Here is a 57,191-nt window from a genome sequence, read left to right as displayed (position 1 = left end):
CACCGGCATAGGCGGTGAAGATCAGGCGCGTGGTGTGCTCGCCAGCGACCCCACTCTGCGTTCCATTGAGAGCCAGCTGACCAGCATAGTTCGCGGTGAGTACAACGGCATGCGTCTAAGCGAAGTGGGTATTGAGATCGACCGCAGCGGTAAAATGACGTTAGACGCCACTAAGTTCGAAGAAGCACAAAAGAATAACAGTGCCGCTCTAGAGGCCATGTTCAATGGCGACGGTAACCTGCTCGACTCCATTGACACTATGGTTGACCCATTCTTGAAATCAACCACTGGTCTTTTTAAGACCCGCAAAGACAGCCTGCAGCAGAACATCTCACGTATCGACGACAAGCAAGCCACGCTGGAGCGCAAATACGACATGGCGTATAGCCGCTATCTCTCGCAGTTCACCCAAATGAATACCTTAATGACACAAATGAACCAAACCATGAGCATGTTTGGTTAAGGCTAGGAGTACAAATTTATGCTAATGGATTCAGGTTACGACTCATATCAACAAGTAGACCTTGACGCGCAAGCAGCGGCAGCCAACCCACACCAACTCGTGGTGATGCTTATCGATGGACTTCTTAATGAAATCGAGCGCGTTCGCGGTCATATGACAGAAGGTCGCTTAGAACAAAAAGGACAAGGTATCAGCAAATGCATGAACATCCTTGTCGGTCTGGATAGCGCACTTGATGACGAAAATGGTGGCGAGATAGCCGCAAACCTTCACCAACTTTACGACTTTTGCCAAGCCGAGCTGTATCAAGCAAGCGTCAATAACGACGTTGAGAAGCTAGAGAATGTGGAAAAGGTCATGGCTCACATCAAAGAAGGATGGCAGAACTTTGGCCAACACGCATAAGGTTTCCCCAGAGCGGTTTCGCCACCTTAGCCAGTGCATGAGGGTGGCAGCAAAAACTGAGGATTGGCAGTCACTTAAGCGATACGACGGGCAGCTTCGTGAGCTTTTGGACACCCATAGGCCTTTCCTTAAAGACCCGCGACTGGCACCCGAAATTGAACGTGCACGCAAGGCGCATCTTAGCGCTTATGAGGCGTTATCCGTTGCCACCAGCAAGCTGAAAAAGAAGCTAGACAGCAACGACGCTGAGAAAGAGCGAGCGATGGCATACCAACTGGCGATGACCTTGGAGTAATGGAATGTTAGTGACCAACCAGACAGGCAATCTCTCTGCCGCAAAGCAAGGTGAAGGAAGTGGACCAGTCAGTATTAATCCCTCTCACGTTCCTAACGAGGGAGGCGCTGCGCTGCAAACGACACGTGGGTTTGGTTCACTCATCCCATCGACTGAGCGCGAGCAGAGATTAGGCCAACATGAACAAGACGGCGAGTCATTGGCTGAAATGTTATCTGACGCCCTCCAGCAGGAATCCTTATCAGGTGAGCTAGTCGGCTTTGTCAGAACGCCCGATCAAGCGTTCGGTGCTGCTGGTGCAACAAATGCGGCCATTAACGGCGAGCAATTGGGCGCCGCGACGAACCCTATGATGACGAGAGCGATAGACAGCGAGCGCATGTCGTTTAATCAGCTTGCTCAGCTCAATGCGAACTCAACCACTTCTAACGCAACGAGAGAAGGCGCTGCTTCCGCACTTTTGCAAACAACAACATCGTTATCTTCAGAGACAACAAGCAAATCTTTAGCGAGCGACATTGCCAGTCTATTAAGTGCGAGTCAGTCTCAAAGCAGTGCCAATAGCGCTTTGGCAGGCGCACAGTCTGCTGCGCCTCAAACGCAAGCGACCTCAACAACCATGGCAAATGTCACGACAACTGAGTGGGCACCCGTTCGTATTGACCCACAAGCAGGCAAGTGGGGTGAGCAGATGCTTCAGGTTCTGCACGACCGCGTGACCTTACAAGCTCAGCAGAACCTGCAAGAAGCGCGCATTCGCTTGGACCCGCCCGATCTTGGCAAGCTCGATCTGATGGTACGGGTGGAAGGCGACAAGCTCAGCGTTCAACTGAATGCCAACGTGGCCGCAACGCGTGAGGCTTTAATCCAGGTGTCAGAGCGACTGCGTGCAGAGCTACAAAACCAGAGCTTGATGCATGTGGATGTGCAGATTGGTAGTGGCGATAAACAAGAGTCTGACGCCCACCCATCGCATGACCAGAGCGCCACTATTTTTGCCAATCAACGTCATGATGCCGAACACGACGCAGCCATGACCTTCTCAACGGATGAACACTGGCTTAACACCCAGGTGTAACGGCTTTAGGAAAACAGCATGAATAAAAAATACCTTGTTTCACTCTTCGCCGCCTGCATTACGACCAGTGCTTTGGTCTCGGCGGCGACGGTTTATGGCACCATGTGGTACTTCAACAACCAACCGACGGTAAGTGCTAGCGAGTTCTCACTATTTAACTCAGAGCCAAAGCGCAGCGCCGATCCAACGTTTCATGCATTGGATAATGTGATTGTCAGCGTTCGCGGTAAGAAACAGACCCACTTTGTAATGCTAGAGCTGGCATTAGAAACGCGTCATCCAGAGCGTCTAGAGTTTGCCCGCGACTATATGCCCAAAGTTCGCCACGCGATGCTGAATCTGTTTAGCCAAAAGCGCTATGAAGATCTGCATGGCGCTGAAGCACTGGAGCAGCTCCAACAAGAAGTGAAAGCATCGGTGCTTACCGCCTATGCAGATACCCAACTTAAGCGCGATATCGACGATGTTCTGCTGACGAAATTTGTTATTCAGTAGGAGCTGCCATGCTGGATATGAATCATTCTGAAAGCTACGGAGTGGTCGACGAAGTCTCGACGCCCACCAACCGTATCGATGAAAATCGCTTGCTTAGTCAACATCAAATCTTGGTTAAGCGCGTCGTCAACCAACTGCGTAATCACGCCACCACCCATTGCAGCATTGAAGACATGCAGCAAATCGGGCTGATTGGATTACTCGAAGCTGGTCGTCGCTATGGCAACATTGACGACCCTAACTTCCCCGCTTTTGCCGTGTGTCGTATTCGTGGCTCGATTTTAGACGAGCTGCGACGGCTCGATTGGCGCTCACGCAAAACCCGTCAGCAGGCTCACGAGCTTAACGATGTCACGCGCGATCTGACCAAGAGTCTGAAGCGAACACCGACCGAACAAGAGATCATACGCGCACTTGGTACCGATCAGCAGGATTATCACGCCAGACTCAACGCCACCATGGCGGCGGAAATGCAGAGCCTCGACCAATTAATTGAAAGTGGTCTCGAGGGGACGGTGGATTCTGACTACGACGGCATGAATCACGAACATATCCGCCGCAGCCTTGAAAAAGCGCTCGACAAACTCCCTAAACGTGAGCAGCTACTGCTCACTCTGTTTTATCAACACGACTTGAACTTACACGAGATTGCTTTAGTGCTCGAACTGACACCGCCGAGGATATGTCAGCTGCACAAACAAGCGCTCAAGCAGCTCAACCAACTACTGTCTTCTTAGGAGTCCACTATGCAAAAGTTTACTGGCGCAATCATCATATTGATGTGTGTCTTCGGCGGATACGTCTGGGCCGGAGGCAGTCTAATGGCCATTTGGCAGCCGGCAGAAATGCTGATCATTGTCGGCGCAACCCTGGGCTCATTGATCATAGGTAACCCGCCTCAAGTATTGAAAGAGATGCGCAGCCAACTGCGCGCTATCGTATCGCCTCCCAAAGATGAACGTGAGTTCTACATGGAACTTATGGCACTGCTGCAAGTGCTACTTGAGACCGTGCGCAGCGGCGGCTTCAAGGCGCTCGATAAGCACATTGAAAACCCAGAGCAGAGCGATATTTTTGCTCGCTACCCTCGTGTTAGCCGTGACTACCGCCTAGTTTCTTTCATTACCGACAATTTACGTTTAATGGCAATGGGACAAATGTCGCCTCATGAGTTAGAGGGACTACTAGAGCAAGAGATTGAAGCGATCGAGGCTGATTACATGCAGCCGGCCCGCTCCATGCAGCGTACCGCAGAAGCCATGCCAGGCTTCGGTATCTTGGCCGCGGTTGGTGGCATCATCATTACGATGTCCGCAATTGATGGCTCGATTGCCATGATTGGCTATCACGTTGCCGCCGCTCTAGTAGGCACATTTATCGGTATTTTCGGTTGTTACTGCTGTTTAGACCCAGCAAGTAACGCCATGGCTCAACGTGTTAAACGCAACATGTCCGCCTTCGACTGCACTCGCGCAACCTTGGTTGCGTACGTAGCGAAGAAGCCGACATTGCTGGCGATTGACGCAGGCCGCAAGCACATTCAGCTAGACATTAAACCGACCTTTAACCAAATGGAGGTGTGGCTCGCTGAACAGGAGGGATAATGCAAAAACATGAGCAAGTAGTCTTCAAACGCGCCAGTCGCAGTCATCACCATGAATCTCATGGCGGTGCGTGGAAGGTGGCGTTTGCCGACTTTATGATTGCCTTGATGGCATTGTTCCTCGTACTTTGGGTCATGCAGGTCGTCGATAAAGAAGAGCGCAAAGCGATTGTTGCTCATCTGCAAATGGCGAGCGTGTTTGACCAGAGTACCGGTAATCTTTTCGATACCTCGCAAAGTATTTCTCCGATCGACCTAGCGACGGATTCGTCCGTGGCTAGTCGTCACGACTCAGTCCATACGGTGAGCTCTTTTTTTCAGGGCGATCGCGAAGGGCCGGAGTCAGACTCTCTCATCGATGGCACCTTTGATACCCAAGAACGCTTGGCTGCGCTTGCGCAGGTGATCAATGACATGGTGCGCCAAATCAACGCAGAGGGAAATGTCGACGTCACCGTCACCCCACAAGGGCTGCGCATCGTGCTGCAAGATGATTACAAGCAAAACATGTTTCGTCGCGGTGGCTCAACCTTAACCCCGTTCTTTGAAGACCTATTGCTTGCACTTGCACCCGTATTTGAGCGCGTTGAAAACCCGATGATCATCAGTGGTCACACGGATTCGACACAGTATCGTCAAACCTTCTCAAGTAAGTCTAACTGGGAGCTTTCATCGTCGAGAGCTAACACCGCAAGGCACACCCTAGTGTCTGGGGGCATGCCTGAAAAGCGTGTTCTACAAGTCACGGGAATGTCGGATCGCGCCCTACTGAACCATTCAGAGCCATCATCGAGTGAAAACCGTCGCATCGAGCTGTTTATCTTGACCACTCCAGCGGCTGAAGTGATCAGCACCCTGTTTGGTCAACAACCAAATAACGAACTCGAAAAGGCGCGAGAAAAGGCGAAGTTCAACCAACCGGTATTCCGAACCGATACTATCCGTTTCGATACCGACACCGCGCCAAGCTCCACCACCGACGCCCAAGCGCTTTAACTTGCACCTCTCTTTGGGTGTTCTATCCTTGAAGTAGAACACCCTTGATATGTCGAAAGTTTCTTATTGAGCACCGAATCAGTAGAGTGTGTTATGCGACGAACTATTCCCCACATGCCAACGAAGGCAAACAAAGCCCCAGACGGACTACAGAAGGCATTTCTGTGGCTAATCATTGTTGATTATGCGCTACTTGCCCTGTTCCTGAGCCAGCTCACCACGCTGTCGCTCAGAGGCGGCACCTTCATCAGTTTGCTTCTGGTGGTCTACAACATACTGCTGACGTTTATGTGCTTTCGCCGAACCCATCGTCAGGACGCTTATATTATCTATCCGACAATATCGGCTACGCTGCTGGCGTTTGTGTGCTTTTTGTACTTTTTCTTTTTGGTGTAACTACTCCTCGCGCAGCACGCCAAACATAGAACACTAAAAAGGCCAGTATCGTAATGATACTGGCCTTTGTTTATTCAGCGCTGCTCTCTATCGCTAACAAGCTCTGGTATTTAACCTATTTAAGTAACGCCACTACCGTATGTCTACGAACATTCGCTTGAGCATTAAGAGCTTGGAACGTGGTAGTAAAGTCTTGGGAGAGTTGATTAAAGCTAGAGAGCTGTTGATTGACCTGCTCGGTTGAAGGGAGGTTGGATTGGCTCTGGATTCGCGTCATTTGCGTATCCAGTTGGGATTGGAACTGTCTGGCTTCGTTTAAGCTCAGCTGAGCTTGTTTGAGGTGCTGGTTGACCTTAGCGATGGACTGTTTGATACCGTCGCGTGAACCAAGGTCAAATTTAAGCTCTGCCATACCGTCTGGCTCAGCTTGGATAGAGAAAGTGTTGGCTTGTCCGGCAGGGAAGCGGTGACCTTCACCTGTGACACGCACGTGCTGCTGCATCGCTGCGTATGCAGACTCATGGACTTCAAATACGATGCTGCCATCGTTGGCAAGAGATGCGCGCATCCCCATAGGAATCACACTGCGGTCGAGCTGCTTCACCGTGCGCTGTCCATCCGATAAACCATCAAACTGCAACATAACGGAGCCGCCGCTCGGAAAATCCAGACGCACCTGTTCTGCACGTTCACTCATACGGTGTACGTTCAAACCAGGAATAGAGAATCGTCTGACATCGGCGGTGTCGAGCTTCAGATGCAGCTCGTTGTCGACCACTCGCTTACCATCAAAGCGCGCTTGATTCAGCGTGGTTTCAATCATGTTCTTAGAACGGGCAAGCTTGTCAGTAGTTTGAGGTGATGCACCGTGTGATAGTGCTTGAGTTAACTGCTTTTTCACTTGAGTGAGCTCTTTACCCACACCTTGCAACGCCTTGGTAGCAATTTGAACCGAAGTCGCGTGCTGCTGACCTTGAGTCAGTAGAACGCCAGAAAGTGAATACGCCGAAGCGATTTCTGCTTGTGGTTTAAGCAGATGTTTTGATAAGGAAATGGTGGTATCAGAAGCCTGGGAGGGAGCAATACTCGTGGTGCCCTGCCCTGTGAGCTTAATACTATGCGGCCTAACTTCAACCGTACTTACTGCCATACCATCATTCCTTGAAACGTGTTACCTAAGACCTAAAGCGACCGCTAGATGCGGTCGAATAAAGAGAGATCATTTATCTTCATATAACTGGCTTGCGTTGCCTGCAGCGCAGCCATGTAGTTGCTCAGCCGAACTGAGGCTTCACCATAGTCGAGGGCAGAGACATCACTGGTCACCTTATCGACAAATAGCTTATTCTCCACATGCGCACCATCCATCAAATCGAGGTTGTTGTGGCGTCCACCGATTTGAGTCATCGCACCCAGAACGTTACCTAAGGTATCATCAATGGCGTTGAGGCTAGCTTCAACTTCATTTTGAAAATTTGGACTCGGGCTCTTAAATTCAGCAATCAAACGATCGATTTGATTCAATACGTTATCGCCGCCACCCAAATCGAGAATATCTTGAGCCGTGGTGTTGGACTCCATGGTCACCCCTTTTGCCACGGTCACAACTCGCTTGTCACTGTTGCCATCAAGAGAATAGACACCGCCACCCGCATCAGAAATAGCTGGCGTATCGGTTTTAGTACCCGAGAACAGATAGTGCCCTTCTTCGTCTTGCGCATTAAACGACGACTGCACAGATTCGCGTAAGCTCTCAAGCTCAGCAATCATGCCTAAGCGGTCTTCATCCGTTAAGGTACCATTCGCCCCCCACAGCACCAACTCACGCATGCTTTTTAGACTCTCGTTAACCGAATCCAGGTGCACCTCTTGACTCGATAGCGTGGTTTTCACATTGGCGATATTGCGCTGATACTGAGAAATCGCCGCGCCTTCACGGTTAAGGTTGAGCAGTTTAATCGACGCCATTGGGTCGTCAGACAACTTAGTGAGTCGATCACCTGTGGCCATTTGTTGCATCACTTTACCAAGCCCTGCGTTATTGATTTGCAGGCTTTGCAGCATCATCTGGCTAAATTGAGTATCACTGATTCTCATGGTCTCTCCTTAAAATAGCTGCAATACAGAGTCAAACAGCTGATTCGCTGTGCTGATCACTTTCATATTGGCATTATGGGCGTTGGCAAAGGTCATTAGGTTTGCCGCCTCTTCGTCACTGTTTACGGCACTGACGTTGTCGCGCGCTGCAACCGCTTGATCCGACATTGCTTTTTTCGCCTGATAATCAGACTCCGCTTGTCGTGCTTTAATGGCTGTTTCACCGACCATAGCGGTAAACGCATCATTTAAGGACAGCGAGCCAAGTCCTGAGATCGCCACTGGCTTATTGCTGATAGCAATCAAATCCTTGAGATTGTCACTGTTACCCGGATTACCGTCGGCAGAAAATGCCAGCTCATCGGCGGTAATATTGGTGATATCTAAGCTTGCGGCTGGGTTCGCTGGATCATAGGTAAATAGCGGCGCACCTGGGTTACCATTTAGGTCCAACCCCGCAGCGAGCACGGCATTAAATTCATCGGCAACACTGCGTGCCATGTCATCTATGGCTTGTTGGTTCGGCACAAGCACATCGACTTGGTAGTCATGAAGTGCGCCTAGCTTGCCGCCAATATCCCCTTTTGCTGCAAAGGTTTGATTACCAAATTCAATATGCAGATCCGCAAGGTACGGGTCACTTGGGTCTGGAATCGCCTTAATCACACTTGAATCCGAGCCCATGACGAGAGGCTGACCTGACGCCAATGACACTTGCACGCTGCCATCCGGTTGATCAGTGGTTTTCACCGCCATGATGGTCGACAGCTCTCCGATGAGCGCATCACGAGTATCCATGAGCTGAGAGGCGTTGCCTCCGGTGCCTTGCATCTCAACGATCTGCTTGTTTACTTGAGCAATGTTCGCCATCAAGCTGTTGGCATGAGACAGCGCGGCATTGCGCTGATCGTGTACATCTTTATGCTGATTATGCAGCGATTCGGTGAGCGTATTGAATCGGCGCGCTAAGGCTTCTGACTCGTTGATCACCTGCTGACGCAGCGGCGTCGATTCTGGTTTAGTCGTCGCATCATTGAGCGAGGCAAACAGACTATCGAGTCCTGCAGACAAGCTAAAGCCATCTGCGCCCAGCATGTTTTCTAGTTGGCTCATGGCCGACAAGTATCCCGCCGAATAATTGGCTTCACTGGCTGTCGACCAGGTTTGTTTCACTAGGTATTGGTCTGTCACACGGCGTATGCTGGTAACTTCGACTCCCATACCGGGTGAGTTGAAATCGTATTTTCCGCCTGCCACCGAAGACATCAGAGCTTGCTGGCGGCTGTATCCTGGGGTGTTCACGTTAGCAACGTTTTGCGCCGTGACATCGAGTGCCACGCGGTTGGCATTCATGCCTGAAAGCGCGATATTAATAAGGCTCATTGCAGTTAACGCTCCGTGATTTTCATTAGAGGCTGAGAGAAGGCCATGGTCATGGCAGCCTCACGAGGAGACTGAAGATTAAAGGCGGCGGAAGTGTGCTCGTCGTTAACTGACAAGGACACGTTTGTATTACCTAATGCATGAGTTTGTGATTTGCCTTCCATGTCATTGGCTGAGCCCATGGCTTGCACACGCTCGGCATCAAACTGCACCTCTTGGTTAGAGCTCGCACTTTGGGCAGGTCCCAATTGCTTAACCAACATATCGGCGATACCCGAGTTTTGTTTCTTCGCTAGCTCGATAGAGAGCTGACCATCGTGCATATCGCGAAATACCCCATGCTGCTGGGAAGAAAAAGGACTGTCTTCATCAGCAAGCACATCGCTACTGCTGCGCATCTGTCTGAGCACCATCTGCAAAAACATGGCTTCAAACTGACCTGCCACCTCTTTGAGCGCTTCTGGGCTATCATTGCTGTGTCTAATGTTGGTCAGCGCTGCGTTGTCGTGATAAAGCATACTGTTGACACGAGTCGTGTCGTTCATGGCATCTATTTTCATCATCGCCTCCTAGATCACTACCAACTCAGCATTCAATGCGCCTGCTTCATGCAGGGCTTGCAGAATGGACATCAAATCGGTTGGTGTTGCGCCTAAGCTATTAACTGCGTTTACTATCGTGTTCAGCTCTGTCCCTTCAGGCCAGATCACCATTTGTGCTTGGTCTTCGTTAATGTCGATCTTGGTTTGGTCGACAACCACGGTATCGCCATCAGCGAACGCGTTTGGCTGACTGACTCGCTGTGACTCACTGATAGCCACAGTAAGGTTACCGTGACTGACTGCTGCCTCGGTGACTTTGACGTTCTTACCGACTACAACGGTGCCGGTGCGCGAGTTGAACACGATACGAGCTGGCTTACGCCCCTCAACAACACTCATCTCTTCAAGCATCGACATCATGGTGACACGCTGCTGGCTGTCTTTCGGTGCACGCATATCAACACGTACCTTGTTGACCGCAATCGCGACCTCAGGACCAAAGGTACTGTTGATCTCACGAGCAATATTCTTCGCAGTAGTGAAGCTCGCCTTGCGAAGGTTCAGCGTGATTTGTGGACGTGAGTTAAAGTCCGATGGGATTTCACGCTCCAGTGTCGCTCCATTGGGTACGCGACCCGCGGTTGGCGTGTTTACTGCAATCTTAGAGCCGCTGCGTCCTTCAGCAGAAACGCCGCCTACAACCACATTGCCTTGTGCGACTGCATACACCTCGCCATCAACACCGCGCAGCGGTGTGAGCAGCAATGTACCGCCACGCAAGCTCTTAGCATCACCAATCGATGACACCACGATATCCAACATCTGACCCGGGCCTGCCATTGGGTCAACAGAGGCCGTCACGCTCACCGATGCCACATTACGCAGCTTAGGGTTAGCGTCATCTCCGATCTGTACACCAAACTGACGCAACATATTGGTAATGGATTGTGCCGTGAACTTAACCTGGTTTCGGTCACCCTGACCATCAAGACCCACGACCAAGCCATAACCCACCAATTGGTTAGTGCGCACACCTTGCACATCGACAAGGTCCATAATAGGAATTTCCACTTCAGCGTGAGCGGACGGCATCAAGATAAGCGCCGAGGCAGTCATCAATGCCGTGAAAAAAGTATCAAGAAAACGACGAGTGTTAAGCATTAAAACGGCATCCATGGGCTAGTAAAGAACTGCGTTAACCAACCAGCTGAGTTGCTGTCGGCTAAGGCTCCGCGTCCTGAGTAGGTAATGCGAGCATCACCAATTCGATGAGAGAACACTTGGTTGTAGCGGTCGACATCATCGGCTCTGACGATTCCTGTCACACGAATGAACTCATCCCCTTGATTAAGGCGAATCCATTTTTCGCCGCTGACTTTCAGTACGCCGTTAGGCATGACTTCATGGACAGTGACCGTGATGGCCCCTTCAAGCTTATTGCCCTGAGAGCTCGCTGCGCTGCCATCAAAGGCTCGGCTTCCGCTGATACCAACGGCGGTTTCATTTAACGTTTTTCCGCCTACCGTTGCCGCGCCAAAGTCGACGTTGGAAGACTTACCAAACTTGGTGTCGGCTTTCTTGCTTGATTGGGTTTCTTCTACAAGAAGAATGGTTAGCACATCGCCAACGCGATAAGCGCGGCGATCTTGAAATAACGTGAGGTTGTATTGGTGACGATACAAACTGCCATTGGTCGCCTCTGGCAACGCATAACTAAGCTCTGGTGGCGCGTACTTCTGCTCGTCTGGCTCTGGCGGCACAAACTCAGGTCTAGAGGCACACCCTGCCAATACCAGCAAGCTCAGCAGCGCTATTCTTCTCACAAGAACAGTGCTTCGCGTCAAAAGGCTTCGAGAAAACCATTTCATGTCACAACTTCCTTTCACGTTATTTCCCGCTAACTTAATTGACCGAATTACACGGCTTGAGCAACAAACTTAAGCATGTCATCAGCAGCCGACACGACTTTAGCGTTCATCTCGTAGGCACGTTGAGTGGTGATCATGTCCACCATCTCTTCCACGACTTGCACGTTGGAGCCCTCCAACGCGCCCTGTTTAATGCTGCCCGCACCTTCCTCACCAGCGATGAGTTCTTCCGCCTGACCGCTCGCTTCCGTTTCTTTAAACAGGTTGCCACCAATCGCCTCTAAACCAGCGGGATTGATAAATTTAGCCAACGTGATCTGACCAAGCTCTTGAGGAGCAGGACCATCTGCCGTTGTCGTGGTGACCGTGCCATCCACACCAACAGATAGCGTCAACGCGTTATCTGGGATCTGGATTTGTGGCTCAAGAGGCAAGCCCTGACTGTTGACCATCAAGCCCTCGGAGTTGACATGAAACTGGCCGTTGCGGGTATACATGATTTGACCGTCAGAGTTTTCAATCTGGAAGAAGCCTTGCCCCATAACCGCAAGATCCAGCTCTTGCCCTGTGTTTTGTGCACTCCCCTGAGTGAAGACTTTCTGTGTACCGACAACACGAACACCACTACCAAGCTGCACACCGGTTGGCAGCTGATTCACTTGGTCTACTTGTGCGCCCGGTTGGCGCTGAATGCTGTAGAACAGGTCTTCGAAGACCACTCGGTCACGCTTAAAACCGACCGTATTAACGTTGGCGAGGTTGTTTGAGATTGCCGTCATTTTCGTGTCTTGGGCGGCCATCCCTGTTTTACTGACCCATAATGCTGAATGCATGGTTTACTCCTTTAAACGCGACTAGCTCGCGCTCATTAATTTATTTCCTGATTGCGCTAGGGTTTCTGCGGTTTTCATCATGCGGATCTGCATTTCGAAGTTGCGCGTTAGCGACATCACACTGAGCAGTTCATCAATGGCAGACACGTTACTGCTCTCGATGTGCTCTGGGGCAAGGTTAACAGTGGCATCGGCCGCAAAAGGCTGACCATCTAAGCTGTGCAGCAGGCTGTCGCTCTCTTTTTGCAGTTGGGTAATGTCCGGCTTCACCAGCTTTAATGTGCCAACTTCCACCTCTGCACCGCCGCCAGGCGGGATCACCGAGACGCGTCCACGCTCACTGATTTCCACCTTCTGAAATTCCGGCAGCACCATAGGTCCGTTATCACCAACAACCGCAAAGCCGTTGATGGTCATTGCGCCGAGGTCATCGACCTTAATATTACCGGCACGCGTGTATGCCTCGTTGCCCGCTGGCGTTTGCACACTGATGTAGCCCTCGCCCATGATGGCGATATCCAGTGGACGACCCGTTTTAACGACGTCTCCAGAATCAAAACGAGTTGCTGCTGAGTTGGTGACCACCATAGTGCGACCATCAAAACCAGAGCCTTGCAATGGAACGCTATTAACGCGTTCCATATCCGCGCGAAAGCCGGCGGTGTCGGCATTCGACAGGTTGTTGGAGCGAACATGCTGAGCTTTAAGTACTCGGCTGGCCCCCGTTGTCGCAGTAAATAGCAAGCTATCCATAGGTTAGATTCCTATACCGCGTTAAACAGAGCTTGAGTCAGCTTGTCAGATGTAGAGATTGTCTTCGCATTCGCCTGATAGTTGCGCTGGGCGGTCATCAGGTTCACAAGCTCAGAGGTCAAGTCCACATTGGAACCCTCTAGTGCACCTGGGGTGAGATCGCCCAAAACGCCGGTACCTGGTGTACCAACTACGGGTGCGCCTGAACTAAAGCTCTGAGTCCAAGCTGTGCCATTGGTTTTGGCAAGACCTTGAGGGTTGGCGAAGTTAGCCAGTACGACCTGTCCCTGAAGCTGAGATTGACCGTTGGTGTATGTTGCGAACACCATGCCGTTGTTCTCAACGCGAACACCCGCAAGTTCACCGGATGTGTAGCCATTTGGGCTATTGGTGCTCACACCAAACGAAGCGCCAAATTGGGTGCTGCCTGCTAGGCTAATATCGATGCTCATTGGGTTGGCACCGGCCGCAGGGAAGCTGATATTCGTCGTACCTGTTGGCGAGTTTAGTGTGCCGTCTGGATTAAAGGTCACAGGAACCGTTGAAACAGGTGTGGTACCACCATCGACTTGAACGTTCACTTCCCAAGTGTTGTCCGCTGTTTTCGTAAAGTACTGCGTTACTGTGTGAGAGTTACCCAGCGAGTCGTACACCTTAGAGGTGTATGATGAGTTAAATGAATCTGGGTTATTTGGGTCAAAAGGGGTGACCGTTTGATCGATGGCAGTCGCACTCGCATCAAAGTTGGCGATAAAATCCAGTTTGTCGGTGGCTTTTGCTGCTAACGAAGAGGTGCTGATCTTGATATCACCAACCGCGCCGTCAAGCAGATTGTTGTTGCTATCGACACCGTAACCCTGAAGCTTAGCGCCAGTATTACCCACAACAAAGTTGTCTTTGTCAGTACCAAATACACCTGAGCGGGTGTAAAGCGTCTGCCCCATCAAGTCTTTCGTTACGAAGAAACCGTTACCATTGATGGCAAGGTCCATCGCGCGACCCGTACCAGAGACTGAACCATTTTTATCGAAGTTTTGCGAGATAGATGCAACCTCAACACCGCCTGGTTGCATGCCGTTGTATACAGCGGAGAATTCGGTGCGCGCCTCTTTAAAACCGTAGGTCGATGCGTTAGCAATGTTGTGGCTGATGGTGTTTAGCTGAGTATTGGTGGCGTCCAAGCCGCTTAAAGCAATATTAAAACTCATGATGTCCTCTTTATTCTGATAGTTTTGTTGGTTTTACACTCGGCGCTAAGCACCAAACTGACTGATTTGATAGAAAGGCACGTTACCGACACCCGCGACGTTGACCATGGCGGCGCCGCCACTACTTGGAATGCGAACCTGCTGCACTTCACCGGCCAACATCACTGATGGTGATGCTTGTCCTTCTTGTACCTCTACCGAAACGCTGTACTTACCAGGTTTGAGACCTAACTCTTCTGGGTCGATAGAAAAATCCACATCCCCAGCCGGATGAGCACCCAGTGGCACCTTGGTTTTTTGCCCAAACTCATCTTCGACGACTAAGGTCACTTGGCTTGATGAATGTGCTAGCTCTACACGACCTTTCTGAGCGCCGTCACTGAGCTCAAATTCGTTGCCATTGACGTAAACGGTTTGACCAACCAAGCCTGCCGTCGACAGTACCTGCATGTTGTCGAGTAGTACCATGCTGTTTTGCATCAGCATCGACATGTTCTCGGTACTTTGAACCTGAGAGAACTGTGCTAGCTGGCTGACATACTCAGTACCATCGAGTGGGTTGAGCGGGTCTTGGTTTTGAATCTGCGCCACCATCAAGGTGATGAATTCATTTTGAAGTGAGCTGGCACTATTAGAATCTTGAGGATTTGCCGACACGCCTGCATTCGCTTGCTGGCTAACCGGAGTGTCCGTATCGAGTGCGTTGAACTGTGCAATACTCATTAGCTACCCTGCCCTAAACGAAGCAGGCCCTGCTGCATACTTTTCACATTCGACAACACTTCTACATTGGTTTCGAAGCTGCGAGTGGCCGACATCATGTCCGCCATTTCAGAAACCACATCGACACCCGGGTAGTAGACATAGCCCTCTTCGTTTGCCAACGGGTTATTCGGTTCAAAGCGCTGTTCAGCCTGAGCGCTGCCTTGTACCACATCGACAATGCGAACCTCGGCATTGGGATACACACCCTGCTGGCTCGCCAGTTGTGTTTGGCTATACACAGTGGCAAATACTGGTTTAAGGGGTTTATAGGCATCATCTGGATTGGCTGATACTGCATCAGCGTTGGCCAGGTTACTGGCTACCGTATTAAGTCGAACGGTCTGTGCGGTCATCGCAGAGCCAGCAATAGAATAGATATCAGTAAATGACATGATTAACGTCCCTCAATCGCTTTCGCCAGCCCATTAAACTTCATGTTCATGAATGTCAGGCTGGTTTGAAAATCCATGTTGTTTTGAGTGAATTTGGCTTGCTCAACACCCAGCTCGACCGTATTGCCATCCTTGCTGTTCTGGTACGGCACCGAATACTGGGTCGCGATATCCAATTTAGGCGTAGCGGTATGCACACCATTGGCGCTAGCTTGCTTCATCACTGTGGTAAAACTCAGGTCCTTAGCTAGGTACCCAGGCGTATCGACATTTGCTAAGTTACTTGCAAGCACCTTGGTTCTTTGGACTCGAAAATTCAGTGCTTCTGGATGTACACCTAATGCACTGTCAAAACTGATTGCCATGTCTCTGTCCTTAAATGGGCGATAGTCACAAAGAAAGAACAAGATACATGCCAACTTTTAAAGCCAATAAAAACAATGGATTACATAAAACAAAGGAAACGGAACTTCCGATTTACGGAAGCGAGAGACAGGATGGGGAAGTGGATTTTGGGCTCGTTTTTGAGCCTTTTACTCAGTAATCATGCCTTAGCGAACGAGCTCAAAATGACGCAAATGAGTATTGAGCAAGTTGTGCGACAAGCACTGAATTCCGAACTAGAACAGCTTGCTGCGACGCATCGCTGGGACCACTACGAGGCAAGGCTAGTGATATTGGTTCCAGAGTCAGCAAAACATCTCAATCGCTGCCTTTCACCTCTCATTACGAGCAGTCGCGATCACCAAACACTGCCTGTTGGCAACCTTAAACGCAGCGTCAGCTGTGAGGATGGCAGCAATGACTGGCGCATCAATGTCAGCATCCGAGCCACGTTGTCGCTACCTGTCGCCGTTGCCAGCACCACGCTCAATCGGCATGACAGCATCGATTCTCGCTCGATACGTCTAGAAACTCGAACCCTATCGCGGGCGACCTCGTTTGTTACCGACCTCTCCACATTGCAGGGTAAGCAAGTCACGCGACGCATGCGCACTGGTCAAATCATCGATAGCAAATTTGTTAGTAGCCCTCCGTTAGTCGAAAAGGGAAATGAAGTGGTCATCATCGCCGAAAGAGATGGGTTCAATGCGACAACCAAAGGGATTGCGCTGGAAACCGGCGCTTCAGGAGAGCAAATAAAGGTGCAAAACAGCCAATCTAAAAAAGTCATTCGGGCGGTCGTGTCTGGTTTGAACCAGGTTCACACTCAATTTTAAATTTCTGACTCAAGGTAACATTTTTCAATCAATGCGCTCGAAATGTCATAGGGCATTGAGATAGAAAAAAAAGAGCAACAAATTTAGCTGGGCAGATTTAATACTGATGCTCGCTTTGTCGCCCTATACTGTTATCGACATATTGATAGGACAGCAACACAATGAAAATCGACAAAGTGGCCGGCGGACATGTCCCACAAACCAACTTCAATCAGTCTAAGACTCAAACGCCTGAAGCACCGGCACGTAAGACCGTTTCACAAGCCGCATTCAATGCAAATACAGCAGCACTAGACAAGGCGCAAGCTGAGCTTGCTGCAATGCCAAACGTCGATATGGCGAAAGTGGAAGCGGTACGAAATGCACTCGCAAACGGTGAACTTGGACTGGATGTCAAAGCCCTTTCGCAAGCTGTGATGCGTTTCCATACCGGTCACGAGTCCTAAGCGAACCACCCATTTAGTGGAGTAACCAAGATGGCCACCTCGAAAACCGAGCTCGTGCAGAACTTTGTCGTTAGCATTTCTGAAGACATCAAACTGTATCGCAAGCTGCTCTCATTGCTGCAGCACCAAAAAGCCCTGTATCTAAAATTCGATGGTGAGTCACTAAGTCACAACATCAGCAAACAGCTGCCAGTACTTAAGCAGCTTGGCCACAATGCCAGTCAGCGTAGTCGGCTTCTTAGTCAGCTAAATTTGCCCTGTTCGGAACAAGGGGTTGAGCGTTTAGTCAGAGCGTTACCTATCAAGCTGTCTGACAATGTCCGCAAACAGTGGCAGATCCTTGAGTCACTCATTAAAGAGTGCCAAAAATACAATCAAGAGAATGGACAAAGTTCAGCGGCTTTTCATGAACTGCTTGGTGAGCTGACCGGGCGAGAGCAACACAGTTATGAGGAACATGCACGCTCGCTGTAGAGTCAGCTCGAGAGTCAGTCACTGGCTGCTTTGGTTAGTGATAGGCTTGCTGTGTATCTGGCACACCCAAAGTGATGCCAAACCTGCTCAATCTGATGTGGCACCACATATTGCCACGCTCAAGCCGTATCAAAATCATATCATTAAGAAGTTTGAAGAGTTCAGCCCACTGGTGGATGAGATATTCAAGCAGCTTAAACAAAAATCGCTACCAGACAGTTTAGTCCTGGTCCCCATGCTCGAGTCCTCCTATAACCCCAAAGCCGTCTCTCCTGCCAAAGCCGCCGGGCTTTGGCAACTGATGCCAGCCACCGCCAAACGCTTTGGGTTAACCGTAGACCAAAACCTCGATCAGCGCTTTGAGATTGAGCCGAGTACTCGTGCTGCGATGCAGTATCTGTCGTTTCTGTATCGCAAGTTTGATGGTGACATCAACCTCACGTTAGCGGCTTACAATGCGGGTGAAGGACGAGTTCAACGCGCCATCAACAGAGCAGGCAGTCGAGACTTTACCAAGCTGACCTTACCCAATGAAACCGTCCATTATGTGCGCCGCTTTTATGCTCTCATGACGCTGGTTGATATCTCGTCTCTCAAGCGCGATCGCGTCGATACCCTATGGCTGTTTGCCAGTGAGACATCATGGCAACAAGCGCCGTTAATTGACCTGACGCCTCTACCGCCACTTATCTCTCTCTAGTCTTGTGTGACCAGCAATCATAATCTAACATTTGTGGGTTTTCAGAATGCCATTCACTGGTAAGATGCTGGCATTGTTCACTCCATCCCAACGCTAACATCTCAATGCATAACGAACGCAAAGCCCTGCTATTTGGGTTATCCGCCGTCTTATTGTGGTCCACCGTCGCAACCGCATTTAAGCTTACACTGGCTGAATTCACGCCCGCTCAAATGGTCGCGGCTGCTTCTGTCGCCTCAACGATCGCTCTGATTATTGTGTGCGCGATGAAAGGGACACTTTCTCAGCTAAAGACAACTTTTATATCAAACCCTTGGTACTACTTGTTGCTTGGGCTAATTAATCCATTCGCCTACTATCTGATCCTATTCAAGGCCTACGATCTACTGCCAGCCTCCCAAGCTCAGCCCATTAACTACAGCTGGGCCATTACACTGACCTTAATGGCTGCGGTGTTCCTAAAGCAGAAAATCCGTCCGCAAGATTGGTTTGCGTGTGCCTTGGGGTATCTCGGTGTGGTGGTGATCGCCACTAAGGGCGATGTATTGGGACTTCAATTTGATAGCCCTGCTGGTGTGGCACTCGCCCTGCTCTCCACACTATTGTGGGCAGGTTATTGGATCCTAAACACCAAAAACACGGCCGATCCAGTTGTCGGTGTACTACTTGGCTTTTTGGTTGCTCTGCCCTTTGCGTTTGGTGTTGCCATCTACGAGGGCGCCACATGGTCTAATATCACGCTGAAAGGCTGGCTGGCGGTTAGTTACGTCGGACTGTTTGAGATGGGGATTACTTTTGTCCTTTGGCTTAGCGCACTAAAGCTAACTCAAAACACTGCGCGTATCAGCAATCTTATTTTTGCTTCGCCGTTCATCTCACTCATGCTACTGGCCACTATCATCGGTGAAGAGATCCATCCTTCTACATTGATAGGTTTAGTGCTTATTGTCATTGGTCTCATCGTTCAACAGCTAAAAAGAAAGCCTCAGCCACAGGAATAGCTGACAACATCGCAAAACCCAACACTTAGCGTCGCGAGAGCTCACTCTCGCGACACTTTCCGATATTTTTTCCTACTCTTTTTCCTTTACCTTCAGTGATGATGCTTTAATTACACCCACATTATCAGCATAAAACACTACCTTTTATCGACCGTTCAGACATACCGACCAATCATTGATTAATTTCGTCGCGTCTTGCATTGCATCCTGCTGAAATTTCTGTAGAAATGGAGGGGTCGGAAATAATTTTTTATCGTTTCGTAAACTATTTTTTACAGCGATTTTATTACGGATAATAATCATAAAAGGACTCGTGTCATGGATACCTCTATCCCTTCAGAGCCAGCATCACGCCCTGGCCTTTCCCATTTAGTACGCTCTCTTGGCCCTGGCATTATGATGGCTGCTGCTGCAGTCGGTGGCTCTCATCTTGTCGCCTCAACAAAGGCGGGTGCCATCTATGGCTGGCAACTCGCTGCGCTGATCTTGCTCGTTAATCTGTTTAAATACCCATTCTTTAGAGCTGGAGTGCAATATACCGTTGGCACAGGTAATAGCCTGATTCAAGGTTATGAAGGATTGGGTCGCGGCTACCTGTGGGTGTTTACACTACTTACCGTCGTTTCCGCTGTTGTGAACACCGCCGCTCTGCTGTTGTTTAGTGCCAGCTTGCTTGGTTACTTCCTACCGTTCGAACTCTCATCGCTAGCCTTGTGCGGAATCGTACTCGCAACATGCGTCGGCATTTTGTTTGCGGGTCACTATAAAGCGCTCGACGGACTCTCTAAAGCCATTATGGCGACGCTGACCGTTGCCACCGTCACAGCCGTTATTATTGCGGCATCAAATGGCAGTGTTGCACCGGCAGATTACCAAGCGCCATCACCTTGGACCATCGCCGCTATCGGCTTCATCGTAGTGACCATGGGTTGGATGCCAGCGCCGATTGAGATCTCTAGCATAACATCCATGTGGCTCAAGAGTCAGTGTAAGAAGCAGAAGGTGACGGCGGAATCAGCGCTGTTCGATTTTAACGTCGGTTATATCGGTACGGCTTTATTAGCTTTAGTGTTCGTTGCACTTGGTGCACTAGTGATCCACGGTTCAGGGACAGAGCTGTCTGCTTCTGGCGTAGGGTTCTCACATCAATTGGTGGGCATGTATGCGTCAACGATTGGTGAATGGTCGCGCTACCTCATTGCTGTCATCGCCTTCTTCTGTATCTTCGGAAGTACTATCACTGTAATTGATGGCTACTCGCGCGCAATTGCTGAGTCACAACGCCTACTTCAAAACAAGACCGAAGAGAACCCGAAGTCCTACCAAGCATGGGTCATTGTGGTGTCTATTGCGGCTATCTCGATTATCGCTTTCTTCGCTAAAGCACTGATGCCAATGCTCGACTTTGCAATGATCATGGCATTTGTCACCACGCCAGTATTTGCACTGCTTAACTACATTCTGGTATCAAAAGCCACGCTGCCACCAGTGTTGCAAATGGGCAGCCGTCTAAAAGCGCTGTCGATTGTAGGTCTGATTTATCTATTTGGATTCTTAGCCGTATTTGTTTGGTGGAAGTGGTTGATGTAACGACATCACTCGCTTGCAATCAAAAGGCCTAGGTATGATCACCTAGGCCTTTTAGTAGAGAGAGGAAAATATAGCCTTACTACGCCATGGCTTCTAAAAACTCATTCACTTCTTGGCGCACCGACGCTACGTGGCTTCCGAAGATGATTTGAATGTTTTGCCCCTTGTTCACCAAACCCATTGGGTTCGACTCTTGGATTTTCGCTTCATCCACTAATGATGGGTCACGAACTTCGACGCGCAATCGGGTGTAGCAGTTTTGCACATCGATGATGTTGTCTTTACCGCCTAGACCTTCAATGATAGCAACCGAGTTGAACTCACCGACTGCGCTATCAATCGCTGCTGTTTTGTTGCGGTTCTTGTAGTCGTCTTTAGTTTGTAGCTTCATTTCCGCTTCACCACGACCAATGGTTTTCAGGTTAAGGTGCGTGATCAGCGCGCGGAACACAAAGTAGTACACGGCGAGCTGAACCAGACCAATCGCCACGTACATCGGCCAGTCGGTTTTATCGGTACCCAGTGGAATGTTGTAAACGATGAAGTCGATAAGACCCCCTTTACCTACCGCCACGACATCCAGCAGAGACAACACAGCCATAAATAGGCCAGTTAGGATAGCGTGCACAACAAACAGGATTGGCGCGACGAAAAGGAATGAGAATTCAATCGGCTCAGTAACACCCACCAAAATAGAAGACAGCACTGCAGGGAACACAATCGCTTTCACTTTTTCGCGCTTGTCTTGGTCAGCACAGTGATACATAGCAAGACCCGCACCTGTCAAACCGAAGATTTTTACTAGGCTGCGTGAATCAAACACGATTGAGCTAGAAAGACGCGTCGTCTCTGGGTCACCAATTTCAGCAAGGAAGATGTTCTCGATGCCGCAGTAGTTTTGACCGGCCACCATGGCACAACCACCAAGATCAGAGAAGTGCATTGGCACCCAAAGCAGGTGGTGAAGACCAGTTGGAATAAGGATACGCTCTAGGAAACCGTACACGCCAACGCCCATAGAACCTGCGCCGCGAATGCTCTCGCCAAAACCGAAGATAGCATGCTGAACCGGTGGCCAGATGTGGGTAAACAGAATACCAAGGCCAATCGCAACTGGGATCATGATGATAAGTACCAGACGAGATTCACCGTATAGTGATAGCGCGCCTTTAAGTACCTTTTGGCTGTATTTGTTGTGGAAGTAAGCGTTAACAATACCGATCAGCATGCCAACGAAGATACCTGTATCAACCACTTGCAAGCCAAGGATGCTCGCCTGACCGGTGCCCCCCAAGTCACCATCTAATAGCAGACCATTAAACTTCATATAGGTATGCATGGTGTAAAGGTAGATGAAGTAGATGATCAGCGCGTTAAAGCCAGCGAGGTGCTTGTCTTTTTTCGCAAGCCCCATCGAAATACCGACAGCAAAGATGATATGCAGGTTAATAAGAACGCTCAGCGTCGACCAAACCAACACTTCCCCCATCCCTTTAAAGAAAGGGGCATCTAAGAAAGGCAGTACTTCGACAATGCCAGGGTTGGTTGTTGCCGCTCCGATAGCAATCACAAAACCCACTAGCGGGAGGACATATATCGGTGCCAGCATGGCGCGCGATAAGTCACTCATATAAGTGGTTATAGCTTCTTTGTTCATTATTGATGTTCCTAAATACGCTATTAATTATTTTATTTCTGTAAATCACTTTATTCAGAAAAGAAGTCATAACAACTTTGTTGTACCTAGAATGTGATGAATGACCAGATATAGAACCAATTTATTATGTTATTGTGATATTGATATAACCAATAATTTTTTGGAAATGACATCGTGCTATACGTAAAAGTACTAGAAAGCTTAAAAGAGAAAATCAACGCGGATGTGTACTGCGTTGGCTCCGCATTACCGACAGAAAAGAAGTTAATTGAAGAGTACCAAGTCAGCCGCATCACCATTCGCAAAGCAGTGGATGAACTGGTTAAGCTCAAGCTGGTCGAAAAACGCCGTGGTTCTGGTACCTATGTACTGGAAAAGCAATATTCACATCAGCTTAATAGTCTGGCTGGTACCTCTGAAATTCTGACCCACAACAATAAGACCGTGAAGTATCAGGTGACGCAGTTTTTGATGAGCAGTGACAATGCGCCCGTCCATAAACTGCTAGGCCTAAAACCTAATGAGCCCTTGTATTATATACGTCGAGTGAAGTTTATTGATGATCAGCCAAGGATTGTCGAAGACAGCTATATGCCGGTCGCACTGTTTCCCGACCTGAATATTTCTACGTTACAAAAGTCGAAATTCGATTATGTCGAGCATGAGAAAGGGATGCTGATCCAAGGCAGTCGCCAAGAGTTCACCGCCGTCGACTCCGATGAGGAGATCATGGCCTTGCTTGGAATGGAGAAAAGCCACCCGATCATGAACCTGCGCTCAATATCCAACCTCGAAGATGGTCGTTATTTTGATTATACCGAAGCCTGGTTTCACCCTAACGCTCACAAACTGGCGATCTACTTATCTCGTAAAAGAGGGCATAAAAAACCCGTATTTCCATAACCAATCCCAACTATTGTTTGAATACGATCACACATTAAAGGTATTTAATTTGTCACATCAAAACAAATCCATAGGATGAGACCTATTCAAGATAGGTTATAAGTTACATGACCTTTTAAACATCCGAACAGCATTCAAAAACACATTGGAGTTGGTTATGACCAAACAACCACAAATCATCGCAATCGCAGGCGGCGGCTCAACATACACTGCCGGTATCGTTAAAGCTCTTCTAATGAAAGGGGATGACTTCCCTATCGCGGAAATCCGCATGTACGACATCGATGCACAGCGCCAAGACAACGTTGCAGTATTGGTGGACTACGTGGTCAAAACTCATGCTCCACACGTGAAACTAACGGTGACGACAGAGCCAGAAGTGGCTTTCTCTCACGCAGACTTCGTGTTTGCTCAGATCCGCGTCGGTCAGTACAAGATGCGTGAAACCGACGAGAAAATCCCACTTCGTCACGGCTGTGTAGGCCAAGAGACTTGTGGTGCGGGCGGTCTGGCTTACGGCATGCGTACTATCTTCCCAATGATTGAGCTTATCGATCATATGGAGCGCTTCGCTAAAGAATCTTGCTGGATGCTGAACTACTCGAACCCAGCGGCGATTGTAGCTGATGCGGTTCACCGCCTACGTCCTAACGCTCGCGTGCTTAACATCTGTGATATGCCAGTAGCGATTGAGCGTAACCTATCGAACATCCTTGGGGTGAATCGTTATGATCTCGACGTTGAGTACTTCGGTCTGAACCACTATGGCTGGTTTACGTCTATCAAGGTTGATGGCGAAGAAAAGATCCCGTTCCTTCGTAACCACATCCAAAAATTCGGCATGTTGACAGAAGAAGAAGTGGAGAACGCGTGTCACTCTGAGCCTTCTTGGATCAAGACCTTCAAGAACACTCAGCCTCTGATGCAGATGTTCCCAGAATACGTACCAAACACTTACCTTCAATACTACCTAATGGCTGACGATATCGTGGCTCAGTCTAACCCTGAGCACACTCGTGCCAACGAGGTTATGGAAGGTCGTGAGAAGAAGATGTTTGAAGCGATTGAGCAGATCAAAGCATCAGATGGCAACGTAGAAGGCAAGTTCCACGTTGGCGTACACGGTGAGTTTATTGCAGACGTAGCGATGTCGATGGCTTATGACCTACGCCAGAAGTGGCTAGTGATCATTCCTAACAACGGCATCATCAAAGGCTTGCCAGATGACGCGATGGTGGAAGTGCCTGCGCTACTCGGCCGCGATAAAGTCTACCCAATCCAAGTGGGTGAAGTGCCACATTTCTACCAAGGCATGCTGCAGCAACAGCTAATGTCTGAGAAGTGCTTGGTTGATGCTGCAATTGAAGGCTCTTACGACAAAGCGCTACAAGCCTTTGCGCTCAACAAGACCATTCCATCAGCGAAAGTGGCGAAGCTTATCCTTGATGACATGATCGAAGCGAACAAAGAGTACTGGCCGGAACTTAAGTAATCCAATCCCGACCCTTGAATGAGAAGACAAGAGAACGAATGATGAAAAACAAACAAATCAAAGATCTTAATGCCTCAGCGGTGGGTTTTGGCTGCTGGGCAATCGGCGGGACTTGGAACAACGTCTCTGACAATGAATCCATCAAAGCAATCAAAGCGGCAATCGACAATGGCATCAACTTTTTCGATGTTGCACCGGTTTACGGTAAAGGTCATGCGGAAACGGTACTCTGCCAAGCGCTGAAAACCGAGCCTCGCGACAACATTATCATCGCGACCAAATGTGGTCTGCCATGGTCTCAAGATGAGCGTAAAAAGACCCGTAAAGACCTGACAAAAGAGAGCATCTTCAAAGAGATTGATGACTCCCTAACGCGCCTGCAAACTGAATACATCGACCTGTACCAAGTGCACTGGCCAGATCCAAACACACCAATCTCAGAAACCGCAGAGGCACTGGCTGAGCTTAAACGACAAGGCAAAATTCGCCACGTCGGCGTGTCGAACTACTCGCTCGATATGACGCGTGAAATGATGGCGGGCGTTGAAGTAGCGACCTTCCAGGGTCTCTACAACCTACTTGAGCAAAACCCAGAACACTACCACAACATTCCATTGCAGTACCGTGCGCGTGAAGAAGCCCTACCGTTCTGTAAAGAGCACGACATGAAGTATCTGCCGTACTCACCGCTGATGCAGGGTCTGCTGACGGGTACGTTAAAGCGCTCTGGTAACTGGGATGAAAACGACGACCGTCGCAATAACCCTAAGCTCAACGGCGACGCGTTTGAACCTTACTTCAACTGTGTGGAAGAGTTAAAAGCTTTAGCTAAAGAAGCCAACATTCCGCTTTCGCACCTAGCGATCCACTGGCTTGTGGCGCAAGAAGAAGTAGGACCTGTGATTGCCGGTGCACACACGGTAGAGCAAGTACATGATAATGCGGCGTTCATGCAATCGACATCGAGCACTGAGTTGCTAGCTCGTGCGGAAGCGATTGTGGCGAAGTGGGAACTTAACTAACTCGCTTGCAACATCAGTTGGCTTAAAACGACAAAAGCCGCATCCTAGGATGCGGCTTTTTGCATTTGATTCACGATTGCTGTGTTGGAACGATTATACGTGCTGACCCGCAACAAACCCTGATGACCAGCACCATTGGAAGTTGTAACCCCCTAACCAACCCGTCACGTCCATCACCTCACCGATAAAGTACAAGCCCTCGATAGACTTACACTCCATAGTTTTAGAAGAAAGGTGGTTAGTGTTGACGCCACCCAGCGTCACCTCTGCGGTGCGATAACCTTCGGTGCCATTGGGTACAATGGTCCAATTTTCTAGAGATTCGCGAATCGCCACCAGCTCTTTCGGGTTATATTGCTTAAGCGGTTTATCTGCAAAGACTTTGCGCTCAATCAGCACTTCGACCAAGCGCTTTGGCAGCACACGCGCCAAGGTATTTTTCAGGCTTTGATTGGGGTGTTTCTCTAGCGAGCGCGTCAACAGCTCTTCGATATCGGCCTCTGGCACTAGGTTTACAGACACGTTTTGCCCTGGTTTCCAGAAAGAGGAAATCTGCAATACCGATGGACCGGATAGCCCTGGTGGGTAAACAACAACGCTTCTTTAAATAACGTACCATCATTAGCGGTGATTTCCGCTGGAACCGCGATACCAGAAAGCTCGGCAAAGTCTTCTTTGTCTTCTTTATGTAGCGTAAATGGCACCAGACCTGCGGTGGTTGGCACGACTTCCAAACCAAACTGCTCAGCAATCTTATAGCCAAATGGTGTCGCACCCAGTTTTGGCATAGACAGCCCCCCCGTTGCGACCACTAAGGACTCACATTCAATGAGGTCGGTATCGGCGTGCAAAGAGAAGCCTTGCTCGGTTTTCTCAATACTGTGCACATCGGTTTGGTAGCGGAACTGGATGTTTGGCGATTCACACTCAGAGAGCATCATTCTAACGATATCTTTCGCCGACTCTAAGCAAAACAGCTGACCATGGTCGCGCTCTTCAAACTCAATGCCGTACTTACTCACCAACGAGATGAAATCCCAGTTGGTGTACTGCGACAGCGCCGACTTTACGAAGTGCGGGTTTTGACACAGGTAGTTGTTTGCCGACACATCGTAGTTGGTGAAATTACACTTGCCACCGCCAGAGATCAGGATTTTTCGACCCGGTTTTTTGGCGTGATCAAGCACCAGCACGCGACGACCTCGCTTGCCCGCTTCTGCTGCGCACATCAACCCCGCAGCGCCTGCACCAATAATTACCACATCAACTTTCTGATTCATCACGGTTTTCCGACAAAATTTGAACAAAAAAAGGATGTGCGTATTGCACATCCCTTCAACAATCTGGCGCTATTCTAGCGGCTTCACCGACTAAAGCCAACTCTTCCAACCTCTTACAGACCATCGAAGTCGGAGACTGACACCAAGCGCGTCATGGCACTCTATGCCACAACGTTGGTTATGACTGCTTCACTCGTCTAGAGCAAGAAACCCGCAAACAGGGTGACGCCGATAAGCGCGACACAGAGCACAAACAGCTCACGAACGCGATCGCATTTACCCGTAAACACCGGATCATGGTGGTGATGGTATTCTTTGCTTTTGAGATAGTGATACAGCCGCACTTGTTTAGACATGTTGCCGTGTGTGGTGAAAAAGCCACGTCCGTCGACTTGTTGATACAAGAGCGGATGCGCCTCACGCATGATGAATATAAGTGCGCGTAGTGCTGTCAGATACCTCGCCATATTGACTGAGGTAATAAGCATCAATGCTAGTAGAATAGTGTCTCCACTGATCATCTTTTCCTCCCTACATCTTCCAAGACACCCAAGAGAAAAAGACGATCAAACGGCTTTTAATCGCTGATGTTAACCAGCTGGGGCGTCCATAATGGAAGAAGAACCCTCTTTCGCTAATGTCGCTAAGTCCTTGTCGATGAAGAACAGCGCCTGTCCATTCTCACCTACGAGTTCTAGCTTATCTAAGATCCCTTTAAACAATTTTTCTTCTTCATGTTGCTCCGCAACATACCACTGAAGGAAGTTAAAGGTTGAGTAGTCTTGTGCTGTGAACGCGACATGAGCCAGTTTGTTGATTCTCTCAGTAATCATTTGCTCATGCTTATAGGTTTCACGGAACACATCGCCCAAACTTTCGAAGTCGTGTCGTGGCGCTTCAATGCTACCTAAAACAGGTAAAGCACCTGTCTCACTGACGTAAGTGAACAGTCTATGCATGTGTTGCATTTCTTCGTCCGCGTGCTTACGAAGAAATTCAGCCGCACCTTCGAATCCTCTATCTTCACACCAAGCACTCATTTGTAAGTATAGATTGGATGAAAAGAATTCGAGGTTAATTTGCTCGTTCAGGTGTTGAACCATCGATGGAGAAAGCATTTACGACTCCTAATTTCGTAACTGGAATTAACGCCACTATAACATAACTAATTGAGGAGTCTTCTGATCTCATACCCAAACTTGGTAACAACGGTGTACTCAACCTTTACTATGAGTCTAGAAAACTTTGGCGACTTTGCTCACAATTTATCGTCTTGTAGTTGAGAAAATTATTGAGAAACAAACCTTCGCACTGGGTCACGTTACGGCACAGTTTTATAGCCATGACGGCTGATTTGAGATCACATCAACATAATTTTCGGCCGCTAAATGCTATGTTTTTACTAGGACTAACGTCAGGAGGAGTGCGTTATGAGTTACAAACATATTATGGTCGCATTAGATCTCTCAGAAGAAAGCAAAATGCTCATAGACAAAGCGGTCTCACTCGCGAAACCACTGGATGCCGAGGTGTCTTTTATCCATATCGATGTCAACTATGCCGAGCTTTATACCGGCTTGATTGACCTCAATATGGCTGAGACGCAACATCAGGCCATGGAAGCCTCGATGACGCAATTACGAGATTTTGCCGAGTATGCCAACTACCCGATCAAACATTCGTTGGTCGGCAGCGGTGATTTAAGTAATGAGCTGCGCGATACCATCGGTGAATACAATGTCGATTTGGTGGTGTGTGGTCACCATCAGGACTTTTGGAGCAAAATCCTGTCGTCTACCAGACAGCTTATCAACACCTCACCCGTCGACATGTTGGTCGTGCCGATCAAAGACTAAAAATAGCAAAAGGCTTCTTCGGAAGCCTTTTTTGATCGGATCTCTCATCGTGACGAAAAGTGTTACACTGACTGCATCTGCTATTAAATGATAATTGTTAACTATGGGTTATCTCTATTCTATTACCCTGCTTTGGGCTTTTTCTTTCAGCCTAATTGGGGTTTATCTCGCGGGTCAGGTCGACTCTTGGTTTTCGGTACTGATGCGCGTTGTCTTGGCGGCACTTGTCTTTTTACCGTTCACTAAGTTCAAGCAAGTTCCCAACAAGCTCAAAGCCAAACTGATGGCGATTGGTGGTATCCAGCTAGGACTGATGTACTGCTTCTACTATCAATCATTCTTGCTGCTTTCGGTACCGGAAGTACTGCTGTTTACCGTATTCACACCGATCTACGTCACCTTGTTCTATGACTTGCTCAAAGGTCGCTTCTCGCCATGGTATTTGGTGACGGCAGCAATAGCGGTCGCTGGCGCGGCGTTCATTAAGTTTGCTGGCATTAATGAAAACTTCTTGATGGGCTTCTTGGTCGTGCAAGGCGCGAATCTCTGTTTTGCCATCGGTCAGGTGGGTTACAAATACGTGATGGAGCAAGAGCAAGTAGAATTGCCGCAGCACAGTGTGTTTGGTTACTTCTACATTGGCGCGACTGTGGTTGCGACCATCGCATTCTCGATTTTTGGTAGCTTCGATAAGATGCCAACCACTGGCGTACAGTGGGGTGTACTGATTTACCTAGGTACAATTGCTTCTGGGTTGGGTTACTTTATCTGGAACAAAGGTGCGACAATGGTTAACGCTGGTGCACTGGCGGTGATGAATAACCTTCTGGTGCCAGCGGGGCTTATCGTTAACATTGTGATTTGGAATCGCGATGTGGACTTGGTGAAGCTATCGATTGGTGGTGGGATTATTTTGCTGTCACTGGTGGTGAACGAGCTTTGGGTCAAACCAAAAGCAGAAGCCCAACTGGCAAACAGCTAGGCTTCGCTCAATATAAAGATCTTATTAGTGCAGCTGTTCTGGCTGCACTTTCATTACCTGCTTTTCAACTGTGGCTGCTGCTAACTGATACTTGTGCTCCAGCTTGCTCTGCTTGCGCAGTAGCTTCTGACTTTTCTTCAGTACCTTACGCAATTTCTTCTGTGCCTTTTTCTGCGCTTTGAGTGCTTTTTTCGCACGCTTCAGCGACTTCTTATCGATTGTATCTAGGCTTAACGCTTCAGCCATTTGAACATCGGTCGCTGATTTAGGCTCGGCTTTATTGGCAGCCTTAGAGAGTTTCGACGTGGTAGTGATTGGCAACGCTTCAGCCAACACGCCGCATTGCTGCTGCTCACTCAGTGGCTTGCTCTGGCAAGATGCTGGCGGAATAGCAGCTGGTTTGCAAAGTGTGGATTTATCGGCAGATGAACGTGAGCAGGAGCGGCACAGGAACTTAGGCTCTGCGACCAAACGATGGATGTCACCAAGGTTGTCACTGATGTCGCGACGATTTAACTTGCACAAGCGTTTAGTCATACCACTTAATCTCCAACTAACCACAACGAAAACAGGAATGATTCTTAGTTAGATATAACGTCAATTGGCAGCAGTTGCAAGTAACTTGCTCCAGTTACACCAGAGCAAGTTACTCAAAAAACATATAGGAAAGGATTAACTCATTGATGCGTTGACATAAACATCGAAACGATTTTTTTTGGTCTCAATCGCCATTGTCGGTTTTTTCTCATCCAGCCATTCAGCGTAGTCTGGACGTTTGACCACAACGCGTTTTGCGGCAAGCTTAAGAGCTGGCTCCAACAGTCCGTCTGCATCGGTATCTGCGCCAACCAAAGATTGGAAAACACGCATCTCCTTTTTCACCAGCGCTGATTTCTTTTTGTTCTCTGGATGCGGATACATTGGGTCTAGGTAGACGACATCGGGCTTGGTAAACGCATTATCATCGGCAAGTTCACCCAAAGCATCTAGGCTCGACGCATGCAGCAGTGACATACGCTCACTCACCCACTCGCCAATTTCAGAGTCTTGTTTCGCGCGCTCAAGGCCATCATCAAGCAATGCGGCGACCACAGGATGGCGCTCTACCATCTGCACCTTGCAGCCAAGTGAAGCCAATACAAAAGCGTCGCGACCTAAACCCGCAGTACCATCAAGCACCGTTGGTGTCGCCCCTTTGTTTAGCCCCGCCGCTTTAGCGATAGCTTGGCCTTTACCACCACCAAACTTGCGTCTGTGCGCCACCGCACCACCAGCAAGGTCGACGTAAATTGCGCCCAGTTTCGGCTCATCCAGTTTTCGAAGCTCAAGTCTTTGTTCGGTCAGCACCAACGCAAATTCGGAATCGTCAGACGCCACCAATCCCCAACGCTCAGCAAGTTGCTGAAGCTCTGGTTGACGTGGTTGATGTTCGCAAATGAGTTGAATGTGCAAAGTGAAGCTCCGATAAAAGGCAATGGGCGCCAGTGTACCTCAAGTCGATAGCGCGACCAATAAGCGTGATCGACACAAAGACGGCTGCGCAAAAATAGTGATAAGCTTGTGCACCAATGAAACGGCACGTGTTCCGCGATGTCGCCCATTCACTCAGACAAAGGATTCGATATGCACGGCACCAACAATCTCGACGATCTGGATAAAGCGATCCTAAAAACCTTGATGGAAGACGCTCGTCGCCCGTATGCCGAAATGGCAAAACAGTTTGATGTGAGCCCAGCGACGATTCACGTGCGTATTGAGAAGATGAAAGCGGCTGGGATTATCGAGGGTACTGAGGTGGTAGTGAACACCAAAAAGCTTGGTTATGACGTGTGCTGCTTTATCGGTATTAACTTATACGCTGCGCGTGACTATCACTCGGCGCTAGAAAAGCTCAATGCCTTGGATGAAGTGGTCGAAGCCTACTACACCACTGGTGCGTATAACATCTTCGTGAAGTTGATGTGCCGCTCAATTGAAGAGCTGCAGCACGTACTGATCGATAAGCTGCAGGCGATTGAAGAGGTGCAATCGACGGAGACGTTGATTTCGTTGCAGAATCCGATTAGTCGGAATGTGAATCCGTAGGGTTGGTGTGCGCTCGGTCAACGCGCGCTGTTGGTAGATTCCTGCCTGCGTAGGCGCGCGGCTAGCGGAATGACGGAACCTCTCGGGAAACTATGCATTTAAAGGGACACAAAACCAAAAAAAGGCGCTCATCGGAGCGCCTTTTTTACTATTTTAAGTGAAGGATTAAACCCACTTAGTCTTAGTTGCTTCTTTCACTGCAGACATAACAAGCGTCGGTAGTGATGCGGCCATGATGACACCGAATAGGTGACCTGCTGCTAGTGCTTCAGTGTTGAAGATTAGCTGACCTAGACCTGTGTAGATAACCCCTAGCGATAGAATCGCTGACACCGATACCGCACCGAGTAGGTACTTGTTGGTGAATGGGTTTCTACGGTATAGCGACGTAAATGTACGAGAGTCAAATAGGTGCCATAGCTGAGCAAAGACTAGCATCGCAAATGCCATTGTCTGTGCGTAGTTCGCAGAGAAGCCGTTGGTTAGTGCCCAGTTGAACGCCATGTAGCTCATGCCACCCAGTGCTAGACCACGAGTTAGGATACGAGTACCTAGGTGGTCGCTAAAGAAGCTCTCGTTACGTTTGCGAGGCTTACGCTCCATCAGATCTTTCTCTTCTGGCTCAACACCTAGCGCTAGCGCTGGTAGACCATCCGATACCAAGTTGATCCATAGAATCATTAGTGGCGTTAGCGGCAAGATAGCCTCTGGGCCCATCATTAGGAACGCAAACAGGATAACCGATACTTCACCCACGTTCGCAGTCAGAGCCTGACGAATGAACTTACGAAGGTTATCGAAGATCTGACGACCTTGGCGCACCGCTTTCACGATAGTGCTGAAGTTGTCATCCAGTAGGATAAGGTCACCTGAGTCTTTCGCTACAGACGTACCAGTAATACCCATAGCAACACCGATATCAGCGCGGCGCAGTGCTGGTGCATCGTTCACACCGTCACCTGTCATCGCTGCGACTTCGTTGTTGAACTGCTGAGCCTGAACGATACGCAGCTTGTGCTCTGGCGTTACACGGGCAAATACTGCAACTTCCGGACAGATTTGACGAAGCTTGTCATCATCCATCTCATCAAGCTCTGCACCCGTTACAACCAAATCTTTCTCACTACGGATGATACCGATATCACGTGCAATCGCTGCCGCTGTTAACGCGTGGTCACCGGTGATCATTACCGTTCTCACACCTGCTTGGTAGCAGCTTTCAATCGCATCGCGTACTTCTGGACGCGGTGGATCCATGATGCCGTAAAGGCCCAGTACCGTAATGTCTTTCTCTAGCTCTTCGAAGTCACGCTCTAGGTCTGCTTCTGTAAGCTCTTTGAAGCCAACCGCTAAGGTACGTAGTGCGTCTTGAGCAAAGTTTGCAATCGCCGCTTCGTAGTTTGCAACGATCTCAGCACTTGGGCTCGTCGCTAGTGCTAGGTTGCCGTCCGAAACTGTTGGCGTGTGCTCAACAGATGTACCGTCAACCATGAAGCCTGCTGCGTTGCGAAGAATCACATCTGGCGCACCTTTTATAGCAAGGAAGTGGTTGCCTTCAGGACCTTTCACGATAACCGATGCCATCTTACGAGAAGAGTCGAACGGGAATTTCTCAACGATAGAGTAGCCACCTGACGTTAGCATCTCAGACTGGTTCAGACCTGCCTTCGCTGCTGCCACAATCAGAGCACCCTCAGTTGGGTTACCACGCACGGTCGACTTGTCGCCGTCCATGATGTACTCAGAATCGTTACATAGTGTCGCGACGACCAGACCTTTCATCATCTCTGGGCTTTGCTTCGCATCTGTACTGTGCGATAGCGGCTTGAATTGACCTTCAGGACTGAAGCCTTTACCGCTTACTTCCCAGTAACGACCACTTGCATCGTACGCCTTCATTACCTGCATTTGGTTTTGAGTCAGCGTACCTGTTTTATCTGAACAGATAACCGTGGTCGAACCTAGCGTCTCAATCGCAGCCAGCTGCTTAGCAAGTGCATTGTTCTTCACCATGCGAGTAGAACCCATAGTTAGAACGATGGTGATAACCGTAGGAAGACCTTCAGGAATCGCGGCTACAGACAGTGAGATACCTGTGTTTAGGATCTCTAGCCAAGGCATACCGTAGTAAAGACCGATAGCACACACAACCGCTACCACACCCAATGCGACAAGCATTAGCGTCTTAGCAATGGTGTCCATGCGCTCTTGCATTGGTGTCTTGGTTTCTTCGGTGTTCGCCATTAGGTCAGCGATGTGACCTACTTCGGTCTGCATACCTGTCGCCACCACTACACCTAGACCTGTGCCTGATGTCACCATCGTGGTCATAAAGCCCATGTTTAGCTGGTCGCCAAGACCCACGGTTTCGTCTTCGATAACCTTTGACGTCTTGTCTACTGGCTCAGACTCACCTGTTAACGCTGCTTCATCGATGGATAGACGGTTAGCCTCTAGAATACGTACATCAGCCGCTAGGATGTCACCTGTGCTGATTTTTAGGATATCACCCGGAACGATGTCGCTCGCAGGGATGTCAATCCACTCACCATCACGCTTAACCTGCGCCGACGGTGCCGCCATTTGACGTAACGCTTCCATGCCTTTCTGAGCTTTGAACTCTTGCCAGAAAGCAATCAACGCGTTGATAAAGATGATCGCCGTAATCGCGATCGCATCCACTAGGTGTCCGGTGAAATAGGAAACAATGGCACCGACACCAAGAATGAAGATCAGTGGATTTTTAAATTGGTGGATGAACAGCTCAAGCGCAGATTTGCCTGCCTTCTCTTGCAGCTCGTTTTTTCCGTATTGTGATTGACGCTCGGCTACTTCCTTTGAAGTCAGGCCTTGCTCCGCCGACACACCCTGCATCTGCTGGGTATTCTCAACGGTTTCAGTGAACCACTTTTTAGTCATGGGGTAACTCTCCAAGTAAATTCAGTCGACATCGGTAGAATGACAAACCGATAAAAAACAATCGCTGAATAAAATGATGAAAACGCCCCGCTCTTAATTTGCATTTTTATTAACAATTAATGCGTAAGCGGAAAGCCAAATTAAGTTACCCGAAACCCAATATCCTTGTAATTAACTTTCGGAGTGCTTGCATGCACTCTAGGACGCTTCTTTGATTTAAAACAAACTTGATTTTTATTCGAACCCCAAAGGGAATAAGGCTTTGTAAGCAATGGTTAATAACACCTAATTTTGGCTGAAATGATACTTCTGTTTTTTCGAAGAATGAAAGTGAGTGACATTATCGAGAGGATGGTTGGGGAGTGCATATTGACAACGAAATGGCTTTTGGAAGGTTTTATTCAATAGTTATTCACTGGGGAATATATCATTTGGATCGAAAAGCCCCCAACCAAAAATCAGGGGCTCTCATCTATTTCAAGCTTGCTAACTAAGCACTAATCCCAGAATGACGCAGCAACGCATCAATCTGCGGCTCACGACCTCGGAAGCGCTTAAACAGCTCCATCGGCTCTTCACTGCCACCCATTTCAAGAATGTTGTTCAGGAAGCTTTGACCGGTCTCTTTATTAAAGATGCCCTCTTCTTCAAAGCGAGAGTACGCGTCTGAAGACAACACCTCTGCCCATAGGTAGCTGTAATAACCCGCACTGTAGCCACCAGCAAAGATGTGACTAAAGCTATGCGAGAAGCGGTTCCACTCCAAGCTTGGCAATACGGCGACCTTGGATTTCACATCCGCGAGCGTCTCTAGTACACGTGCGCCAATGTCTGGATCGTATTCCGTGTGCAGCGTGAAGTCGAACAAACCGAACTCAAGCTGGCGCAGGATAAACATCGCCGACTGGAAGTTCTTCGCTGCCAACATCTTGTCTAGCATCGCTTTTGGCAATGGCTCACCGGTCTCGTAGTGACCTGAAATAAATGCCAGCGCCTCTTCTTCCCAGCACCAGTTCTCAAGGAACTGACTCGGTAGCTCGACCGCATCCCAAGGCACACCGTTAATACCAGACACGGCACCGGTGTCAATCTTGGTCAGCATGTGGTGAATGCCGTGGCCCGTTTCGTGAAATAGCGTCACCACTTCATCGTGAGTGAACATAGCAGGCTTGTCGCCCACTGGCTTGTTGAAGTTACACGTTAGGTAAGCCACTGGAGTTTGCAGTTCGCCGTCAGCATTGGTGCGGCGCACTCGGCATTCATCCATCCATGCTCCGCCACGTTTGTGCTCACGAGCGTAGAGGTCTAGGTAGAAGCTGCCGCGCAGTGTGCCTTCACTGTCGAAGATATCAAAGAAGCGTACCGACTCATGCCAAGTATCCACGCCTTCACGTTCAGTAATCTTCATACCGAAGACGCGATTAAGCACTTCGAACAGGCCGCTAACCACTTTTGATTCTGGGAAGTATGGACGCAGTTCTTCGTCTGAGAACTGGAATAAGTGCTGCTTTTGCTTCTCACTGTAGTAAGCGATATCCCAAAGATTTAGCTCAGTCACACCGAACTCTTTTTCAGCAAACTGGCGTAGCTCTTCAACTTCACGCTCACCTTGAGGCTTCGCTTTCGTCGCAAGATCGTTCAAGAAACCAAGCACTTGTGCTGGGCTCTCAGCCATTTTGGTCGCCAGTGATTTCTCACTGAAGGTACCAAAACCAAGTAGGCGTGCAATCTCGTGACGCAGCTTTAGCTGCTCAGAAATGATTTCTGTGTTGTCCCATTTACCCGCATTCGGACCGCGATCCGAGGCGCGAGTCACGTACGCTTCGTACAGCTCTTTGCGCAGCGCTTGGTTATCACAGTATGTCAGAACCGGAAGATAAGATGGGATATCGAGTGTTAATAGATAGCCCTCAAGCTCTTTCGCTTCAGCCGCTGCCTTCGCGGCGGCCAATGCTGATTCCGGCATACCCGCGAGTTCTTTCTCATCGGTGATGTGCTTGGTCCAGCCCATAGTGGCATCCAGCACGTTGTTCGAAAACTGTGAGCCGAGCTCTGACATGCGTTTGCTGATTTCGCCGTAGCGATGCTGTTCGTCTGCTGGCAAACCAATACCTGAAAGCTCAAAGTCACGTAGGGAATCTTTGATGGTTTTTTGCTGAGCTTGGCTGAGCGCAGCAAACTCATCGCTGGCTTTGATCGCTTTGTATGCTTCATACAAACCTTTGTGCTGGCCAACCCAAGTGCCGTATTCAGACAAAATAGGTAGACAGCTCTCATAGGCTTCGCGCAGCTCGTCGCTGTTCACGACGGAATTCATATGGCTCACTGGTGACCAAAGGCGGCTTAGCTTGTCATCAATCTCTTCGATTGGCGCAACAACATTGTCCCAAGTCGGGTTAGTATTGCCTTCAAGCACCGCATTAATCTTCGCGCGGCAGGCATCAATCGCTTGCTCGACTGCTGGTTTCACATGTTCTGGTTTAATTTGTGAAAAAGGAGGTAAGTCGGTAAACGTCAGTAATGGGTTTGACATGCAGCGTCCCTTTTTAGTTATTGGGTTCCCTCACTCATTTGGTAGCAAGTGAGCGTAATTATTAAATAAATGTAGTCATTGGACTCGAATTTCAATCCTTACGACATGACGAAGTTGTAAGATCTCTGCCGCTTCGAGAAAGAAGAGGTTATACTTCGTGCATTATTGTCTAACCGAGTCATTATTTTGCTGAGCTATCGTCACAGTTTTCACGCGGGCAACCATGCCGATGTCGTGAAGCACATAGTACAAAGTCTTATCCTTAATTCTCTAAAAAACAAGGAAAAGCCATTCGTTTATCACGACACCCACTCTGGCGTTGGTCGCTACGATCTGACCCACGAATGGTCGGAGAAAACGGGCGAATACAAGCAAGGTATCGGCAGACTTTGGGGTAGTTCAGACATCCCAGAAGACATCGCCAGCTACATCGAGTCGATTGATACGCTAAATAACGGCGATTCACTGCGTTACTACCCAGGTTCACCACGTGTGGCGCGCGCGCATCTGCGCCCGCAAGACCGTATGGTACTGACCGAGCTGCACCCAAGTGACTTCCCGCTACTAGAGCAAGAGTTTCATCGCGACCGTCAGGTTAAGATCTTCAAAGAAGACGGTTTTAAACGCCTTAAGGCAAGCCTGCCACCAGCAGAGCGTCGCGGCCTAGTGTTGATTGACCCACCCTACGAGCTCGCCAGAGAGTATCGTGATGTGGTAACCGCGATTGCACAGAGCCATAAGCGCTGGGCAACGGGTATTTACGCAATTTGGTACCCAGTGGTGAACCGTTACGACATCGATGACATGATTGACGGTCTAGAAGGACTCGGCATTAGCAAGATCCTTCAGATTGAGCTTGGGGTGTCTCCTGACACCAACGAGCGTGGTATGACGGCTTCGGGCATGATTGTTATCAACCCACCGTGGATGCTTGAGCAGCAGATGAAAGAGATTTTGCCGTACCTTAAAGAGAAAATTGCCCCAGCAACAGGTCACTTTAAGGTGGAATGGATTGTTCCTGAATAAGCGTTGATAAAAATCGGCAAACGAAACACAAGGCGCAAGCATCTGTTTTTCATAACAAGCTTGCGCTTTTTTATTGCCTTAGTTCCCTCACCTAAAAAATATTTCGACTTTTTTGAAATTATTTTCGTCTTTTTCAACCTCTCCTCGTCTTACTAGTGAAAGTACTGAAGCAGTACACCTGAATTACATCCTAGTGAGGAAACCAACATGATTAAGATTGTTAGCTTTAAGATTTGTCCCTTTGTTCAACGCGTGACAGCAGCACTGGAAGCTAAGCAAATCCCTTACGAGATTGAGTACATCAGTCTAAAAGACAAACCGCAGTGGTTTTTAGATATCTCACCGAATGGCCAAGTGCCGGTCATGGTGACCGAGTCTGGTACAGCGCTGTTAGTTACACCTTCCTTATTTAGGTACTAAACTCATCTATAGTAACAGTGCACTTCTGTTATCCCACAACTAAGCTATAGAGACTAAATCTCATATGGTTTATATATGACAGGGCACTATCTATGATCTCAATCATTCAAACCAAGCTTAACTTAGGCTCACTACCATCGTTTGGTGGAGAGTTACTGGATATTGGAGGCGAGTATCAGATTCGAAATATTGACCATCAACGCCATCATGAGGTCGATAAATTCCCACTACTTTTCAGTGATACACGATTAAAAGATTGTTTAGAGATAAACCTGTTCCTTGAATATCGCTACAAAGGAAAGTTTCTTCGTCCCTCTAGAGGTGGTCATAAGAATCTCTTGGGCGGTGTAACGGTAAAAACGATCAGAAGCATTGCGAACTCGCTTAAAGTCTTTCTGGTGTGGTTAGAGGCCGCTGGATTAGAATGGAAAGACCTATATGCTGTCTCAGCATCAGAGAAAACAAAAGAGTGGTTACCTCCTTATCGCTTTCGCACCTACTTGATAGACAAAATCAAACATAATGAGCTATCGCTCGATACAGCAAATTTATACATATCACATGTTAGACAATTATATGAATGGGCTTGGCAAACATGTCGAGTAGAAAAGCTGCCATTTAAATATACCGACAGGGTGATTAAGAAGAAGCGCGCTACCGCAGAGTTTGACCTGATATTTTCGTCCGTCAGTAATGATAAAGGGATAGTAGTTCAAACTAATGACTTAACCATTCCTAAAAAGCACCGGCAAAAGAAAATGGTGTTGAACGATGGACTTTCTCCATATAGCCAAAAGGAGTTAAAGGATTTCTACTCTACAAACTTCATGCAAATTGAGTCCCGCAGACTATGGACAGATTTAGCGTTATTATGTGGGTTAAGAGCTTTTGAAGTGGTACTTTTAAAGGAGTCTGAAATTGTCGATACAGACCTAGACGACACCAAAGTTTACAGCATTGATGTACTTGGTAAGTTTAATAAACATAGACAGGTACTTGCACCACGTTCTTTGATGTCGAGACTTTGGAGCTATAGAAACTCACCAGAAAGACTAAAACGCTCTGCCAAATGGAGTACAAACCAGAATGCCGAAATAGACAGGCCACTTTTTATCAACCGTTCTGGCAATGCTCTAAATGAAGGGTCGATCACCAATGTTACGTCCAGTGCTGCTAAAGAACTAGTCACCCGTAAAATCAAGTTTGATAGGTCTTTTCATGATCTACGTTCAACTTATGCCACCTCATTAGCACGGTTCTTGTTAGAGAAAGATTTACCCCTTGGATTCATCCAATACAAGCTAATGTCTTTATTAGGACACTCTAATTTTTCGACTACTGAGAAATACATTCATCTGGCACGAACCATCACTTATGACAAGCGCATGAGATCTTGGGTTGAGGATGTGTTTGGAGGTTTAGAGCAAGAGTTTAGCATTGAAGTAACTGAACTAGAGATAGGAGTTCGGTAGATGTTTCTTGCATTTAGTAATCCCAAACACAACATCCGACTCGATAGAATATTAGTCCACAGTGAACAACTAGCTAATGATATTGAGTTTTGTCATAAGCGTTATATGGCTAACAAAGCCGAATGGAACAAGACCGAGAGGACTGTTGCATCACAGATTGGTTTCATCTGCTCTAAATTTGAAAAGTTGATGGGTATGCTTAACCTCGAATCATTAAAGGCATTACTAGGACAAGGATTATCGGCCCTTAAAAACAATAGAGTGTGGGACCACCTTGAGTATGCAGCTCTGAGGACAGGCAAAGGAATTAAAAACGCATTTATAACACTTGCTAGGCTGTTCAATAATGACATTGACTTGCAGCCACCAAGTAGAATAGACCTTAAAGGGTATGTGACCGACATAGCGAAGCTTTATGGCGCTTCCGATCTTCTTTTTAACCATTACCGCGACTTTGTGTATCAAGTGTTGGATACCGACAGGCCGCAAAAACAACTAAGGGACATCAAGGCTAGTACACACGCCACGCTTATCAAACTGATGCAAAAAGACAGCTATCGAGAACTATTGGCAAAATATGGCTTAGGCGCATTTGTTAACAACACTCACATTCTGACCGATGCTGCCAAAATGGATAGATATAATTCCATTCACTTTCAGCTTATGTTGTCGCACTACGATAGTGAAACATTTATACAAAAGTCGATCATCGCGAAAGGCAAGTATGAAGTTAGTTTTACTGAGCTATATCGCATCTCTCAGTCTCTCTTTAACGATATTGAACAGTATTCAAATGTTATTGGTCACTCCAAAAGTTCACACCTTAAAGCAGCAAGTGTCCGTGACAAGCTTACAGGATTCAAAAGAGCGTTGCCGATTTTACAGTCTGAACTCTCAGATGATTTAAACTCGACTATGCTAGCTGATGGATTGAAGGCGCTATTAAATAGCGATAAAACACTTAAGCAACTTCATGACTCCTCCAGCTTACCAAGTTGGGTGTTTTCCTTGATACATGAAATCTGCACCTGTATTTACCCTGATAACACACCTAAGCTAAGTTCGTTTCGAGATAATTTGTTTTCATTTCCTAACATAGATAATAATCGAGAACTTCTGTGTGACTTTTCAAGCATTAAAGTCATTTCTCATCCACTTTACACAGACTTTGCCAGCTTTCTTGAGTCATGCAAGGTAGATATAGACCAGAGGGATTACTCGATGGTCACAGTTTATCACAACTACCAACAACTAAAATCGCTACTGAATAAGTACAGCGGAACGCTGAATCACCAACATCTAGCTATTCTCAGACAACATGGTATTAATGGATTTGGTATAGATGGAGGGCTTATTCAAAATCACCTCTTAGCTGAACTACAATCTAGCGTGAACAATGGCTCATTCAATAGGATAACTGCCAGAATATATAGAAGCAGTTTGTCATGGCTCTTGCGGGAGTTTGGCATTCCTTTTAACAATACTTACCCAATCAAGAGTACTAAAACTGTCAAGCATAAACAGCGCCTAAATACTGATGATTTCTACACAGAGCAACAGTGTCGCGAGTTAGCCTTTTATATTGAAAAACTATTGCGCGATGGTCGCACAAACCTATATCACAGGATCTTACTTACTTTTGGTAAGGTAGTACTAAAAACTGGATGGAATATCAGCCCATTACTTAGGTTAGAATGTGACGACATTGCTGAGGTAGTATCTCCGATCACCAACAAAACCGAATATGCTATCGTTCTTCAAAAAGCCAGATCTGGCTATCGAAGTGACACATATACCTTTGATAAGTCAGAGTTAAAATCAAACACCCTGAAAAGCGCTATAGCGGATTTGTTAACTATTCGCGATGAACTCACCACTGAGCTCAGGGCACAAACAGAGCTCAGAAACTACCTGTTTATCTACCCGCGCAATGATGAAGTATTAAAACTTGAATACTCAGCAGTAAAACACCTTAGCACCTTACTAAAAAAAGCAGGGTGTAGTGTTCCATTTGTGGCTAAAAAAATCCGCAAAGGTGGTGTTAATCATATCTATCGAAAAGTAAATAAAAATATCAAGAAGTACACTAGTACAGTCAAACATTCTTTTGATGTGTTTGAGTCTAACTATTTACGGATCAACCCTGAACAATCTCGTTACTCTCTCAGCCAGGCAACTAAAATAATGTCCGACTACTTTACTGGCAAGGAAGTATCATCAGACATTCACATTATTACAGACATGAACGCTAATCAGCATCAAATAGTACCCACAGGCACTTGTGCAGCGAAAGGTCAAAACGAAGAAACTAAACGCTACGCTAGAGAGCATCGAAAACTACATCAAACTAATGTAAACAGCAATCAGAAAATGTGTGCAGATTTTCTTAGTTGCGTTTGGTGTAAGTATTTCCGTGTAGTCGCTGACGCTGAGCATGTATGGAAACTGCTCAGTTATAAGAACTACATATTACAAGATATGGAAATGTCCGTTGTTGATTTTGACGATACCGACAATCAGATCACCAACATCAATGTTCTAAAACAGCGCGTAGATGACATTATTGACAACCTACGAGAGAGAAAAAGTAAAGCAGTAGAGGATGGGTTTGCGCTCATTAAGCAACACGGTATTCATCCAGACTGGGAGTTCGCTACCCCATCCTTTTCGATTTTTGATGGAGAGTTTTAATGTCCGATCTCAATAAACTAATCTCAACCATCATAAATGTCAGTAATAATATCTCGGTAAAGAAGCTATCCACCAGAGATATTAACAAGCTATCTCAGCTTATATTGTGGGATACAACATCACTGGGTGAGAAGCCGATGATATTTGGTGGTAACTACTTTAGACAATCAGTAAAGGAAAAGGGGCTTGTAATTGATACAAGCTCACTAATTTTCGACTACGAACTTAAGGCGATGATGGTCGCGGCATTACACTGTGGAACCGTAGAAGGCGGTGCACCGTACAAGTGGAAAACAGTCGCAGCTCGGATTCGCACATTAAAGTTCTTTTGCTCTTTCTTACTAAGAAAAGGTTACAAGTCTTTTAGAGGTTTAAACAAGTCACCAGAGTTGAAACTTCGAAATTTAATCACAGACTTTTTGAACGCCCCCAAATCTAAAGGTGGCATGGATCAGGAAAGGTACACCTCTGCTGCTAAGACCCTCCGAGAGGGGTTAACGTTTCTGCATACATATGGTTTAGTTGATAGCTCACTATTGATTCCACTGGTCGATGAACTCACCTCCTCAAAAATCACCAAACATGAAGAGCAGCATCGACTAAAACACTCCGTTATTCCAACAAAGGTGATGAAGTTAGTGATTGAGTCATCAACCAACTACATAAATGATGCAAAGGCAAACCTCGAATCATTTATCGACATACACACCAAAGCCAACAACAGAATTAAGCTTGGTAATAGTAAAAGGCCCCGCAATGTGCTTCGCACTAACAACAAAAAATTATTGCCTGATATAAATAGATTGCATCATGTCGTTAAGGACTTAAATCTCCATGTCTACACATTGGTACTAGCGTTCACTGGAATGCGTGATAGCGAAGTCCATGCGCTTAAAAACCACTGTCACTCTCGTAGATTGGAAACTGGAGATACCGTATTCACCATCAAAAGCCAACTATCCAAAACTACCGAAGGAACTATAGAGCTAGATTGGGTAGCAAATGAAATCGTGTTTGATGCAGTTGACTTGCTGAGTAAGATTAATGAGGTTTACAAGGAACGCGCAAGGCTATTGCTTAAGTACCACCTGCACATTATGTCTAGAAGTCAAATTGCCAAGTACGAGAGAGGACTGAAAGACAACCGATTGTTCGGCATTCAACACACTAGATGTACCACTAGATTTATAGAAACTAGTAGAGCTTCGGATGCTAATGGCGTTATCTCTATGAACCGACACTCATTTCACGTGACATCGAGTGACATCGAGCAGCTAGAAAGAATGAACTGTAACTACCAATCCGTCAGCCAGCAAAGCGGCAAACGAGGCTTAAAATACAAAGTTGGTGATTTATTTAACTTCACATCGCATCAGTTCAGGCATACTTTTGCTTGGTTTATTATCGCCAATCGATTAGGTGATTTGGATGATATTAAATACCAATTCAAGCATCTTAATCGTGTAATGACGTTTGTTTATTCTGAGCGTGGTTATGAATCCCTCAGTGAGCTTAGAACGTGCATTGAATACTTTGAGGAGCTAACCAACAAACAGGCCCTTGAAGACATAGTAGAGTCAGCGAAGCAGAAACAAGTAGCAGGCGGTGGTGGTGACCTGCTTTCCAAGTTCCTTGCCAAGTTGAACGTCAATCAATCAGAGGTCATTTATACAACGGCACAACAACCACACTTCAACACCACTCAGGAGTTAATTGATTTTGCCACTCGCCACTGTGATAGCGTGAGAGGTCTGCCGCATGGCTATTGTACTAAAGGTGCAGGATGCAAAATCAAGAATGCATCTGACCCCTCACATTGTTTGTATTGTGATACATACTATGCCACCCCCAAACACTTACCATACTGGAAAGCCATTAAGTATAACTGTGAGCAAAAGATCGCGCGTATCAACACCTTACCTGACACCTCCCGCTACCAGTCTTTCTTAACAGGCTTAGAAGACAACCTTACTGCTGCTAATGAAATCATAAGCAAGATAGCTTCAACCATGCCAATTGACGAAAAAACAACTGGAGAGAGTTAATATGAGTACCAGAGAGCAACTATTATCTTGTGTAAGAGAGTTTGAACAAAGCAATGAATCGATCACCATAAGCAAAGTGGCTCATAAATGTGGTATATCGCATTCGCTCATTTACAATCGTCACCCTGACATCAAGGAAATGATCAACAACCTTAAGAAAAAACAAAAAGAAAGAGTTTTGGTTGAACAGCAAAAAGACCAAACAAATAAGCTACTAAAACGAAACGAGAATCTTGAGCGCAAGCTTGCTGAAGCAAAGCGCAATGATGACAAAGAAACTATAGCTATGCTAATGGCACACATACATGAGATTTACTCTATGTATGACTCTTTACTAGAGGAGCGTAATGCTTTTGCTCAACGCATTCTTGAACTGGAAAGCTAATCAACTGCGAATTAAAGAAATAAAACGGCTTTCATCTTAATTTGGTTGGTAGCAGGTTGAATTGCTACATTTGCCCGTACGTTGACAGCTCCAGAACCTTGGAACTAGGGTACAGGTAATTCAGAACCGATTTTAGGCTTGGCTGCTGTGTTACTGAAGTACCAGAAACGCGAGATAGCCGAGTGAGTCACAATTCTAGTTTTGACTTAGGTGCACTAATTCTGGTTAGTTTTAGTTTCCAGCAATGTTTGCGACTAACAAATTACCCAAAGGAGACGGCCTACCTTGTGCAGTTTTGGCTAGGTAGAGCTTTGTGGTCTTGCCAATTTTGCTTCATTTTATCAGCACGTTATAGATACGTCGTAAACTAAAAGGAACTACATTGAAAAATTAGAACATGAGTTCTCAAAAAGATTGTCTGTTGCATTCAACAATGGCTGTTTTGGGGATGAGTAGCTTATAATAAGGTGGAATCGCAATGCTCAGTACTTTTTGTATCCGATATTACGGCATTAAAACTAGGTTCGCTGGGGGGTTATGACTTTCGTATGGAGGTAGGATGAAGAAAACACTTTTTTTAACTTCTTTGGTGTTATTGGGGTGTGATAGCGGAAAGCTTTCAGATATAGAAGAAGCCTCTCAACAAGCTTCTACATGTAAATTACACCAAATTATGCCTAACGAGTGCTCTAAGTACGATGAAGCTTTGGATATTGCTGAGTTGAAAGCAACTCAAGCTGGTATTGAACACGAAAGAATTATTGCGAGTAGACAAATTGGTGAAAAATTCGTTTCAGGTAATATTGAAGATAGTCCCTATCAACGAGTGAAGCGGTCTCTAGAAAGTAAGCCTTTCTATATCGACGCGCTCGAAGAAAACTTTACTCCATACAAAGTTAGTTGTCCCAGCTTCGATTTTGATAAAATGAAGCCCGACATCGATAAACTGAACAAAGCTATCGAGTGGATTGGAAGAGATAAAAATCAATATCAAGCTGTGGCATACTTTCAAAAAGGAAAAGTATTTAATGTTCTGTTTACAAAAACTGCACCTCCCTGCCGCCCTGAATCATACTCTGATATCCAAGAAAATTTCCCAATTATAACTGAAGACCAGCTTACTAATTTTAGGAATGGCGTGTATCTGGAGTCAGAATTCTACCCAGGGTACAATTCTGTGAATGTTCTTATTTTTGATACATTCGAAGAAGCAAAAGAAAAATACCACGAGCTAACTGGCAGTCAAAATTAATAGTTATCGCAAGCTATTTAGGTCGACGCGTAGCACTCGGTTCCTTTGTCGTCAGTTTGGGCTTACGTAAAAATTTCAAGAAGGTTCTATCCAGATCATTGCTGACATGCACAACAAACATGTTCTGTATTAAACGGTTAAGCTACTACTTCATCTTTGCTAGTTTGCGCATTAGCCTGTGGAAACTGGGCCTTATCTGAGCAACAGTAATTGTCTGACTTTAGGGCAACAGTTCTCTAACATCACACTCTAGCACCGACGCCAACACATATGCTTTCTCGAGAGTAATGTTGACTTCACCACGTTCAACCCGACCGATATAGCTTCGATCTATCTGCGCCATCAGTGCCAGCTTTTCCTGTGCAATAGATTTACTTAAACGCTTCTTACGTAGGTTATCACCAAACTGCTTCGCTAAGTCTTTCATTTTATGTGACTCTCAAAATCAAAGACTATCCACTCTTGATGCAAATATATCCACGGACTATAATCCGCATCCTTTCTGTTTTGATGGTGCTCTTATGACCAAAACCTATCGAATTAATCGTGATGTATATGAAGCCATTACTCACCCGACAATAAGTGACTTTTGCGTGACAGAGATTCGTAAACACATTCAGAGTGTTTCTGATGCCTACGGAAGTGTCTCTAACGCTCGTCAATTTGTCGCAAGGCAGTTAGATAAGCTGGAAAAGGCGGGACTTGTTGCAAGTCGAGGTTCAAAGCACAACAGGGTTTACTCAAAAACCAATACATTTAATGAGGCAAAGTTTGAACTGAAAGACAAACGACCAAGAAGTTCGAGAGCACTAAACACCAGATTAGAACCGACACTCATGCATGCAACGCTACAACGAGAAAAGTCTGATATAGAGGCTGAGCTCACGATCACCCTAGAGGAGATCAAAGAGTACAAAACACTAATGAAACGCTCAAAAGAGCTCTGTAGATTGCTTGATGAACCGCACTCAAATGCAACAAAAAAGGCAGCATTGCTTGTTGCAAAGCTGAACGTTTGGTCAGAAGCAGTGAAACGATTAAGTAAAAATGAGCTAATGCCATGCTAAGAGCCTGGCAACATAAGTGCGTTCAACTCGCACATGAAAAGTACAAAAATGGTGGTTCTCATTTTCTAGCTCAAGCTACACCTGGAGCTGGCAAAACGATTATGGCTGCAAGTCTCGCTAAGAGATTACTCGATGAGAAAATGATTGACTTTGTTGTGTGTTTTTCGCCTTCAAAAGTCGTTGCAACAAGCATTGAGAGAACATTCTCTAAGCACCTAGCGTGTAAGTTTAAAGGCCAAATTGGCGATAAGGGCATATCAATAACTTATCAATCACTTAGGTCAGTAAATCAAGCGTTTTGGAATACACTAGCAAATTATAGAGTGCTTTGTATTTTCGACGAGATTCATCATTGTGGTGGTGACAACGAGGACAATAACAACTCTTGGGGCTACCACACGCTGGCGATAGTCCAGAAGGCGGCCACCTATACACTTGCACTCACTGGCACTCCTTGGCGTTCTAATCAGACTCCCGTCACTCTCGCTACATATTCTGATCCAGAAGGAACAATACTATGTGATTACCAGTACCCTCTTTCACAGGCTGTGCAAGACAGAGTATGTCGACGCCCAAATGTTGCATTGATAGATTGTAATAAAACTGTATTCTCTGACTCAAACGGTAGTGAGGTATTTGGTTCGATCAACGAGCTGGTATCTAGTGGTCACGTTCGTTATTCGGCTGTAATCAAAAACATTGATGCCCTCATTTATATTCTTGAAGAAGGGATAAATCAGTTAAAGCGCATCAGAAGAACAAACAAGTGTGCCGGTGGCTTAATTGTTGCTTCTTCAATAAAGCATGCAAAGCAAATAGCTCAAATACTATCAAAGCGCTTCAACCAATCTGCAACCATTGTGACCTACAAAACAAAAGACGCACAGTTGACTATTCAGCGCTTCAGAGACAGTGCGTGCAGTTGGATTATTAGTGTAGGCATGATCAGTGAAGGAACCGATATACCTCGTCTACAGGTTTGTTGTTACCTTTCCAACATCAAGACAGAGCTATACTTCCGTCAAGTGCTAGGGCGGATATTGCGAACCACCAAAGACATGAATCAAGAAGCGTGGCTGTATACCTTTGCTGAGGCGAAATTGCTTCAATTCGCCGAGCAAGTTGAAATTGATATTCCTGACAGCTGCACTTTCATCAGCAAGTCAGTTTCTAGCCATCAAGAACTAAGTATACTGAAAGAAAGAGCCGTACACTCTGCTACTAGAGACGATGATATGACAGTGAATGGATTGTTGTCATGGGAATCATCGGATAAAGCAGAGATAGGCTTAGCCGGTGAGGACAGTGGCTCATTTCAACATGTTCATCTTGATGAGTTCAATCAAAGAGTTATTGAGGCCTTCCGAAATATCAAATCTCAGCACTAAACACCTTCACCTCTAGCTCGAGGCAATCAAAGAACCTCTGATCCGTCGAGTTACCGTTATTACGCTTCTAGTATTCGGCACTGGGGCTCGGAGTTTCTCGTCATGACACATTCTCGATAGAAAACGCGCGCTCCCCCCCCAAGAGTGTTGTTTTCAGCTCATCCCCTTACTTTGACGCGTAAACTACCATTCATCTTTTGTCCTAAACTCAAAAGGCTTGGGCATTCAAAATATACGACTTTAGTTTAATTTACCTTCTAATTTCCTAATGAGCATTAATTAAAACTTGTGGCATATAAGAGGCATGTCTAGTTTTAGAAGAGTAAGATTGTAGGTCGTCTATGTCGGCTTGCTCTATTCAAAACAGAATGTCGGACAAGGGAAAAGAATGATAACGAGAGAAGTAGGTGTCTCAAGTGTCGCCAAAGATGCAAATGCTGATTTACACGCCAAATACATCAAAGACGTGGTGGCGATAGAGCAACTATCTCCTGAGCAGCAATATCACTTTGCCACATTAGCTCATAACGGAGACCACGCTGCTAGAGATGTTATGATTGAGACAAACCTACGGTTAGTGGTGAAGTTAGCACGAAGCTATATCAAGAGAGGTTTGACTCATCTTACGATTCTTGACTTGATTGAAGAGGGTAATATTGGGCTGATAAAGGCAGTAGACAAGTTTGACCCAGAGATGGGGTATCGTTTCAGTACTTACGCAACATGGTGGATAAGAGAAAGTATTGAATCGTCTATTATGAACACAGAGCGTACGGTTCGCTTACCCGTTCATATTATCAAAGAGATGCGTAAACTCTATCGCGAAACGAATCAAATGCTGTCGTCTATTCATCATCTTCCTTCAGTTAGCCAAATTTCCAAACAAGTTAATGGAGAAATCGGGCGTGTGGGAGAGCTCATCGAGATGAGTGGTTATATTGAACCAAGGGTCACGGTTGACTCTGTGCCTACTAACCCCTCTTTCCTTGAAGCGATACCATCAGCGATAGATGAAGAGCCAGACCGCTCTCATCAAAACCAGACCTTGCAAGCATATATTGAAGCACTCATTAGCCACCTTCCTGATAGATACCGCGATATCGTGATTCATCGCTTTGGGTTACACGACAAAGAGGTGCTGTCATTACAAGAGATTGGGACGATGCAAGACTTATCTAAAGAGCGCGTCAGACAGCTGCAAAATGAGGCTATTGGGAAGCTACAACGAAAGTTAAATTATATGGGGTGGACCGAACGTCACTAAACGAAAACTAGCGCTACAGAGTGTTAAGTGAAAGTTCAACACTGGTCGTCTTCATCAAGAAAAGCGATATCGAGAACAAAGGCAACACCTATGAGAAGTAACCCAAATTCTAAGCCGAAACGTGCTATCAAATCCATTAGTGCAGTATGGTCGGCCAACAGCCAATAACGGATAGAGGGAAAAGCATCCAAAAGGACCAGTACAAATCCCATTGGAATGAGCCAAAACAGCGGACTTTTTATGGTGTTGGTTAGATGCAACGATGAACCCCAATTGGCTGATTGAATACTACTATTATGAAGTGAGAAATCATTTAATTACAGGAGTCAGAATGAAATTATTACCTGTTCTTATTTTAATCTTTGCCGCCCCCTTCGCACAGGCATCACTTACACCCTTGAAGGACCAGAAGATAATTGAACTAGCAAAACTATCAATGGCTGACCATCTTGAGAAAGAGGGGCTAAGCATGGATGATGCAGAGTTTGTCTTTGCCTTCAAAGATGGGCTGAAAAAATCCACCATCTACTTTGAAGTCAAAGAGCACAAAGGTGAGCATGAATACTATATGGTCACTTGTCGTAAGGAGAAATGCCTTTTGAGCTATCGCTAAACTATCTTAATCAGTTGTAGAGGGTTATATGAACAGCAATGAAGCCTTTCTTGACAGTTATCAACGGTGTCGTATCGACACCGAATTTATGACTGACTTTTTGACTATCTTTTGTGATGCAAACCCACGTTTCTTAGAGCGTTTTGGTGGGGTCGACGTAGAGAAGCAAGCACGTATGCTCAAAGCGTCTTTGGTTCTGATACAGAATGCGTCCACGACCACTTCCATACGTGAAGCCATCAGAAAATTGGCCACAAAACATAAAGAGATGAGGTTGGATGTTTCTGAAAATGAGCTCGACATGTGGGTAGATAGCCTTTTAGCGACCGTAGCAGTACATGACCCATTGTATGATGAAGACATTGAACTCGCCTGGCGTAATGTGCTGGCTTTAGGTATTGAGATAATGAAGGAGGAAGCGTGCTGATAACCGCTTCATTTGATACCTCGAAAAAGCATCACTTTAATAACGCGCTTCGCTCAAGGGCGCTACCATACACATGATGAAGCTTTGGCATTCTCTCACTAATACTAAAAAGAAAAGCTCGCCATCACGGTAAAAAGCTGAGCGCTATCATCGTTGCCCGGAGAGCTTATAAATAAGCCAGAACCACTGTTGAGCACTTGAAAATACTGGTACTCAGCATTGATGGACAAGTTACTTAACAAATCATACCTCACACCAACAGTGGCACTGGCATTGGAACGTTCATTGTCTTGATACAGTTGTCCGTAAGCGATGTATGGTGTGAACGGAGCGAGACGATACTCAACTTGTCCGTACCAGTCCATGCGTATTCGTTCCAACCTTTGAAATTCAAACGTCGTTTTTAGGGCATCGAACTCATACACTGTTCCTACCGAGTATTGTTTGACGGTATTGCGGACCGGCTCTGGCCTCGGTTGAAATTGAGGGGGGACACCTGGGAAGATAACATGCGCCGTGACATCATACACGGCATCGAGATAGATGAAGTTCCAGCGATAGAAGTCTCCAGTTAGTTGAGCGTTGAGCCCCCACAGGTTCTGAGTATCAAACTCCAGAGTGATGTCTGGGTTGAAAGTGACTTCGGCTTCATCTTGGAAGCCGACAAAAGGGGTTAAGGAAAGCTGAAGTTCATCTGTTACATAATATCGCCAATTGACACTGGCACCGTTGTAGGCCGTGAGTCCAAGCAGTGCACTATACACTTCTGCAGGAGGACGAGCCGTTGTAAAGGCTTGCGCTACATAGAAATATTCAGATGCTAAAAAAAGAGGTAATCGCTGTCTTCCTGCTCTCAAATCGAGATGATCAAATTCATAGCCGACATAAGCCCATTCAAGCGCAGGTTCACTCCAGTTGTCTTGAGGTCGTTTCACCCCTTGCACAGAGGCCTTAAAGCCTTCGTTGTAGTAGTCGAGCTGCAATCCAAACGTCGTGTCGCAATCAAAACAGCTTTCATTGCGAATAGCTCGGTTTATGAGTACAGGGGTATCATTGTCTGACTGGGCCCAAGAAGTCGAACCGAAACCACTAAACGAAATATGTTCAGTCAATTCAACGACGGCGAAGGCGGGTGAGCTGATAATAGAGATGAGTGCTAACAGTACTTTGCTTGGCATATTTACTCCACTGCTAAGACATAAAGGATATTGGCATCGGAAGGAAGTGATTCTAATGGAGCATAACCTACACGATTTGGTTTCTCTTGGAGCCAAATCACGAGAGGGGCCATCTCAGCAGATGAGATTTCCTTTGGCGGTCTCGCCTTGCCAGAAAAAGATAAACCCGCCCAGTAAGCATTCATTTGTGCAATGTCTTTACCGAGTAGGGATTGATAAAACAGCTCTCGCTCAGTGGAGCGCTGTGGCCAGTCAGCCAGTTCGATACGTTGTCCCTGTAACGATTTCATTTTTCCACGGTACAGCATGCGAGCTTTGCTTCGGCTTAGTGGTTTAAAGTCTGAGTTGAGAGTGAAAATAGCGTAGTCGGTAGCTGCAGAAGCTGGTAGTGAAAAAAAACAAACAGCGCAGATAACCCACCCACTAACAATAGATTGCTGATAGTCCGCTTCTTGAGTTGGCTCAATAACGCTAGATTAAAGTCCATGTACCGTCACTACTGAGGTTCTCATTTCCTAACATTTTATAAACTAGTAGGCACGCTGCAGCGTTCAAGACTATGTTCAAGAAAATCAGTGCGTAGGTTAGTGAACTGAGATGCAGATCAAATTCCGGAACAAGTTTGGCTAGCTGATGCAGCAAATTAGATATGCCCCAAATGAGTCACGTCTCTAAGCGTGAACTAAGCTTGAGGCTATTGATTAAAATGTCTTTCTTGAAAGCTACCCGCAGCGTCGCAGTTTCTGATTATCTCCATCTAGACACCTATGTTAAGAGCTGTAGCTCAAACTCCACCAATGACATTTAACTCATTAAAAATTATGATCATTCTTATATAACTTTATCAGTCATATGATGATAACCTCGAAGGGGAAAAACCGTAAATCGTACTGACTAACTCTTTGTGCTAGCGAATGATATGGGTCTAACGTCATGAGTAAAAATAGTAAGAAACGTAGAGATCAAAAGAAAAATCGGCTTAAGAAAAAGCAAAACAAACAATCAGTAAACGCTCTGCCAAAAGCGAGTGATTCTTCTCCTGTATTTCAAATTATGGACAATCCTTTTACTGACCTTTCACCCGAACAACGCAAAGACTTAGCCAGTACAGTCGGTAGAGAGAGCAAAAAAAAGGTAATTGATACCCTAGAGTTGCTAGAGCAAACGATACGGAAGTATGACCCAACAACGTTAATTTCCATAATCGCTGGTTATGGTTTAGTCGTTGGGGCTGGCGATAATGGTTTAGCCTCTCGGGACTCAATAGTGGGAGTACAACAAGCCCATGTAGAGTTGTTTCAAGCCTTGATATTGCAAGTCCCTAAAGATGAACTTGGTTTGTATCCAGTGACGCCAGATGTAGTACAAAAAGTAATCGAGCAACTCGAAGAGGTCAGCGTTGCTTTTGCTATGAGTAGGATGACAGAGAGCCTAGTAGAACAATCTGAGACTGAAAGTGCTGTGAGTATGATACAAGAAAAGTTAAGGGGTCATACTCAAATGGTTCGAAACTGGGGATTTCATTCTCAGGTCAAAACGATTTGTAAGGAGCTATACTCGAGCTTTGATGATTTGTTATCCGAAAAATTGGGCTTCTCCGCTTCCAACATTGTTGATGTTTTTGACGTGATGATTCAAATAATGGAGCGAAAGCTATCTCATCGGTTCGAAGCATTGTCTCAGTTGCGACAAGTGAAAAAAACTTCCGACATGGTTTTGAAGTATCACGAGCTCATAGACCAAGGTCAGGAAGAAGCAGATAAATTCATGAGAGAAATTGACATACGTGATATGTCAAAGATACAAGTTTTCGCAATGCTCTTGGCCCATTATGACTTAAGGATGTCAGATAATTATCTTATAAATTTTAGTGAGTTGTCAGAGGAATCCAAACTAGATGAGAAAGTAATTCGAGCAATAGTCGATTACTTTTCGTTTAAGAGTGGAGAGTTAAATAAAGAAAAAACAATTTTTTTGTTTTTAGATAACCCTGTTTGGAATAAGCCAATCATGAGTACTGAGAGTGGTTACTATTGCATACTTCCACAGCTATTTTTCAGTTTTGCTATGGTTACTCTGGATGACTTAGTCGAGCAGTTCGATAAAGAGGGGTTGCATCGACGAAGGGCCTTTTACCTGGAGACAAAAATTGAGTCAATTGTGAAACGGAGATTTCCAGAATCACATGTAATAACTGGTGTAAGATGGCACCAAGGTGAAAACCTATATGAAACCGATCTAGTTTCCTTCATCGACTCTCACGCGATCATTATTGAGGCGAAATCACAGAAGATTTCTAAGCAAGCATTGAGGGGAGCTTCAGAGCGTGTAAAACGCCATTTGAAGGAAATATTAGTAGATCCGGGAATTCAATCGCATCGCTTAGAGCTCAAAATTGATGAATTAAGGAAGAATGGGGGGATGCCCATGATTTTATCGATAAATTGCCCATCGATTTAAATGACATTAACAAAGTACTCCGAGTCTCTGTTTCACTAGAAGACTTTGCGACTTTGCAATCAAACCTCCAACTGTTCCAAGAGACTGGTTGGGTGCCAGATGACTTTGTCGCATGCCCATCGATGAACTTGGCTGATTTCGAGACTCTGTTCGATTTTTTAGAGCACCCAGTCCAGATTATACATTACCTTCTAAGAAGAACGGAGCTTCAACAGACTGGTCAGTTTCACGGAGATGAGCTGGATTATATGGGGTTCTATCTCAAAACATTATTAAATCCGGGGACTCTAACCGAAGACAGGTCTAGGAAAATTATCATCACGGATATGTCTGAACCTCTGGATCTCTACTACATGTCAAAAGATCAAGGGATCTTTGTAGAAAAACCACAACCTAAAATATCTCGTTGGTTTAAAGATATATTCAATAAGCTAGAAGAGAGAGCCACACCACGCTGGAGTGAGATTGGAGCTGTCCTAAATCGATTCCCGCCAGATGACCAAACTAAAATGAGCGAGCATATCGAAGAGCTTTCTAAAATCGTACAGAGGACTTGGCAAAAAGAAGGACATAAAAATAGTTTGATATATAGTCCACCTGAAAGCTCAGAGTATTCTTTAGCTGTCGTACTCTTTAAGGATATGAATAAAGATAGAAGGTATGAATTCATTGAAAATGCGTACTTGATGGCTTTAGAACCTGAACACGTTAAGTACTGTTTGGTTATTGGCATCAATATAGATCGCAATGATTTACCTTATCACTACATTGCATTCACAGGGAAAGAAGACGCCACAAAAACAAATGGTTAGCCAGCGCAAACCTATGCTTGTTAAGTAACCACCTTGACGCACTTTTGTCCAGATCCTTGCTGGCTGGGTTACACTGCTCCTAAGCTTGTTTAGGCAGCAGTAGACCTCCATTAGAATAATTTAGTCAACAGGTTGTTTCGAAGATTACTTTTGCCCCAATGCGATTTATACACTGGGAACAAGCTTATTACTTTTTGTTTAGCCATCTACAACCTTTACCGTATTAGCAATTATATCGAATACTTGAGCGGTCTGTCGTACGACAGGCATTGCCTCATGAAGTACAGTTGAATTGCCTAACTGTGTAACTAGTCTTCCGTCCTCCATTACTATGATTGAGGCAACAGCACGATCAGCGCACTGTTTTAGGAATTCGTTGTTATTCTCTTTGCTCATTCTAGCTCCTTAAAGTCTATAGCTTTTTGTTTGTTCCGCTAAATAGTAGTTTTCAAGCATTGTCTCGATGACTTCTTTACTAGTCAATTGGACCGAGACAACACCACTAGCTATCTCAAAATAGCCGTGAAGACTTGGTTTCGGTGTGTCGTCCTTGTCATAGCAGGCAAAAATCATTTCCCTGCAGAGACCCGTTATTTCACTTAAGGTCTCTTCACTATGTTTCGGTGTGAGGCGAACGCTAATGTGAATCGCATTTTTTCCCTCACGAGTGAAGAGTATTCTCCCGCTAATGTTTTCGGAAAACCTTTCAACCAATAGGCATGCTAAATCATAAAGGTCGATTGTTTGTTGTAACTCGCGCACGTAGTCACCGTTAAAGCAGGTTTGTGTGAAAGATAGCCCATCCTAACGCCAACCAAAGAACGATGCAATAACTCAATAAAGAGTAACCAATAAAACCAAAGGGCTCTTTATGTGTTTTTTTGTTGATTATTGATGATATATGAATTATCGTATTTTTATCTAAGATGAGTTAGGAGATTCGAAAAATGGACCAAAAA

General features: G+C 46.5%; 57 protein-coding genes and 3 pseudogenes (1 of these 60 only partly in view). 35 read left to right on the top strand and 25 right to left on the bottom strand.

The annotated features are described in order from the left end of the window. The 9 genes from fliD to AC6I8Y_RS00520 form a co-directional block, all read left to right on the top strand. Positions 1-463 carry the 3' portion of a flagellar filament capping protein FliD gene (gene fliD, locus AC6I8Y_RS00560; RefSeq protein WP_498020623.1) on the top strand. The gene continues 872 nt to the left of window position 1, outside the view, so the window shows 463 of its 1,335 coding nt (coding positions 873-1,335); its start codon lies off the left edge, out of view; its stop codon occupies positions 461-463. A gap of 18 nt (positions 464-481) precedes the next feature. Further along, complete coding sequence (gene fliS / locus AC6I8Y_RS00555; protein WP_234494787.1) at positions 482-868, top strand: flagellar export chaperone FliS; 387 nt, start codon at positions 482-484, stop codon at positions 866-868. Continuing rightward, positions 852-1,163, top strand: coding sequence for a LafD (locus AC6I8Y_RS00550; protein WP_234494788.1), 312 nt, complete (start codon positions 852-854; stop codon positions 1,161-1,163). Before fliS ends, AC6I8Y_RS00550 begins: the two co-directional genes overlap by 17 nt. A 4-nt stretch (positions 1,164-1,167) precedes the next feature. Then, entirely contained in the window at positions 1,168-2,241 is a 1,074-nt protein-coding gene (locus AC6I8Y_RS00545) for a flagellar hook-length control protein FliK (RefSeq protein ID WP_498020622.1), read from the top strand. Between the two features lie 18 nt (positions 2,242-2,259). Further along, positions 2,260-2,736 carry a flagellar basal body-associated FliL family protein gene (locus tag AC6I8Y_RS00540; RefSeq protein WP_042477852.1) on the top strand — a complete coding sequence of 159 codons (477 nt, stop codon included), beginning with the start codon at positions 2,260-2,262 and terminating at the stop codon, positions 2,734-2,736. An 8-nt stretch (positions 2,737-2,744) separates the two neighbouring features. After that, on the top strand, positions 2,745-3,473 hold the full coding sequence (locus AC6I8Y_RS00535; protein ID WP_042477850.1) for a FliA/WhiG family RNA polymerase sigma factor: 729 nt from the start codon (positions 2,745-2,747) through the stop codon (positions 3,471-3,473). 9 nt (positions 3,474-3,482) lie between these two features. Beyond that, positions 3,483-4,340: a flagellar motor stator protein MotA gene (gene motA / locus AC6I8Y_RS00530; protein WP_042477846.1), complete on the top strand. Its 858-nt coding sequence runs from the start codon at positions 3,483-3,485 to the stop codon at positions 4,338-4,340. Beyond that, on the top strand, positions 4,340-5,335 hold the full coding sequence (locus AC6I8Y_RS00525; protein WP_252013028.1) for a flagellar motor protein MotB: 996 nt from the start codon (positions 4,340-4,342) through the stop codon (positions 5,333-5,335). Before motA ends, AC6I8Y_RS00525 begins: the two co-directional genes overlap by 1 nt. 93 nt (positions 5,336-5,428) lie before the next feature. Beyond that, positions 5,429-5,731 (top strand): hypothetical protein, encoded by a 303-nt coding sequence (locus tag AC6I8Y_RS00520; RefSeq protein ID WP_128648354.1) that lies wholly within the window; start codon positions 5,429-5,431, stop codon positions 5,729-5,731. A gap of 115 nt (positions 5,732-5,846) precedes the next feature. Here AC6I8Y_RS00520 and AC6I8Y_RS00515 read toward each other — a convergent pair whose 3' ends face one another. Genes AC6I8Y_RS00515 through flgB form a run of 12 tightly spaced genes read right to left on the bottom strand, consistent with a single transcriptional unit; the run spans position 5,847 to position 15,937 of the window. Beyond that, on the bottom strand, positions 5,847-6,881 hold the full coding sequence (locus tag AC6I8Y_RS00515) for a flagellin (protein ID WP_498020621.1): 1,035 nt from the start codon (positions 6,879-6,881) through the stop codon (positions 5,847-5,849). A 44-nt stretch (positions 6,882-6,925) separates the two neighbouring features. Beyond that, a complete protein-coding gene (flgL, locus tag AC6I8Y_RS00510; protein WP_498020620.1) occupies positions 6,926-7,828 on the bottom strand; it encodes a flagellar hook-associated protein FlgL in 903 nt (300 codons plus the stop codon). Between the two features lie 9 nt (positions 7,829-7,837). After that, positions 7,838-9,211, bottom strand: coding sequence for a flagellar hook-associated protein FlgK (gene flgK, locus AC6I8Y_RS00505; RefSeq protein ID WP_234494796.1), 1,374 nt, complete (start codon positions 9,209-9,211; stop codon positions 7,838-7,840). A 5-nt stretch (positions 9,212-9,216) separates the two neighbouring features. Continuing rightward, complete coding sequence (locus AC6I8Y_RS00500) at positions 9,217-9,771, bottom strand: rod-binding protein (protein ID WP_498021409.1); 555 nt, start codon at positions 9,769-9,771, stop codon at positions 9,217-9,219. 9 nt (positions 9,772-9,780) lie between these two features. Then, positions 9,781-10,869 carry a flagellar basal body P-ring protein FlgI gene (locus tag AC6I8Y_RS00495; protein WP_394153958.1) on the bottom strand — a complete coding sequence of 363 codons (1,089 nt, stop codon included), beginning with the start codon at positions 10,867-10,869 and terminating at the stop codon, positions 9,781-9,783. Positions 10,870-10,913: 44 nt separating this feature from the next. Further along, positions 10,914-11,621: a flagellar basal body L-ring protein FlgH gene (gene flgH / locus AC6I8Y_RS00490; protein ID WP_498020619.1), complete on the bottom strand. Its 708-nt coding sequence runs from the start codon at positions 11,619-11,621 to the stop codon at positions 10,914-10,916. 47 nt (positions 11,622-11,668) lie between these two features. After that, positions 11,669-12,454, bottom strand: coding sequence for a flagellar basal-body rod protein FlgG (gene flgG, locus AC6I8Y_RS00485; RefSeq protein ID WP_252013022.1), 786 nt, complete (start codon positions 12,452-12,454; stop codon positions 11,669-11,671). A 21-nt stretch (positions 12,455-12,475) separates the two neighbouring features. Beyond that, positions 12,476-13,207, bottom strand: a complete 732-nt coding sequence (locus AC6I8Y_RS00480; protein WP_042477831.1) for a flagellar basal body rod protein FlgF — start codon at positions 13,205-13,207, stop codon at positions 12,476-12,478. A gap of 11 nt (positions 13,208-13,218) precedes the next feature. Continuing rightward, entirely contained in the window at positions 13,219-14,415 is a 1,197-nt protein-coding gene (flgE, locus tag AC6I8Y_RS00475; protein ID WP_252013021.1) for a flagellar hook protein FlgE, read from the bottom strand. Positions 14,416-14,460: 45 nt separating this feature from the next. After that, entirely contained in the window at positions 14,461-15,138 is a 678-nt protein-coding gene (gene flgD, locus AC6I8Y_RS00470; protein ID WP_234494800.1) for a flagellar hook assembly protein FlgD, read from the bottom strand. After that, positions 15,138-15,572, bottom strand: coding sequence for a flagellar basal body rod protein FlgC (gene flgC, locus AC6I8Y_RS00465; RefSeq protein ID WP_042477826.1), 435 nt, complete (start codon positions 15,570-15,572; stop codon positions 15,138-15,140). Before flgC ends, flgD begins: the two co-directional genes overlap by 1 nt. 2 nt (positions 15,573-15,574) lie before the next feature. Then, positions 15,575-15,937: a flagellar basal body rod protein FlgB gene (flgB, locus tag AC6I8Y_RS00460; protein WP_128648347.1), complete on the bottom strand. Its 363-nt coding sequence runs from the start codon at positions 15,935-15,937 to the stop codon at positions 15,575-15,577. 132 nt (positions 15,938-16,069) lie between these two features. Between flgB and flgA the strand changes: the two genes are divergently transcribed. The 6 genes from flgA (at position 16,070) to AC6I8Y_RS00430 (ending at position 21,003) form a co-directional block, all read left to right on the top strand. Further along, the gene (gene flgA / locus AC6I8Y_RS00455; protein ID WP_498020618.1) at positions 16,070-16,792 is read left to right on the top strand and encodes a flagellar basal body P-ring formation chaperone FlgA; all 723 of its coding nucleotides are present in this window, start codon (positions 16,070-16,072) and stop codon (positions 16,790-16,792) included. A 161-nt stretch (positions 16,793-16,953) separates the two neighbouring features. Beyond that, positions 16,954-17,238: a flagellar biosynthesis anti-sigma factor FlgM gene (flgM, locus tag AC6I8Y_RS00450; protein ID WP_042477817.1), complete on the top strand. Its 285-nt coding sequence runs from the start codon at positions 16,954-16,956 to the stop codon at positions 17,236-17,238. A 30-nt stretch (positions 17,239-17,268) separates the two neighbouring features. Beyond that, entirely contained in the window at positions 17,269-17,712 is a 444-nt protein-coding gene (locus tag AC6I8Y_RS00445; RefSeq protein ID WP_042477816.1) for a flagellar protein FlgN, read from the top strand. Next, complete coding sequence (locus tag AC6I8Y_RS00440) at positions 17,687-18,412, top strand: lytic transglycosylase domain-containing protein (protein WP_498020617.1); 726 nt, start codon at positions 17,687-17,689, stop codon at positions 18,410-18,412. Before AC6I8Y_RS00445 ends, AC6I8Y_RS00440 begins: the two co-directional genes overlap by 26 nt. Positions 18,413-18,516: 104 nt before the next feature. Continuing rightward, complete coding sequence (locus AC6I8Y_RS00435) at positions 18,517-19,413, top strand: DMT family transporter (protein WP_394153877.1); 897 nt, start codon at positions 18,517-18,519, stop codon at positions 19,411-19,413. A gap of 318 nt (positions 19,414-19,731) precedes the next feature. Further along, positions 19,732-21,003: an NRAMP family divalent metal transporter gene (locus AC6I8Y_RS00430; protein WP_128648345.1), complete on the top strand. Its 1,272-nt coding sequence runs from the start codon at positions 19,732-19,734 to the stop codon at positions 21,001-21,003. A gap of 79 nt (positions 21,004-21,082) precedes the next feature. On the opposite strand, the gene AC6I8Y_RS00425 is transcribed toward AC6I8Y_RS00430, so the two are convergent. Further along, positions 21,083-22,660 carry a PTS transporter subunit EIIC gene (locus AC6I8Y_RS00425; RefSeq protein WP_394153880.1) on the bottom strand — a complete coding sequence of 526 codons (1,578 nt, stop codon included), beginning with the start codon at positions 22,658-22,660 and terminating at the stop codon, positions 21,083-21,085. A 174-nt stretch (positions 22,661-22,834) separates the two neighbouring features. On the opposite strand from AC6I8Y_RS00425, the gene AC6I8Y_RS00420 reads away from it, so the two are divergent. From AC6I8Y_RS00420 to AC6I8Y_RS00410, 3 genes are all read left to right on the top strand, one after another. Further along, positions 22,835-23,563 carry a GntR family transcriptional regulator gene (locus AC6I8Y_RS00420; RefSeq protein ID WP_498020616.1) on the top strand — a complete coding sequence of 243 codons (729 nt, stop codon included), beginning with the start codon at positions 22,835-22,837 and terminating at the stop codon, positions 23,561-23,563. Positions 23,564-23,720: 157 nt separating this feature from the next. Next, positions 23,721-25,055, top strand: a complete 1,335-nt coding sequence (locus AC6I8Y_RS00415) for a 6-phospho-alpha-glucosidase (RefSeq protein ID WP_042502015.1) — start codon at positions 23,721-23,723, stop codon at positions 25,053-25,055. A gap of 38 nt (positions 25,056-25,093) precedes the next feature. Continuing rightward, positions 25,094-26,077: an aldo/keto reductase gene (locus tag AC6I8Y_RS00410; RefSeq protein WP_498020615.1), complete on the top strand. Its 984-nt coding sequence runs from the start codon at positions 25,094-25,096 to the stop codon at positions 26,075-26,077. A 93-nt stretch (positions 26,078-26,170) separates the two neighbouring features. On the opposite strand, the pseudogene AC6I8Y_RS00405 reads toward AC6I8Y_RS00410, so the two are convergent. From AC6I8Y_RS00405 to ftnA, 3 genes and pseudogenes are all read right to left on the bottom strand, one after another. Further along, a pseudogene (locus tag AC6I8Y_RS00405) lies at positions 26,171-27,357 on the bottom strand (BaiN/RdsA family NAD(P)/FAD-dependent oxidoreductase). A gap of 197 nt (positions 27,358-27,554) precedes the next feature. Next, positions 27,555-27,878 carry a universal stress protein UspB gene (gene uspB / locus AC6I8Y_RS00400; RefSeq protein WP_042477798.1) on the bottom strand — a complete coding sequence of 108 codons (324 nt, stop codon included), beginning with the start codon at positions 27,876-27,878 and terminating at the stop codon, positions 27,555-27,557. A gap of 69 nt (positions 27,879-27,947) precedes the next feature. Further along, positions 27,948-28,475, bottom strand: a complete 528-nt coding sequence (gene ftnA / locus AC6I8Y_RS00395) for a non-heme ferritin (protein ID WP_394153887.1) — start codon at positions 28,473-28,475, stop codon at positions 27,948-27,950. Between the two features lie 312 nt (positions 28,476-28,787). On the opposite strand from ftnA, the gene AC6I8Y_RS00390 reads away from it, so the two are divergent. Together AC6I8Y_RS00390 and AC6I8Y_RS00385 are read left to right on the top strand one after the other, a co-directional pair. After that, entirely contained in the window at positions 28,788-29,213 is a 426-nt protein-coding gene (locus AC6I8Y_RS00390) for a universal stress protein (protein ID WP_042477795.1), read from the top strand. A gap of 103 nt (positions 29,214-29,316) precedes the next feature. Continuing rightward, complete coding sequence (locus AC6I8Y_RS00385) at positions 29,317-30,195, top strand: carboxylate/amino acid/amine transporter (protein ID WP_498020614.1); 879 nt, start codon at positions 29,317-29,319, stop codon at positions 30,193-30,195. 24 nt (positions 30,196-30,219) lie between these two features. Here AC6I8Y_RS00385 and AC6I8Y_RS00380 read toward each other — a convergent pair whose 3' ends face one another. Next, entirely contained in the window at positions 30,220-30,732 is a 513-nt protein-coding gene (locus AC6I8Y_RS00380; protein ID WP_498020613.1) for a hypothetical protein, read from the bottom strand. A gap of 135 nt (positions 30,733-30,867) precedes the next feature. Then, positions 30,868-31,647, bottom strand: a complete 780-nt coding sequence (locus AC6I8Y_RS00375) for a class I SAM-dependent methyltransferase (RefSeq protein WP_394153894.1) — start codon at positions 31,645-31,647, stop codon at positions 30,868-30,870. 171 nt (positions 31,648-31,818) lie between these two features. Here AC6I8Y_RS00375 and asnC point away from each other — a divergent pair, with 171 nt between their 5' ends. Further along, entirely contained in the window at positions 31,819-32,280 is a 462-nt protein-coding gene (gene asnC / locus AC6I8Y_RS00370) for a transcriptional regulator AsnC (RefSeq protein ID WP_042502002.1), read from the top strand. A 165-nt stretch (positions 32,281-32,445) separates the two neighbouring features. Here asnC and AC6I8Y_RS00365 read toward each other — a convergent pair whose 3' ends face one another. Continuing rightward, positions 32,446-35,199: a cation-translocating P-type ATPase gene (locus AC6I8Y_RS00365; protein ID WP_498020612.1), complete on the bottom strand. Its 2,754-nt coding sequence runs from the start codon at positions 35,197-35,199 to the stop codon at positions 32,446-32,448. A gap of 490 nt (positions 35,200-35,689) precedes the next feature. Next, positions 35,690-37,732, bottom strand: a complete 2,043-nt coding sequence (gene prlC / locus AC6I8Y_RS00360) for an oligopeptidase A (RefSeq protein ID WP_498020611.1) — start codon at positions 37,730-37,732, stop codon at positions 35,690-35,692. Between the two features lie 186 nt (positions 37,733-37,918). On the opposite strand from prlC, the gene AC6I8Y_RS00355 reads away from it, so the two are divergent. The 7 genes and pseudogenes from AC6I8Y_RS00355 to AC6I8Y_RS00325 all read left to right on the top strand — a co-directional run bounded on the left by AC6I8Y_RS00355 (position 37,919) and on the right by AC6I8Y_RS00325 (position 47,023). Beyond that, positions 37,919-38,758 (top strand): 23S rRNA (adenine(2030)-N(6))-methyltransferase RlmJ, encoded by an 840-nt coding sequence (locus AC6I8Y_RS00355; protein ID WP_498021407.1) that lies wholly within the window; start codon positions 37,919-37,921, stop codon positions 38,756-38,758. A 207-nt stretch (positions 38,759-38,965) separates the two neighbouring features. After that, positions 38,966-39,175: pseudogene (locus AC6I8Y_RS00350) on the top strand (glutathione S-transferase N-terminal domain-containing protein); the annotation flags it as partial. Between the two features lie 95 nt (positions 39,176-39,270). Next, positions 39,271-40,650 (top strand): tyrosine-type recombinase/integrase, encoded by a 1,380-nt coding sequence (locus AC6I8Y_RS00345; protein ID WP_498020610.1) that lies wholly within the window; start codon positions 39,271-39,273, stop codon positions 40,648-40,650. Next, positions 40,651-43,341 carry a hypothetical protein gene (locus AC6I8Y_RS00340; protein WP_498020609.1) on the top strand — a complete coding sequence of 897 codons (2,691 nt, stop codon included), beginning with the start codon at positions 40,651-40,653 and terminating at the stop codon, positions 43,339-43,341. Then, a complete protein-coding gene (locus AC6I8Y_RS00335; protein WP_498020608.1) occupies positions 43,341-45,386 on the top strand; it encodes a hypothetical protein in 2,046 nt (681 codons plus the stop codon). Before AC6I8Y_RS00340 ends, AC6I8Y_RS00335 begins: the two co-directional genes overlap by 1 nt. Before the next feature lies 1 nt (position 45,387). Then, positions 45,388-45,771 carry a DUF6262 family protein gene (locus tag AC6I8Y_RS00330; RefSeq protein ID WP_498020607.1) on the top strand — a complete coding sequence of 128 codons (384 nt, stop codon included), beginning with the start codon at positions 45,388-45,390 and terminating at the stop codon, positions 45,769-45,771. A 559-nt stretch (positions 45,772-46,330) separates the two neighbouring features. Next, positions 46,331-47,023 (top strand): hypothetical protein, encoded by a 693-nt coding sequence (locus tag AC6I8Y_RS00325; RefSeq protein WP_498020606.1) that lies wholly within the window; start codon positions 46,331-46,333, stop codon positions 47,021-47,023. Between the two features lie 220 nt (positions 47,024-47,243). Here AC6I8Y_RS00325 and AC6I8Y_RS00320 read toward each other — a convergent pair whose 3' ends face one another. Beyond that, a complete protein-coding gene (locus tag AC6I8Y_RS00320) occupies positions 47,244-47,450 on the bottom strand; it encodes a helix-turn-helix domain-containing protein (protein WP_394153934.1) in 207 nt (68 codons plus the stop codon). 94 nt (positions 47,451-47,544) lie between these two features. Between AC6I8Y_RS00320 and AC6I8Y_RS00315 the strand changes: the two genes are divergently transcribed. The 3 genes from AC6I8Y_RS00315 to AC6I8Y_RS00305 all read left to right on the top strand — a co-directional run bounded on the left by AC6I8Y_RS00315 (position 47,545) and on the right by AC6I8Y_RS00305 (position 50,742). Next, entirely contained in the window at positions 47,545-48,090 is a 546-nt protein-coding gene (locus tag AC6I8Y_RS00315) for a VspR family transcription factor (protein WP_394153932.1), read from the top strand. Then, complete coding sequence (locus tag AC6I8Y_RS00310) at positions 48,084-49,478, top strand: DEAD/DEAH box helicase (protein WP_498020605.1); 1,395 nt, start codon at positions 48,084-48,086, stop codon at positions 49,476-49,478. Before AC6I8Y_RS00315 ends, AC6I8Y_RS00310 begins: the two co-directional genes overlap by 7 nt. Before the next feature lie 388 nt (positions 49,479-49,866). After that, a complete protein-coding gene (locus tag AC6I8Y_RS00305) occupies positions 49,867-50,742 on the top strand; it encodes a sigma-70 family RNA polymerase sigma factor (RefSeq protein WP_394153928.1) in 876 nt (291 codons plus the stop codon). Positions 50,743-50,777: 35 nt separating this feature from the next. Here the strand turns inward: AC6I8Y_RS00305 and AC6I8Y_RS00300 are convergent, their stop codons facing one another. Beyond that, positions 50,778-50,954 carry a hypothetical protein gene (locus AC6I8Y_RS00300; RefSeq protein WP_394153926.1) on the bottom strand — a complete coding sequence of 59 codons (177 nt, stop codon included), beginning with the start codon at positions 50,952-50,954 and terminating at the stop codon, positions 50,778-50,780. 119 nt (positions 50,955-51,073) lie between these two features. On the opposite strand from AC6I8Y_RS00300, the gene AC6I8Y_RS00295 reads away from it, so the two are divergent. Both AC6I8Y_RS00295 and AC6I8Y_RS00290 read left to right on the top strand, forming a co-directional pair. Then, a complete protein-coding gene (locus AC6I8Y_RS00295; RefSeq protein ID WP_394153924.1) occupies positions 51,074-51,355 on the top strand; it encodes a hypothetical protein in 282 nt (93 codons plus the stop codon). Positions 51,356-51,383: 28 nt separating this feature from the next. Further along, positions 51,384-51,782: a globin gene (locus tag AC6I8Y_RS00290; protein ID WP_498020604.1), complete on the top strand. Its 399-nt coding sequence runs from the start codon at positions 51,384-51,386 to the stop codon at positions 51,780-51,782. 104 nt (positions 51,783-51,886) lie between these two features. On the opposite strand, the gene AC6I8Y_RS00285 is transcribed toward AC6I8Y_RS00290, so the two are convergent. Both AC6I8Y_RS00285 and AC6I8Y_RS00280 read right to left on the bottom strand, forming a co-directional pair. Continuing rightward, the gene (locus AC6I8Y_RS00285) at positions 51,887-52,960 is read right to left on the bottom strand and encodes a porin (protein ID WP_498020603.1); all 1,074 of its coding nucleotides are present in this window, start codon (positions 52,958-52,960) and stop codon (positions 51,887-51,889) included. 2 nt (positions 52,961-52,962) lie between these two features. Beyond that, positions 52,963-53,346, bottom strand: a pseudogene (locus tag AC6I8Y_RS00280) (hypothetical protein); the annotation flags it as partial. A 547-nt stretch (positions 53,347-53,893) separates the two neighbouring features. Here AC6I8Y_RS00280 and AC6I8Y_RS00275 point away from each other — a divergent pair. Next, on the top strand, positions 53,894-55,420 hold the full coding sequence (locus tag AC6I8Y_RS00275; RefSeq protein WP_498020602.1) for a hypothetical protein: 1,527 nt from the start codon (positions 53,894-53,896) through the stop codon (positions 55,418-55,420). A 353-nt stretch (positions 55,421-55,773) separates the two neighbouring features. Then, positions 55,774-56,232: a hypothetical protein gene (locus AC6I8Y_RS00270; protein WP_498020601.1), complete on the top strand. Its 459-nt coding sequence runs from the start codon at positions 55,774-55,776 to the stop codon at positions 56,230-56,232. Between the two features lie 405 nt (positions 56,233-56,637). Here the strand turns inward: AC6I8Y_RS00270 and AC6I8Y_RS00265 are convergent, their stop codons facing one another. Continuing rightward, positions 56,638-56,994 carry a hypothetical protein gene (locus tag AC6I8Y_RS00265; protein WP_498020600.1) on the bottom strand — a complete coding sequence of 119 codons (357 nt, stop codon included), beginning with the start codon at positions 56,992-56,994 and terminating at the stop codon, positions 56,638-56,640. Positions 56,995-57,191 lie beyond the last annotated feature (197 nt).

The sequence above is a fragment of the Vibrio sp. KUL78 genome (assembly GCF_059725505.1).
This window is presented reverse-complemented; position numbering and strand designations above follow the sequence as displayed.

What these genes read in the sequence shown, in the direction of transcription:
- fliS (WP_234494787.1), top strand. Translation starts at nt 482, where the DNA reads ATGCTAATGGATTCAGGTTACGACTCATATCAACAAGTAGACCTTGAC.
- AC6I8Y_RS00545 (WP_498020622.1), top strand. Translation starts at nt 1,168, where the DNA reads ATGTTAGTGACCAACCAGACAGGCAATCTCTCTGCCGCAAAGCAAGGT.
- AC6I8Y_RS00540 (WP_042477852.1), top strand. Translation starts at nt 2,260, where the DNA reads ATGAATAAAAAATACCTTGTTTCACTCTTCGCCGCCTGCATTACGACC.
- AC6I8Y_RS00535 (WP_042477850.1), top strand. Translation starts at nt 2,745, where the DNA reads ATGCTGGATATGAATCATTCTGAAAGCTACGGAGTGGTCGACGAAGTC.
- motA (WP_042477846.1), top strand. Translation starts at nt 3,483, where the DNA reads ATGCAAAAGTTTACTGGCGCAATCATCATATTGATGTGTGTCTTCGGC.
- AC6I8Y_RS00525 (WP_252013028.1), top strand. Translation starts at nt 4,340, where the DNA reads ATGCAAAAACATGAGCAAGTAGTCTTCAAACGCGCCAGTCGCAGTCAT.
- AC6I8Y_RS00520 (WP_128648354.1), top strand. Translation starts at nt 5,429, where the DNA reads ATGCGACGAACTATTCCCCACATGCCAACGAAGGCAAACAAAGCCCCA.
- AC6I8Y_RS00515 (WP_498020621.1), bottom strand. Translation starts at nt 6,881, where the DNA reads ATGGCAGTAAGTACGGTTGAAGTTAGGCCGCATAGTATTAAGCTCACA.
- flgL (WP_498020620.1), bottom strand. Translation starts at nt 7,828, where the DNA reads ATGAGAATCAGTGATACTCAATTTAGCCAGATGATGCTGCAAAGCCTG.
- flgK (WP_234494796.1), bottom strand. Translation starts at nt 9,211, where the DNA reads ATGAGCCTTATTAATATCGCGCTTTCAGGCATGAATGCCAACCGCGTG.
- AC6I8Y_RS00500 (WP_498021409.1), bottom strand. Translation starts at nt 9,771, where the DNA reads ATGAAAATAGATGCCATGAACGACACGACTCGTGTCAACAGTATGCTT.
- AC6I8Y_RS00495 (WP_394153958.1), bottom strand. Translation starts at nt 10,869, where the DNA reads ATGACTGCCTCGGCGCTTATCTTGATGCCGTCCGCTCACGCTGAAGTG.
- flgH (WP_498020619.1), bottom strand. Translation starts at nt 11,621, where the DNA reads ATGAAATGGTTTTCTCGAAGCCTTTTGACGCGAAGCACTGTTCTTGTG.
- flgG (WP_252013022.1), bottom strand. Translation starts at nt 12,454, where the DNA reads ATGCATTCAGCATTATGGGTCAGTAAAACAGGGATGGCCGCCCAAGAC.
- AC6I8Y_RS00480 (WP_042477831.1), bottom strand. Translation starts at nt 13,207, where the DNA reads ATGGATAGCTTGCTATTTACTGCGACAACGGGGGCCAGCCGAGTACTT.
- flgE (WP_252013021.1), bottom strand. Translation starts at nt 14,415, where the DNA reads ATGAGTTTTAATATTGCTTTAAGCGGCTTGGACGCCACCAATACTCAG.
- flgD (WP_234494800.1), bottom strand. Translation starts at nt 15,138, where the DNA reads ATGAGTATTGCACAGTTCAACGCACTCGATACGGACACTCCGGTTAGC.
- flgC (WP_042477826.1), bottom strand. Translation starts at nt 15,572, where the DNA reads ATGTCATTTACTGATATCTATTCTATTGCTGGCTCTGCGATGACCGCA.
- flgB (WP_128648347.1), bottom strand. Translation starts at nt 15,937, where the DNA reads ATGGCAATCAGTTTTGACAGTGCATTAGGTGTACATCCAGAAGCACTG.
- flgA (WP_498020618.1), top strand. Translation starts at nt 16,070, where the DNA reads ATGGGGAAGTGGATTTTGGGCTCGTTTTTGAGCCTTTTACTCAGTAAT.
- flgM (WP_042477817.1), top strand. Translation starts at nt 16,954, where the DNA reads ATGAAAATCGACAAAGTGGCCGGCGGACATGTCCCACAAACCAACTTC.
- AC6I8Y_RS00445 (WP_042477816.1), top strand. Translation starts at nt 17,269, where the DNA reads ATGGCCACCTCGAAAACCGAGCTCGTGCAGAACTTTGTCGTTAGCATT.
- AC6I8Y_RS00440 (WP_498020617.1), top strand. Translation starts at nt 17,687, where the DNA reads ATGAGGAACATGCACGCTCGCTGTAGAGTCAGCTCGAGAGTCAGTCAC.
- AC6I8Y_RS00435 (WP_394153877.1), top strand. Translation starts at nt 18,517, where the DNA reads ATGCATAACGAACGCAAAGCCCTGCTATTTGGGTTATCCGCCGTCTTA.
- AC6I8Y_RS00430 (WP_128648345.1), top strand. Translation starts at nt 19,732, where the DNA reads ATGGATACCTCTATCCCTTCAGAGCCAGCATCACGCCCTGGCCTTTCC.
- AC6I8Y_RS00425 (WP_394153880.1), bottom strand. Translation starts at nt 22,660, where the DNA reads ATGAACAAAGAAGCTATAACCACTTATATGAGTGACTTATCGCGCGCC.
- AC6I8Y_RS00415 (WP_042502015.1), top strand. Translation starts at nt 23,721, where the DNA reads ATGACCAAACAACCACAAATCATCGCAATCGCAGGCGGCGGCTCAACA.
- AC6I8Y_RS00410 (WP_498020615.1), top strand. Translation starts at nt 25,094, where the DNA reads ATGATGAAAAACAAACAAATCAAAGATCTTAATGCCTCAGCGGTGGGT.
- uspB (WP_042477798.1), bottom strand. Translation starts at nt 27,878, where the DNA reads ATGATCAGTGGAGACACTATTCTACTAGCATTGATGCTTATTACCTCA.
- ftnA (WP_394153887.1), bottom strand. Translation starts at nt 28,475, where the DNA reads ATGCTTTCTCCATCGATGGTTCAACACCTGAACGAGCAAATTAACCTC.
- AC6I8Y_RS00390 (WP_042477795.1), top strand. Translation starts at nt 28,788, where the DNA reads ATGAGTTACAAACATATTATGGTCGCATTAGATCTCTCAGAAGAAAGC.
- AC6I8Y_RS00385 (WP_498020614.1), top strand. Translation starts at nt 29,317, where the DNA reads ATGGGTTATCTCTATTCTATTACCCTGCTTTGGGCTTTTTCTTTCAGC.
- AC6I8Y_RS00380 (WP_498020613.1), bottom strand. Translation starts at nt 30,732, where the DNA reads ATGACTAAACGCTTGTGCAAGTTAAATCGTCGCGACATCAGTGACAAC.
- asnC (WP_042502002.1), top strand. Translation starts at nt 31,819, where the DNA reads ATGCACGGCACCAACAATCTCGACGATCTGGATAAAGCGATCCTAAAA.
- AC6I8Y_RS00365 (WP_498020612.1), bottom strand. Translation starts at nt 35,199, where the DNA reads ATGACTAAAAAGTGGTTCACTGAAACCGTTGAGAATACCCAGCAGATG.
- prlC (WP_498020611.1), bottom strand. Translation starts at nt 37,732, where the DNA reads ATGTCAAACCCATTACTGACGTTTACCGACTTACCTCCTTTTTCACAA.
- AC6I8Y_RS00345 (WP_498020610.1), top strand. Translation starts at nt 39,271, where the DNA reads ATGATCTCAATCATTCAAACCAAGCTTAACTTAGGCTCACTACCATCG.
- AC6I8Y_RS00340 (WP_498020609.1), top strand. Translation starts at nt 40,651, where the DNA reads ATGTTTCTTGCATTTAGTAATCCCAAACACAACATCCGACTCGATAGA.
- AC6I8Y_RS00335 (WP_498020608.1), top strand. Translation starts at nt 43,341, where the DNA reads ATGTCCGATCTCAATAAACTAATCTCAACCATCATAAATGTCAGTAAT.
- AC6I8Y_RS00330 (WP_498020607.1), top strand. Translation starts at nt 45,388, where the DNA reads ATGAGTACCAGAGAGCAACTATTATCTTGTGTAAGAGAGTTTGAACAA.
- AC6I8Y_RS00325 (WP_498020606.1), top strand. Translation starts at nt 46,331, where the DNA reads ATGAAGAAAACACTTTTTTTAACTTCTTTGGTGTTATTGGGGTGTGAT.
- AC6I8Y_RS00320 (WP_394153934.1), bottom strand. Translation starts at nt 47,450, where the DNA reads ATGAAAGACTTAGCGAAGCAGTTTGGTGATAACCTACGTAAGAAGCGT.
- AC6I8Y_RS00315 (WP_394153932.1), top strand. Translation starts at nt 47,545, where the DNA reads ATGACCAAAACCTATCGAATTAATCGTGATGTATATGAAGCCATTACT.
- AC6I8Y_RS00310 (WP_498020605.1), top strand. Translation starts at nt 48,084, where the DNA reads ATGCTAAGAGCCTGGCAACATAAGTGCGTTCAACTCGCACATGAAAAG.
- AC6I8Y_RS00305 (WP_394153928.1), top strand. Translation starts at nt 49,867, where the DNA reads ATGATAACGAGAGAAGTAGGTGTCTCAAGTGTCGCCAAAGATGCAAAT.
- AC6I8Y_RS00300 (WP_394153926.1), bottom strand. Translation starts at nt 50,954, where the DNA reads ATGGGATTTGTACTGGTCCTTTTGGATGCTTTTCCCTCTATCCGTTAT.
- AC6I8Y_RS00295 (WP_394153924.1), top strand. Translation starts at nt 51,074, where the DNA reads ATGAAATTATTACCTGTTCTTATTTTAATCTTTGCCGCCCCCTTCGCA.
- AC6I8Y_RS00290 (WP_498020604.1), top strand. Translation starts at nt 51,384, where the DNA reads ATGAACAGCAATGAAGCCTTTCTTGACAGTTATCAACGGTGTCGTATC.
- AC6I8Y_RS00285 (WP_498020603.1), bottom strand. Translation starts at nt 52,960, where the DNA reads ATGCCAAGCAAAGTACTGTTAGCACTCATCTCTATTATCAGCTCACCC.
- AC6I8Y_RS00275 (WP_498020602.1), top strand. Translation starts at nt 53,894, where the DNA reads ATGAGTAAAAATAGTAAGAAACGTAGAGATCAAAAGAAAAATCGGCTT.
- AC6I8Y_RS00270 (WP_498020601.1), top strand. Translation starts at nt 55,774, where the DNA reads ATGTCAAAAGATCAAGGGATCTTTGTAGAAAAACCACAACCTAAAATA.